General features: G+C 42.7%; 34 protein-coding genes, 1 tRNA gene and 2 pseudogenes. 11 read left to right on the forward strand and 26 right to left on the reverse strand.

Features of this window, described 5'->3' with window-relative positions:
- Together INQ51_RS21580 and INQ51_RS21585 are read right to left on the reverse strand one after the other, a co-directional pair.
- Positions 1-1816, reverse strand: a pseudogene (locus tag INQ51_RS21580) (SprB repeat-containing protein); the annotation flags it as partial.
- 562 nt (positions 1817-2378) lie between these two features.
- Positions 2379-3005, reverse strand: a complete 627-nt coding sequence (locus INQ51_RS21585) for a response regulator transcription factor (protein ID WP_233380066.1) — start codon at positions 3003-3005, stop codon at positions 2379-2381.
- Between the two features lie 837 nt (positions 3006-3842).
- On the opposite strand from INQ51_RS21585, the gene INQ51_RS21590 reads away from it, so the two are divergent.
- Positions 3843-7757 (forward strand): PKD domain-containing protein, encoded by a 3915-nt coding sequence (locus tag INQ51_RS21590; RefSeq protein WP_233380067.1) that lies wholly within the window; start codon positions 3843-3845, stop codon positions 7755-7757.
- A 50-nt stretch (positions 7758-7807) separates the two neighbouring features.
- Here INQ51_RS21590 and INQ51_RS21595 read toward each other — a convergent pair whose 3' ends face one another.
- Positions 7808-9406: a Na/Pi cotransporter family protein gene (locus tag INQ51_RS21595; protein WP_233380068.1), complete on the reverse strand. Its 1599-nt coding sequence runs from the start codon at positions 9404-9406 to the stop codon at positions 7808-7810.
- 243 nt (positions 9407-9649) lie between these two features.
- Between INQ51_RS21595 and INQ51_RS21600 the strand changes: the two genes are divergently transcribed.
- On the forward strand, positions 9650-11038 hold the full coding sequence (locus INQ51_RS21600; protein ID WP_233380069.1) for a sulfatase: 1389 nt from the start codon (positions 9650-9652) through the stop codon (positions 11036-11038).
- 74 nt (positions 11039-11112) lie between these two features.
- Here the strand turns inward: INQ51_RS21600 and INQ51_RS21605 are convergent, their stop codons facing one another.
- Both INQ51_RS21605 and INQ51_RS21610 read right to left on the reverse strand, forming a co-directional pair.
- Positions 11113-11616 carry a DUF4252 domain-containing protein gene (locus INQ51_RS21605; RefSeq protein WP_233380070.1) on the reverse strand — a complete coding sequence of 168 codons (504 nt, stop codon included), beginning with the start codon at positions 11614-11616 and terminating at the stop codon, positions 11113-11115.
- 109 nt (positions 11617-11725) lie between these two features.
- Positions 11726-12415 (reverse strand): RluA family pseudouridine synthase, encoded by a 690-nt coding sequence (locus INQ51_RS21610; RefSeq protein WP_233380071.1) that lies wholly within the window; start codon positions 12413-12415, stop codon positions 11726-11728.
- Positions 12416-12520: 105 nt separating this feature from the next.
- On the opposite strand from INQ51_RS21610, the gene INQ51_RS21615 reads away from it, so the two are divergent.
- Positions 12521-12997: a methionine-R-sulfoxide reductase gene (locus tag INQ51_RS21615; protein WP_233380072.1), complete on the forward strand. Its 477-nt coding sequence runs from the start codon at positions 12521-12523 to the stop codon at positions 12995-12997.
- A 48-nt stretch (positions 12998-13045) separates the two neighbouring features.
- On the opposite strand, the gene INQ51_RS21620 is transcribed toward INQ51_RS21615, so the two are convergent.
- Entirely contained in the window at positions 13046-13426 is a 381-nt protein-coding gene (locus INQ51_RS21620) for a RidA family protein (RefSeq protein WP_233380073.1), read from the reverse strand.
- 14 nt (positions 13427-13440) lie between these two features.
- Positions 13441-16149: a putative LPS assembly protein LptD gene (locus INQ51_RS21625; protein WP_233380074.1), complete on the reverse strand. Its 2709-nt coding sequence runs from the start codon at positions 16147-16149 to the stop codon at positions 13441-13443.
- A 204-nt stretch (positions 16150-16353) separates the two neighbouring features.
- Between INQ51_RS21625 and INQ51_RS21630 the strand changes: the two genes are divergently transcribed.
- From INQ51_RS21630 to INQ51_RS21665, 8 genes are all read left to right on the forward strand, one after another.
- Entirely contained in the window at positions 16354-17535 is a 1182-nt protein-coding gene (locus INQ51_RS21630; protein WP_233380075.1) for an N-acetylmuramoyl-L-alanine amidase, read from the forward strand.
- 46 nt (positions 17536-17581) lie between these two features.
- On the forward strand, positions 17582-18835 hold the full coding sequence (locus tag INQ51_RS21635) for an MlaD family protein (RefSeq protein WP_233380076.1): 1254 nt from the start codon (positions 17582-17584) through the stop codon (positions 18833-18835).
- A gap of 287 nt (positions 18836-19122) precedes the next feature.
- Entirely contained in the window at positions 19123-20550 is a 1428-nt protein-coding gene (dnaA, locus tag INQ51_RS21640; protein WP_233380077.1) for a chromosomal replication initiator protein DnaA, read from the forward strand.
- Positions 20551-20590: 40 nt separating this feature from the next.
- On the forward strand, positions 20591-21445 hold the full coding sequence (locus INQ51_RS21645) for a hypothetical protein (RefSeq protein WP_233380078.1): 855 nt from the start codon (positions 20591-20593) through the stop codon (positions 21443-21445).
- Positions 21445-22050: an IMPACT family protein gene (locus INQ51_RS21650; protein WP_233380079.1), complete on the forward strand. Its 606-nt coding sequence runs from the start codon at positions 21445-21447 to the stop codon at positions 22048-22050. The genes INQ51_RS21645 and INQ51_RS21650 overlap by 1 nt, the downstream gene beginning before the upstream one ends.
- Before the next feature lie 312 nt (positions 22051-22362).
- Positions 22363-23271, forward strand: coding sequence for an aspartate carbamoyltransferase (gene pyrB, locus INQ51_RS21655; RefSeq protein ID WP_233380080.1), 909 nt, complete (start codon positions 22363-22365; stop codon positions 23269-23271).
- 7 nt (positions 23272-23278) lie between these two features.
- Complete coding sequence (gene pyrI, locus INQ51_RS21660) at positions 23279-23755, forward strand: aspartate carbamoyltransferase regulatory subunit (RefSeq protein ID WP_233380081.1); 477 nt, start codon at positions 23279-23281, stop codon at positions 23753-23755.
- A 123-nt stretch (positions 23756-23878) separates the two neighbouring features.
- Positions 23879-23962: transfer RNA gene (locus tag INQ51_RS21665), tRNA-Leu, on the forward strand.
- A 304-nt stretch (positions 23963-24266) separates the two neighbouring features.
- Here the strand turns inward: INQ51_RS21665 and INQ51_RS21670 are convergent.
- The 19 genes and pseudogenes from INQ51_RS21670 to INQ51_RS21760 form a co-directional block, all read right to left on the reverse strand.
- The gene (locus INQ51_RS21670) at positions 24267-25352 is read right to left on the reverse strand and encodes a PepSY-associated TM helix domain-containing protein (protein ID WP_233380082.1); all 1086 of its coding nucleotides are present in this window, start codon (positions 25350-25352) and stop codon (positions 24267-24269) included.
- 61 nt (positions 25353-25413) lie between these two features.
- Complete coding sequence (locus INQ51_RS21675; protein WP_233380083.1) at positions 25414-27798, reverse strand: TonB-dependent receptor; 2385 nt, start codon at positions 27796-27798, stop codon at positions 25414-25416.
- 393 nt (positions 27799-28191) lie between these two features.
- Positions 28192-28869: a respiratory nitrate reductase subunit gamma gene (gene narI, locus INQ51_RS21680; RefSeq protein WP_233380084.1), complete on the reverse strand. Its 678-nt coding sequence runs from the start codon at positions 28867-28869 to the stop codon at positions 28192-28194.
- A 22-nt stretch (positions 28870-28891) separates the two neighbouring features.
- Positions 28892-29551 (reverse strand): hypothetical protein, encoded by a 660-nt coding sequence (locus tag INQ51_RS21685; RefSeq protein WP_233380150.1) that lies wholly within the window; start codon positions 29549-29551, stop codon positions 28892-28894.
- Positions 29493-30989, reverse strand: coding sequence for a nitrate reductase subunit beta (narH, locus tag INQ51_RS21690; RefSeq protein ID WP_233380085.1), 1497 nt, complete (start codon positions 30987-30989; stop codon positions 29493-29495). Before narH ends, INQ51_RS21685 begins: the two co-directional genes overlap by 59 nt.
- 17 nt (positions 30990-31006) lie before the next feature.
- Positions 31007-34621 (reverse strand): annotated as a pseudogene (locus INQ51_RS21695) (nitrate reductase subunit alpha); the annotation flags it as partial.
- A 35-nt stretch (positions 34622-34656) separates the two neighbouring features.
- Positions 34657-35493: a c-type cytochrome gene (locus INQ51_RS21700; protein WP_233380087.1), complete on the reverse strand. Its 837-nt coding sequence runs from the start codon at positions 35491-35493 to the stop codon at positions 34657-34659.
- Between the two features lie 16 nt (positions 35494-35509).
- Positions 35510-36052, reverse strand: a complete 543-nt coding sequence (locus tag INQ51_RS21705; RefSeq protein ID WP_233380088.1) for a hemerythrin domain-containing protein — start codon at positions 36050-36052, stop codon at positions 35510-35512.
- Positions 36053-36097: 45 nt separating this feature from the next.
- Positions 36098-37384 (reverse strand): MFS transporter, encoded by a 1287-nt coding sequence (locus tag INQ51_RS21710; RefSeq protein ID WP_233380089.1) that lies wholly within the window; start codon positions 37382-37384, stop codon positions 36098-36100.
- A 323-nt stretch (positions 37385-37707) separates the two neighbouring features.
- Positions 37708-39354 (reverse strand): glycoside hydrolase family protein, encoded by a 1647-nt coding sequence (locus tag INQ51_RS21715; protein WP_233380090.1) that lies wholly within the window; start codon positions 39352-39354, stop codon positions 37708-37710.
- A 96-nt stretch (positions 39355-39450) separates the two neighbouring features.
- Positions 39451-42396 (reverse strand): glycoside hydrolase domain-containing protein, encoded by a 2946-nt coding sequence (locus INQ51_RS21720; RefSeq protein WP_233380091.1) that lies wholly within the window; start codon positions 42394-42396, stop codon positions 39451-39453.
- Between the two features lie 149 nt (positions 42397-42545).
- Positions 42546-44363 carry a right-handed parallel beta-helix repeat-containing protein gene (locus INQ51_RS21725; RefSeq protein WP_233380092.1) on the reverse strand — a complete coding sequence of 606 codons (1818 nt, stop codon included), beginning with the start codon at positions 44361-44363 and terminating at the stop codon, positions 42546-42548.
- Between the two features lie 16 nt (positions 44364-44379).
- Positions 44380-45792 carry an endo-alpha-N-acetylgalactosaminidase family protein gene (locus tag INQ51_RS21730; protein ID WP_233380093.1) on the reverse strand — a complete coding sequence of 471 codons (1413 nt, stop codon included), beginning with the start codon at positions 45790-45792 and terminating at the stop codon, positions 44380-44382.
- Positions 45793-45811: 19 nt separating this feature from the next.
- Positions 45812-46177 (reverse strand): hypothetical protein, encoded by a 366-nt coding sequence (locus INQ51_RS21735; protein WP_233380094.1) that lies wholly within the window; start codon positions 46175-46177, stop codon positions 45812-45814.
- Between the two features lie 101 nt (positions 46178-46278).
- A complete protein-coding gene (locus INQ51_RS21740) occupies positions 46279-49056 on the reverse strand; it encodes a beta-galactosidase (RefSeq protein WP_233380095.1) in 2778 nt (925 codons plus the stop codon).
- Between the two features lie 47 nt (positions 49057-49103).
- The gene (locus tag INQ51_RS21745) at positions 49104-51365 is read right to left on the reverse strand and encodes an alpha-galactosidase (RefSeq protein WP_233380096.1); all 2262 of its coding nucleotides are present in this window, start codon (positions 51363-51365) and stop codon (positions 49104-49106) included.
- A gap of 498 nt (positions 51366-51863) precedes the next feature.
- The gene (locus tag INQ51_RS21750; RefSeq protein WP_233380097.1) at positions 51864-52346 is read right to left on the reverse strand and encodes a DUF5018-related domain-containing protein; all 483 of its coding nucleotides are present in this window, start codon (positions 52344-52346) and stop codon (positions 51864-51866) included.
- Between the two features lie 33 nt (positions 52347-52379).
- Positions 52380-54182, reverse strand: coding sequence for a RagB/SusD family nutrient uptake outer membrane protein (locus INQ51_RS21755; protein WP_233380098.1), 1803 nt, complete (start codon positions 54180-54182; stop codon positions 52380-52382).
- A gap of 11 nt (positions 54183-54193) precedes the next feature.
- On the reverse strand, positions 54194-57490 hold the full coding sequence (locus INQ51_RS21760; protein ID WP_233380099.1) for a SusC/RagA family TonB-linked outer membrane protein: 3297 nt from the start codon (positions 57488-57490) through the stop codon (positions 54194-54196).
- Between the last annotated feature and the right edge of the window lie 181 nt (positions 57491-57671).

Below are 57671 nucleotides of genomic sequence, written 5' to 3' on the forward strand. Positions count from 1 at the left end.
GTACATCGGCCAGTACAGGATCAGTCACATCAACTTTCCAGGTGTAAGTTACATATGCGGTATCGCTGTTGCCACACTCATCCATCACGGTATACATGAAAGTCTGGCTCTTGTCGCAGTCGCCGCCTTCTACCTGGCCCGGGGTACATACCACATCCGAAGAAATGTCTCCGTCGCAGTTGTCACTTGCCGTTACTCCTGCATCGCAGCTTGGCAGAACTTCAGGGTTACAGCCCAGATCGCCGCCTGCTGGTACATCGGCCAGTACAGGATCGATGTTATCTCCTGTCACTCTGAATTCGGAACTGCAATTGGCAGGTACCGCACATTCATCATTTGTCCAGAAAAGAACAGAAATGGTATCACCGCATTTGTCAGGATAAGTTCCATCCCAATCGTTATATATCATTGAATCACTTCCTGTCAGAATCGCTTTTGCCAACCAGGCATCGAAAGCTGACTGTAATTCAAGTTCAGAAATACAAGATTCAATGAGCGTATCGCTAGGACAAGTCAAAATAACTTCTCTTCCATCTTCGATCGTGGTAAAACATTCACTTTCGAGATCCGTAACAGAATCAATAACTATAACGGTATAGTCTCCTGCCATCAGTCCACTGATAGAAGCACCGGAATCAAGAACAACAGAGAGATTATTACTATTGTACCAGTAATAATTATAAAAACCTGAACCACCTCCAGCAGCAACTGATGCAGAACCATCACTTCCTCCTAAACAAGTAACAGGTGTAGGTTCTATGGTACAAGAGGGAGCTGTTGGCGGCCATTCAATAAACTGTTCGCACGATGTTGAACATCCGTTAGCATCCGTTATCGTTACATAATAAGTACCTTCTGCCAGATTGCTAATATCTTGCGTTGATGCGGTAAATCCGTCAGGTCCTGTCCAGGAATACGTATAACCGGGAGTACCTCCTGACACCTCCAGGTTTATCGAACCATCATCGCTTCCATAAGCAGTTAAATTTTCAAATTCGGCAATCGTACAAACAGGTTGATCGTGGATAACCACAATTGCGGGTATTGCATTACTGGTACATCCCAATTCGTTTGTAACGACTACCCAAAATGTATCAGTTCCGGTAACACCCAAAACACTTAAGCAAGCATTATCGCCATTAGCAACAGGCGATGTAAGTGCTGCGTCATTGTACCACTGAAATTCTGTTGCGGTTGCACTACTTGCACACAATTGCATGTCTATCCCCACAGGATCGTAACATGCAGAATCGTTGGTAGTTGTTACCGAAGGTGTTGTAGTAAAATTTCCTCCAATAAAATCATCCGTTGATGCAGTTATAGACTGAGATGACCTGGTTTCCAGTAAAAAACTTGAGAAACATAAGTTTGAAATATTTACTGCAGCTAAATCAACATAGCCTTCGTAAAATGTTCTCTCTTCATAAACTACATCTTTATACGACCAGCTACTGGGAACATCCACAACCTGATCGTTGTTTTGAGCAACATCAGCATCGGTATCGATGAGATTAAAATGATCGTCGTCGGGATAATTACCAGCTCCTGCACCTACCCACTCTAAAACAGTCACAGTAGCGTGCTTACCGCCTCCGGTAAAATCACTCAAGATAAGAATATCACCAACAGCATGAGGTGGTGAAAAAGTGCCTTTCTTTCCATCTAAAGGATCTGGTCCCGTACCGTTAATAAAAAACCAAAAACCTATTTGTGCGTCCCCTTCATTCTCCAAGCGGTCACCAGCAAAATAGAGTTTTGTCCCAATTAAAACGGCAGCACCATTGGCAATATCATTCTTGCCTTTGGTCTGTCCCATAGTCCAAACCCATTCAGGAACTGTTAAGATGTCCTTACCGCCTTCAAACTGGCTATCCGGAACTCCACTTCCAAATGCATCTAAAGCATATGTATAAGTAGGATTACCTGTTACTAGCGGATTTTCCCAATCAGTAGCAACCCCATCAATTACGAGAGGTTGTGCTAAAACATTTATTGTACAAAGCGACATACAAAAAAATGCTAGCATAACAAAAAGATATTTTCTTTTTGTTCGTAGTAAATTTCTTTTCATACTTTAATAATAATTGTTGATTTGAAGATTCGTAAAACAACCTTGTGGTTCACTCTAAATTCTTGTTCGCAAATTATTATCAATCCCCTGTAAAGTACAGGAACTTCAAGTATGCGCGTCCGTTGTATCCGTTTGATTTTACAAAATCACACCTGGGGCAAGGCTGTGATTTCCACCCTTATTTTTCAACTAATTTTGGCATAAGCCTTTATGAAAGCAAGTTATGATGAAATAAATCAGGTGTCAATCAGTAATTTTCCGTAAAATTCTTTTTACGGCATAAGGAAAAATTATCTGATGAAATAGATTAGCTTAGATTGTTTTGAATCGCAAATTCGATCATCTCTGCTGTAGTTTTGACATTGATCTTGGAGGATATATTCTTTTTGTGTGTCTCCACCGTTCTGGGGCTAATATTCAAACTCGCCCCAATCTCCTTGTATGTAAACCCCTTACAAAACAAACGAAGAATATCCACTTCGCGATGTGTAAGTTGTTGTTTATCGCTCTGATCGGTGCTTAAATCAACCCTTTTACTTCGTAAATAATTTTTCAGGATCACCCAAACTTTGGGAGGAAAATAGTCATCACCTTTTTGTAAAACCTTTACGGCCTCCAATAAATCCTCAGGCTTTGATGAGTTAAATATAATCCCGTTAACTCCCAGCGAAATATAATCCTGAAATAAGTCAGACAACTCCGTATTTACAATTAATAGAATGGGAATCCGGGGAAACTTACGTTTGATCTTTTTAATGGAGGCCAATCCATCATTGGAACAATGAATAACATCAATTATAATTATATTGGCGTTACATTCTTTTAACTCAAGGATAAAGTCTGAAAGCAATCTCTCTTCTAAAACCACCTCATTTTCAATACCTTGTTCTAACACCGGTTTAATTCCAGAACAAAACAAAGCATAATCCTCCAATATGGCAATCTTGCACATCACACCCTTTTTTTATCATTTATACTTCGTAAGATAATTACATGCAGTAATCATCACTCATCTTCCAAGTTAATTGATTAAATGTTTGGTACAGGGATGTTGTAATCTTACGGATGTAAATTACGAATTTATCCGTAAAAATACAATACGTATATATCCGGAGTTTAATATCCGTTTTTTGCCGTACAAAAAAACACATACATGTCTTTTATTTATTTCTTTATTCAGTTAAATCTATTTACTCACTATCTAATAATCGTACTCAACCCCAATAATTATCCTTTATCGTTTTTTAATGAATAAGAAAAGTCCATTTTAAATACTAAAAAGTATTTTACATAAGTAAACAACTGTTCAAACAATAGTAAAAGACTGATTCTAAATTACATATATTTTTTCTCCAATTTCTCTAGAAACGCAGTTTTAAAATGTCAGCAAATACAGGATATTTCACAAGATATGAACAGTATGATAATTTACATTTGTTATTACTGTTCATTAAATGACTTGGTTATTAATATACTATGTCATAATTTTCCCACCGCAAACCTTGAAGTAGTAATAAAAACGAGACGCTAAATTTCGATTTATTATTTGAATTAAAAAGGCTGAAAAGCCACAGTTATTAAGTTGTGATAAACTCATAATGGGTTTAATTGAATTTATTACCTAACCGGGAGCTTTATGTCGGTTAGTAATTGATACCATTAAATCATAAACACTATTGACATGAAAAGACCAGAGCTTTTGTTAGTGTTTTTTGCATTTGTTTTTTTGTCAGCACATGCATCTGCACAAACGAAAAACCAGCATTTTAAAATGCTAGGATCATCCCCACAAACAGTTGAAGTGAACCAAGCGTTTACCGAGTCATCAGAAATTAATCCTTTTGACAGAAATGTAAACAAGATCTACGGTTTGGCAGTCAGCGCCTCCATTCAGCTTAACGGCGAAGACAGCAAAGTTGAATTTGTATTGTTGGATGAAAATTTCAACGAATACCTTATTTATGAGAGTTATGGGCGCATTACGAAAGACCTACAGGAAGAGGTAGAAGCAGTTAGTGAGGAAACCTGTATTCTAGATGGAGTTAAAATTAAGTCCATTAAAGTTATCGTCAGCAATGCCACTGTTCAGGTAAAAAGCTTTCAATATTCCGACAGATCAGAATTTGCCCAGAATGTTAATGAACTCAGAAAAGAGCAGGTAAAAGAACAACACAAGGAAAAAGTAGCGCGCATTAATTCCTACCTAAAAGAAAAAGGAGAAAAGTGGGTTGCCGGAATAACTACTGTTTCGGAACTTTCGTATGCTGAGCGCAAAAGCCTTTACGGACAAAGCAGTTTCCCTTCCGGATTTGAATTTTATGCAGGAGGTGTTATTTCAACAGAATCTACCACAACAACTGAGCTAAAGTCAGCAGCAACGGCAAGTCCTTACGTTGAAGAATGGGACTGGCGAAACAGACACGGACGAAACTGGATCAGTCCGGTTACCAACCAGGGAGCATGTGGCTCTTGCTGGGCCTTCGCGTCGACCGGTGCAGTAGAAGCAATGGTGAATGTTTATTTCAATCAGCAAATCAATCCCGACCTTTCAGAACAAGATGTTCTTTCATGTAGTGGAGCAGGAACCTGCAGCGGCGGTTACCCAAGCAAGGCTCTCGACTACATTCGGAATACGGGTGTTGTAGACGAAAACACTTTCCCCTACCAGCAGGCTGATTTGGATTGTGCCTCAAAAGGAACCAATCCAAGCCAGCAATTCAAAATTCAGGGTAGAATAGATTTTGGCTCAACCCTCTATCCTAGAACCGATGATGACCTGAAGCGAATGTTAATTGAAAAAGGCCCGATCAGCGGTGGGTTGTATGATTGGAGCCATGCCATGGTATTGGTGGGATATAAAGTTGTGGAAGAAGGAGATAGATTCTATTACCGCGACTTGAACCTAAAAAGATATTGGGTTGATATACAGGCTGGTGACCCACTGATTGGAAAGACTGTTTGGATTTTCAAAAATAGCTGGGGAATTTACCATGGAGACCAGGGATATGTTTATGTAGAAACACCTATTTCAAACATTGGCTGGACACATGCTATTCAAACACCGATTACCAGCCTGGTAAATGACTACAAAGTTGTATGTGAAGACAGAGATGGAGATGGTTATTACTGGTGGGGAATTGGAGCCAAACCAGAAGGATTGAATATCCCTGATCAGGCTGACGGAAATGATTCAGACCCGAACCTTGGTCCTTTGAATGAATATGGTTACTGCATTCCGTTAAATGCAGCACCCGTTGCTGATTTCTCATCCAACAGTACCGGAATAAATATCGGAGAATCAGTCACATTCACCGATAGATCAGCCAACGTACCTTCCACCTGGAACTGGACTTTTGAAGGAGGAAATCCGGCGAACTCCAACGCTAAAAATCCGGTGGTTTCATACGCTGTTTCGGGCTCCTACAATGTTAGCCTGACAGTAAGCAACGCCAACGGATCAGACACCAAAACCATTACTGATTATATCACCGTAACAAAACCGGTAATTCTTCCAGTAGCTGATTTTAGCGTGAATACGACGTCTGTTATAGCCGGTGGTTCCATAACTTTCCAGGATCAATCGAGCAATAACCCCATCAGCTGGGTCTGGGAGTTTGCAGGAGGAAGCCCCGCTACATCTACAGACCAAAATCCAATTGTAACTTATAATATTGCGGGAACTTACCAGGTAAAACTAACGGTTACCAATGCTGACGGTTCTGATACCAAAATTGCAGACAACCTGATCGAAGTAACAACAGTTCCTGTAATCAAAACACCGCCGGTTGCTGATTTTTCAGCGAGCCAAACAACCATTAACTCCGGAGAAACTGTTAATTTCAGTGATCTTTCAACCAATGCGCCTACCTCCAGGAGTTGGACGTTTGCCGGTGGCACGCCTTCATCATCTACGTTGCAAAATCCAAGCATTACTTATGCAAATGCAGGAAATTATTCAGTTAGCCTAACGGTTACCAACGCTGATGGAACGGACACCAAAACGTTAGAGAGCTATATCCTTGTAAAAGACCCTGTTTTAGAGCCTATTGCCGATTTTGCCTCAAACAAAAATAAGGTCATGGAAGGAGAACAGGTAAATTTCTCCGATCAATCACAAAACAATCCTGTTTCCTGGAATTGGGTATTCGAAGGGGGTACTCCTTCTTCTTCAACCGAAAGAAACCCGGTCGTAACATACAAAAATGCCAGCAGTTATAAAGTTTCACTAACCGTTAAAAACGACGGTGGTACGAATACCAAAATCATCGATAATTATATACTGGTTGAAAAACCACAACCTGAATATTGTATCCCCTCTCCTATCGCTTCAAGCGAATGGATTTCAAAAGTACAGATTGGCGGAAATTATCATTCTTCCAGTTCAGAAGGTTATGCTGATTTCACTGCTGCAACGTTTAAATTTGAAGCAGGATCGAGCTACAGTGTTCAACTATCGCCAGGATTTGATCCGCGAAGTAAGTTTGAATATTGGGCGATATGGATTGACTACAACCAGGATTATACTTTTACGGACGATGAAAAAGTATACAGTTCGTCAAAATCCAAAACGATGGTAAGCGGACAGATTTATATTCCGGCATCCATGGAACTAACAACCCGCATGCGTGTTGCAATGGGAGGAGTTGATCCGACCGCCTGCAACTTTAACGAGCTGGGCGAAGTAGAAGATTATACTATAGTTATTTCTCAACCGGTTCCGCAACCTCCGGTAGCCGATTTTGCTGCCAATATTTACACCGTTACAGAAGGAGAAAGTGTTCAGTTCTCTGATCTTTCGGCAAACGATCCTACCAGCTGGTCATGGACATTCCCGGGTGCTGCCACAACAAGTAGTCCGCTGCAAAATCCAATCATCACATACAATACAGCCGGTGTTTACAATGTTTCATTAACCGTTGGCAATGCTTTGGGAACATCCAGCCTGACAAAGACAAGTTTTATCAACGTAGTTGCAAAGGGCGAAGCTACTTACTGTACACCAGTAAATATCAATAGCTCGAGCTGCTTTATCAATGAAATTGCAGTGAGCAATTATACTGCCCAATCAGGAGCCGACAAGTATTCATTCTCCCGTGATATAATCAACCTGAATCCGGGCGGCACATACAATGTTGAACTTTATCCGTCAGATTATTCGGTTCGCAATTTCTGGAGAATCTGGGTGGATTTGAACGGCGATGGTGATTTTGATGATTCAGATGAAACTCTCCTGACCGTGAACAATCATAAAGGCAGTGTTATTTCATCCATTGCCATCCCGTCTTATGCCAACGGCACAGCCCGCTTGCGCATAAGTATGAAAAGTGGAAAAGCTCCTGCTTCCTGCGATGATAATTTTGATGGCGAAGTGGAAGATTATGAAGTATCATTTGGAAGTCTTCCGGGACAAGGAATGGCCTCTTCGGATAATTCGATGGATGTGATAAACGAGAATTTTATTTCGGTTTATCCCAACCCAACAGAGGACAATGTAAACCTGCGATTAACCGAAGTCAGCGAGAACGATTCGTATGCGGTTTACAACTCCCTTGGCGCAAAAATCATGGAAAATCAGATCTCATCGGTGTTCAACGTAATTAACCTGGGTAATCAGCCTTCGGGAATGTATATCATTACAGTGAGAGCTAAAGACCATATTTATACCAGTAAGATAATTAGAAAGTAGTAGTGCTGACAAATCAACTACTTGGAGAGCAGGGTACTATGGAACAGAAGTCATCCTGCTTTCCTTTCTAATCTTCTGGCCAGTGCATGTAACCTCCTGATCGCCTCCAAAACTTCCGATTCGAACCTGTAAACCGAGATTCGTAATTCATCGGTCCCAGCCAACCGGCCCAGTAAATAGGAGCGAACTTCCTGAAAACGGTCTTTAAAAATTTCCTTATTCAGATTTTCTGTTATTTCGCGCGCGCCTCCGTCAAACATGTTTAAGGCATCGCTAAATGCATTCACCGAAATCCCGTACAAAGCGGTAAGCTTGGTGATGGTTTCCTCACTGGTTTTAAATCCCATATCTATTCGGTGTTGTGCTGCTTCTACAAGATGTGTCGTAATTAAATCGGCCGACATTTCCAACACATTAACCGCCTCTACCATATTTTCCAGGCGCTGCGTTTCGGACTGTGGTAATTGTTTCGCCTGAATTTGCTTCAAAAACTCCAGGATTTCTATGTGTCCCCTGTCGATCATTACATCGTTTTTCCGCAAAGAAGACAACTGTGTGGAAGTGCCATTAATTGCCAGCGACAAACCTTGCTCGATTATTTCCAGTGTACGTTTACCCAACTTGTAAATTGCCTGATTGGCCAGATCAATGGCAATGGAAGTATTGTCGAGATAATACGAGTGAAGTTCCGGGAATAGAACCTCTTCGTCTTTCTTCCGGTCAGGAACCAGCCTCAATACCAGTTTCGACACAGGAGTTACCAGCCAGATAAACACAAAAGTGTTGGCACAATTGAAAATGGTATGTGCGTTGGCAATCTGACGTGCCTTGTCGGCAGGAGAAATATAAGCCACCAAATCGGCCAGTTGACCGATAAAAGCAAACCACAATAAAACACCAACCACCTTAAACAGCACGTGCGAAATAGCCACCCGCATGGCTGCCCTTGGTTTTCCCAAAGCCGAAAGCACTGCGGTAACACAGGTACCGATGTTGGCTCCGAGTATGATCGAAACACCGGCTTCAACATTGAGCAATTGCTGCGAGGCTAGTACAATAACAACACCGGTTGTGGCGGATGAACTTTGAACGGCAGCCGTAAACACTGTTCCGATCAATATTCCTAAAAGATGATTGTCCAAACCGGTCATCGTTCGCACAAAAGGCTCGTAGGTTTTTAAGGGTTCGGTTGCCTCGCTCATTACGTTCATTCCAAGAAATACCAGCCCCAGTCCCAGGATAATTGTCCCAATTTCTTTGTATGATTTCTTCGAAAAAACGACACTGAACAGATAGCCGAAAGCCACCATCACCCACGCGGCGGCGGTTATTTTAAAGGCGATGATTTGTGCGGTAATAGTGGTACCAAGATTTGCCCCCAGAATTACCCCCAGTGTACTTTGAAAAGTAAGCAGTCCGGCAGAAACAAACCCTACGGCCAGCACCGTTGTTACCGACGAAGATTGTATAATGGCGGTAATTCCTGTTCCCGCCAGTAAAGAAGTCCAGCGGTTTCGGGTCATCGACTGAAGAAAACTCTTCATGCGGTTTCCGGCAACAATCTTCAGGGAATCCGTCATCACCGTCATGCCGTGCAAAAAAATAGCAAGGCCTCCCAACAACAAAACACTCAACGTAAGCCAGTTCATATACTATTTAATAGAGAGTGAATAAATTTTCTGTTTGCCCTAAAATTAGCACTTGCCCGCACATATCGCAACTTTTACCAAAATATCATCATAAAGCCTAAAACTGGTTTTTAAGATTTTTTTGAAAGTCTTTCAGGATTATATTCTAATTTTATCCTTCGAAAGGAAAGTAACAAGCTCAGTAACTTGTATTAAACAATAAAATATCAATCCGTTACTAAACGGAAAAACAAAAATCATCGTATGAAATCACTCGTCTTTTTTGGTCTGTTTTGTATCACCATTTTTCTTTCTTCGTGTAGCCAGCAACCGGCAAAGCAAGAAGAGAATAAGCAACCCAACGTTGTTATCATTTTTCTGGATGACTCGGGATACAACGATTTTTCACCCTTTGGAGATCTTTTCATTGAAACCCCGAATGTAAAATCCTTGGCTGAAGAAGGTGTCTCTTTTAAGAATTTTTACGTTCCGCAGGCGGTTTGTTCGGCTTCGCGCGCAGCACTGCTCTCAGGATGTTACCCGGGAAGAACCAAAGTATTTGGCGCTCATGGCCCAAAAGAGCGAGGTCTCGATCCTAAATTCCCGATTATTGGCGAAGTTTTTAAAGCAGCGGGTTATAAAACTGGGTTCTTTGGAAAATGGCACATAGGCGACCAGGAAGACACACGGCCTCAGAGCCGTGGTTTTGACGAAACCTGTGGTCTTATGTATTCCAACGACATGTGGAAACATCATCCGGAAAATCCGGAATATTGGGGAAGATTCCCTTTGCAATTTTGGGAAAACGGCAAAGTGATTATTGAAGACGTGGATTCTTCGGATCAGCAATACCTGACCAGATGGTACACCGAGCACGCTGTAGATTTTATCAATCGTCACAAAGATGAACCGTTTCTGTTGTATGTTCCGCACTCTATGTCGCATGTTCCATTGTTTTGCAGCCCTGAGTTTAAAGGAAAATCAGGCGTCGGATTATACGGCGATGTGATTTCGGAGCTCGATTGGTCGGTGGGTGAAATTAACAAGGCGCTGAAAGAAAATGGCATCGATGAAAATACGATCGTTGTTTTCTCTTCCGATAACGGCCCTTGGATTGCGTATGGGAACCACGCCGGAACTACTCCTTTTCGCGAAGCAAAAGGAACTACGTTTGACGGTGGAACGCGTTCTGCAACCATCATAAAGTATCCGGCACAACTGGAAGGAAATAAAGAATCTAGCGATGCATTAATGACGATCGACTTACTGCCTACCTTGTGCCACCTGGCCAATGTTCCGCTTCCTGTAACCGAGATTGACGGAAAAAATGTTTGGGACCTGATTTCGGGAAAACCAGACGCAAAAAATCCTCATGATTATTACGCTTTTACCAACAACAACGAATTTCAGGCGATTATGAGCGGCGATGGAAAATGGAAGCTTCATTTACCACACAACTACCGGACAATGTCAGAAATAAAAGGGAAAGATGGTTTACCGGGCAAGTACCGCCAGGAACACATTGACCTTTCCTTGTTTGACATGGAAAACGATCCATATGAAATAACCAATGTTCTCGAGCAACATCCTGAAATCGCCGAACATTTGTTGCAACTGGCAGACCAGCACAAACAAAAGTTTTTCAATAATTAGAGTATCACTTCTGTAAGCGATAAAAAAGGCCCGGACTTCCATGGAATCCGGGCCTTCTGTTATAATTTAATTTATTAATGCTTAAAACTTAAAAACCGGTTCGGGTCTGTAAGGTCTACTTTATCGTTTAATAACTCCGGTCTTATTTCTCCTTTCACATAAATCAGCGCATTGTCTTCTCCCCCAACCAAAATCAGTAATTCTTTAATAACATCGTCATCCATTTTTCCAAAAATGGTCACATTCTGGTCCTCTTCTCTTACCACCATCAATTCTTCAAAATCTTCATTTTGGCTAATGCGGGAGTAAAACTCTTCGTGAAGATTGATTTTTTGATTGAGATGATCGTCCTCCACTGCAATCACTTTCACCTTGTCGATGCTTTCCAGTATCTCTCGCTCGCTCTCTTCCAATTCGCCCATGTTGGCGGCCAAATGCACAAGCCATCCCGGAACACTAATGGTAACTACCCCGTCTTTAAACCGGTATTTATTAAAAGCTTCCGAAACTCCAGGTTCGTATGAACAGGAAGTAAGCAGAAAAACAAACAAGGCCAGAAGTGGTAAAATTCTTTTCATTTTAGTAGGTTTTACTTTGAGACGGTAACTGCGGTTGTTCCGTTACATCAAATTTGAAGAATTTCACCGTTCGCTTCAAAAGATTTCGACCAACAGGGCTTTTAGGCCGCTAAACATCAACCTGTAATTGGTCTAACACCTGAAAAAAGGTTTCCGGAACTGCAGCCTCAAACTCCATTTCTTCCCGGGTAACAGGATGTGTAAAGGCCAGCTTTCCGGCATGAAGAAACAAACGTTTCACCCCTGTTATTTCAGTCACCATCTTGTTAAGCGTAAAATCTCCGTGATGCGAATCACCCAGTATATCAAAGTAATTTTTGGCCAAATGCTGGCGAAGCTGGTGCCAGCGGCCTGTCTCGGGGCGGAGTTCAACGTAACTGAGTTTTATATTCAGCTTTTCGTTGTGCGACAAAGCCGTTTGAACCGTTCGTAAGGTTTTATAATGCGTAATTGCCGGCTTTTTAAATTTCGACTTCTTTTTCACCAGCACTTTGCTGTCAAAAGTACCTTCACCCGGATCGCCCTGCACCACCGCGTAATATTTTTTCTGAACTTCTTTGCGCTCAAACATCAGCGTTAGTTCGTGCGCAACCTCTTTCGAAAGCGCCAATACAATTACGCCCGACGTTTTTGAATCGAGCCGGTGAACATTGTAAATCCACTGTCCTGTTGTATCTCCGACCAGCTTTGTCAGGTAATCGGCATCGTGCGGCATAAAGTCATTTTTATGAACCGGAAGGTCCGCCGGTTTATCAACAACGATCAGGTGTTCATCCTGGTAAATTACAGGTATTTCCATTTTTTATTGCTAAGCACTCAAAGGTATAAAACCATGTGGGATAACCTACTCTTTAACTCAAGGGGAAGTACGTAAACTTTGGCGCGTGTCAAATGTTTTACTTGTATGAAAATGCTACTGTGTATACTAATAATGATGACCGGATTAAGCACCTTTGGACAGGAAGCTGATTCAACGGTTCTGCATAAAAATAAAGACATGAAATGGAAAGAACTAACAGATTTTGAACATTATGTAATTGTTGAAAAAGGCACCGAACGCCCGTTTACAGGTAAATACTACGATTTTAAAGAAAAGGGCGTTTATGTGTGTAAACGTTGCGGTGCACCTCTTTATCGTTCATCGGATAAGTTTGATGCACACTGTGGCTGGCCCAGTTTTGATGACGAGATCGAAGGGGCAGTTCTTCGATCGGTGGATGCCGACGGACGAAGAACCGAGATTACCTGTGCCAATTGCGGCGGCCATTTAGGCCATGTATTTTTGGGCGAAGGATTTACCCCGAAAAACACCCGGCATTGCGTAAATTCAATATCAATCGATTTTATCCCAGCCGATAAAATAAAAAAGGGAGAGCAGTAACTGTTCTCCCTTTTTCTATTTCTTCATTCAGAAAATTCTTAATCTTCATCAAGCTTTCACCGCAATGGTCTCAATTTCGACCAGCACACCCAGCGGAAGCTCTTTTACTGCAAATGCAGCTCTTGCCGGAGGGTTTTGCGTGTAATATGATCCGTAAACTTCGTTCATGGGTTTGAAGTTGGCCATATCGCTTAGCAGACAGGTTGATTTTACCACGTCCCCAAACGAATAACCGGCTGCTTCCAGAATTGCGCCAATGTTTTTCATCACCTGTTGTGTTTGCTCCTGAATCCCGCCTTCTACCACTTTCATTGTTGCAGGGTCAAGCGGTACCTGACCGGAAATATAAAGCGTTCCGTTAACTTCTACTGCCTGGCTGTATGGGCCAATGGCCTGTGGAGCTTTATCCGTTGCAATAATACGTTTCATAGTTGTATTGAATTTTAGAAGTTATAGTCATAATGACTTTTTTGTTTCTGCAGTTTCAGATCCGAGAGCATCGAAGATTTTGCATTGATGGTAAAGCTGTAGCTCTTCCTGAAACCAAAAGGAACAAAGTTAAACGACATCCCCCAGCAGTGCAAATCGCGCGTAAGGTTGAAAGTGGTAAATGAAAATTCACCCGCCTGAATATCAAAGTTGGTATTCATGCTCAGCTTCCATTTTTCAGTAATGCTAACGTTTCCTCTAAATCCAAGCGTTTGAGATACCCGCCCATTTGGAGTCGAAGCAGATTTTCCTGTATAATTCATACTGTAATCGAATCCAAAATCCCAGGGCATACTAAAGTCAACATAGTTATCAAACGTAACCGGCAGCAAATCGTCTTCCACCGGAGGAATATTTTCATCATTTCCTACAACTTCCATATCTCCCAACTCATCGCCACCTCCCTGGTTGCTTTTCCCTGATTTATTTTTCGACTTAAACGTCATTCCAAACGAAAGGTTGGCACGTGTCAAACGGCCTAATTTTCCCAAGCCACTTCTTTCGTTCCAGGTATATTTATGAATCTTCCGGTATTTTTCATCCACCATATACGGGTCAAGTGTAGCACCGGCATTAATACTAACCCCGGCAACCGTTGTACGCCCGCGAATTGAAATCGGAGCCAGGTTTAAAGAGTCGGCAATCAAGTCGTAAGAAGTACTAAGACTCAGGTTATCGATCAGCTTTACCTTCCGGAACTTCTGTTCTCCATCCGTTTTGGTACTATCGCGGGTGTCCAGTTTTTTCATTTCCAGGTTATTGCTCAACGAGAACGAAATCGATCCCGACTCTCCCCTTCCTGGAGAAGGTCCGTAAATCCCGCCTAAGTTTGAATCCAGGTACCGGGTATTTCCCAAACTATCCACCTGAACTTCGTGCCAGTATCCAAATTTGTCTTGTCCAAAATCGGGGCGGTAACTAAACGCAATCGACGGAGTCATTTTATGCCTGATACCCACCACCTTTGAGTTGGGGTTGCGAGGCAAAAAGCTTCCGTAAATATTGGTGGATGCACTTACACTGTAGGCATAATCATAAACACGATTCAAGCCTGTAATAGTATCTACCCGCACAGTACTGGGAACTCCTGATGGATTATTGACGTAATTGGCTCCCTCTTCATACTCGTACTCGTATTTTTTGAAGTACCATTTTTCGTTGTAAGTAACCCCCGGGCTGAAATTAATGTACTTAAACAGGTTAAAACTAGGGAACGAAATAGGAACATTGTGCTTTATTCCGTTTTTCCAGTCGGTAGCAAAAGAACTGGATAGGATTTCATCTTCCTTTGCTGTGATCGTATTTTTAAAATTTCCTGTGTAATTGATCCCGAAGTTCTCGTAAAACTTCAGTTTCCCACTCCTGTTCTTTTTTCGCAGTGGGTAAACTTTCGCCATACTGAATGTTGTCTCCGGAAACGAGAGCGACATGGTACTGTCACGCGTATTTTGCGAATGCCGAAGGTTCATCGACATATTAAAAGGCGTGTTTTCGAAACGACGCGAAAACGATATACTTGACGATTTTGTGGTGGTCAGGTAATCCTGACTGTTATACGCGTTTTGTTTGTCGTACCCACTCGAAGAAAGGTTTACACTCGCTGAAAAAGTCTGATTCGGATTGGCCTTGGCGTCCTGTGTGTGCGACCATACCAGTTTGAACTGCTTTGATTTTGAGTAGGTATCAAATCCTTCCTCTCCGTACTTGTTTATGGCATAATCAAAACTAAAATTTCCGCTAAACTTGTAACGCTGACGGTAACTGGTTTTTGCCCGGGCACCCCACGAACCTTTGGAATAAATATCAGCCTGCACCGCTAAATCAAAGTACTGGCTGGCGGCCCAATAATATCCACCATCCCGCAAAAAGAATCCCCGGTTGTTTTCTTCACCATAGGTCGGGATCAGAATACCCGATGAATAGGTGGGCGAATTAGGGAAATACCCAAAGGGTAAAAACGGGAAATAAATCGGAAAATCTTCCAATACCATGTGAGCAGGCCCGGTGATGATCTTCTTGTTCGAAATCACCTTTGCTTTGCTAAGCTGAAGATAGAAGTGCGGATGATCAGCATCGCAGGTGGTATATTTGGCTTTTTCGGTAATAAAAACATCTTTCCCGATCTTTTTGGTACGGTCGCTGTGAATATAACCTTCTCCCTGTTGCGAAACTACCCGGGTAATAAAAGCCTTTTCCGTATCAAAGTTATAACGCATGGTTTCCGATTCGTATTCCTCGGATCCCTGTTTGAAAATCGGCTTTTGCGCCATCTCTCCGGTTGAATCAATCACCCCCTCGGCGTAAATCTCCTTCGTTTCCAGATCGAGTTCAATGTAATAAGCCGTAAGTTCTATCTGCTGATAAGTGACTTTCGCATTGTTGTATAAAAACACTTTTTGTCCGTCCAGCGAAACAATCATCGAGTCTTCGGCATTGTAAACAATGGGATCCACCAAAAAAGCTTCTTTGGTTTTCGAGGAATCCGTCAATGCGAAAGTTGAATCCACTGCCATGGTATCCATTGCAACAGTGTCTGACAATGTTAACGCACTGATTGTATCTATCGCTGAATTTTGTACCGAAAAATTCGTTCCCGGCTCCTGTCCAAACAAAACCAGCCAGGGGCATACAATAAAAAGATATGTAAGAATTGATTTATTCAAAATGTTTTCTGCATTTCAACACCAATAGGCTGGACAAAAATATAAATATGGCTAAGACTATTTGCCTAGAAAATGTAAAATAATTCTAATTTTCTATTTTTAACCTTTTAAGCCGGAGTCATTATTAAATAAGACAAAATCCGGCAACGCGAGATACTACTCAACTATTTTTTGGGTTAAATAAATATAAATACCGTAGTGGTCATGAAAACCAGCTGTAAAAAACATATTTTTCTTCCATTAATACTTCTTCTGTCTATTCAACAGCTATCGTTTAAAAAAGCAATAACTCAGGATAAAGATGAGCGCCGGCTTTCGGTAGTGGTTATTGATCCCGGGCACGGTGGAAAAGACCCGGGTACAGTGGGAGGAAAAGTACAGGAAAAAGATGTGGTGCTCGACATAGCACTGAAACTGGGCAACCAGATAAAAAATGAGTTTCCGGAGGTAAATGTGGTATACACCCGCAAAAGCGATGTTTTTATTCCCTTGCACAAAAGAGCCGATATTGCCAATAAAAACAATGCCGACCTGTTTATCTCCATCCATGCCAATGCTGTTGAGCAAAGCTATGTTTACGGAACAGAAACCTTTGTTTTGGGGCAACACCGTAGCGAGGATAACCTGGAAGTCGCAAAAAAAGAAAACTCGGTGATCCTACTGGAAGATGACTATACCAATACCTACGAAGGCTTTGATCCAAACTCTTCCGAATCATACATCATGTTTGAACTGGTGCAGGACGAGTACAAAGAACAAAGCATTTCGCTGGCCAACCGGGTGCAGAATGAATTCAGGGAGCGAGCCATGCGGAAAGACCGCAGTGTAAAAGAGGCCGGTTTTTTGGTGCTGCGGCGCACAACCATGCCCAGTGTTCTGATTGAAACGGGTTTTTTAAGCAATGCCACAGAACGAAACTACCTCGGCAGCGAAAACGGCCGGCAAAATATGGCTGCCGCCATTTTCAGGGCATTCAAAGCGTACAAAGCTGAGGTTGAACAAAAGAGCAGCTTTCACCTGGCAACCAACGATGTAAAACCGCAGCCGGTTCCAAGACCAGTTGAGGCGACAAAAAAAGAAAACACCTCTCAACCGACAGTAACAGAAACAAAAGCAACCAAAGCAAATGACTTGTTTTATTCGGTTCAAATAGCTGCCTTGAAGAAGAAACTGGATACCACTCCCGAAAATTTCGAAGGCTTGACAAATGTTTTTCGGGAAGATGCAGAAAAGCTTAGCCGTTACTTCTCGGGGAAGTACAAAAGCCTGAAAGAAGCCGAACTTCAACTTGAAACAATTAAGAAAAAATACCCCTCTGCATTTGTGGTTGCCTTCCTGAACAATCAGTTAATTTCTGTGAAAATGGCCTTGGAATTGGAAAAGTGAGAACTGAAATCGCTAATTTTACAATAAATTTTAGTTATACCTGACCATGAGATTATCAAAATATTCGCGACTGGGAATCCTTATTGTTTTTGCCCTTACCATCTTTTTCTGGGGCTTAAGTTATTTAAAAGGAAACGACTTTTTCTCGCGCACCAACTACTATTACGTCTATTACGACCGCGTTGACGGTCTGGCTCCTTCCAGCAAAGTAATGATGAACGGATTTCCGATCGGGAAAGTAAGAGACATCACTTTTGCATCGGACCGAAGCGGACGCCTGCTGGTTACTTTAGCGATTGATTCCGAATTCGGAGTCCCCACCAATTCGGTTGCCCAAATCATAAGCAGCGATATCATGGGTACCCGGTCGGTAAAACTGGAGATGAGCCAAGAGCTTACTTATCATCATCCCAACGACACGATTCGCGGCTCGATCGAACACGATTTGAAAGAACAGGTAAGCATGCAGGTTCTTCCGTTAAAAAATAAGGCAGAAGAACTTTTGAGCACGCTTGATTCGGCCCTGACGGTTTTTACTGCCATCCTGAACGAAGATGCACAGGCCAACTTATCATCCAGCTTCGCCAACATCAACCAAAGCATCAAAAACATTGAAGCAACAACGGCCGATCTACAGGAAGTAGTTGCCGCCGAAAAGCAAAGTATGAAGAGCATTATTACGAACATCGATTCCATTACAACCATGTTCAGAAACAACTCTACGGCATTTGAAGCCACGGTGCACAATCTTCATTCGTTTAGCGATACTTTGTCGCAAATTTCAGTTTCGCCGGTTTTGGAAAACATTCAAAGCATTTCAGAACAACTAATCGCCACACTCGATAAGCTGAACAGCGACGATAATACTGCCGGCCTTTTATTAAACGATGATGAATTGTATTATTCGATCAATATGCTTTCGGAAAATATGGCTTTTCTAATAGCCGATGTTCAAAAAAATCCGAAAAGATATTTGCAATTCTCGGCTTTTGATTTTGGAAAAGATGTTTACGTAAATACAAAACAAGACCTTTCAGCAAAAGATATTGTGTTTAAAGTACACCTTGTTTCAAGCAAAATAAAACTCGATCCTGCCAGCGAGCGTTTCGAAGGGATTAAAAATGTGGAGGAATATTATTCAGGCGGAGTTTATTCCTACTTGGTAGGTAGCACGGGGGTCTATTCAGAAATTGAACTTCTTTTTAGTTCAGTGAAGAAAAAATTTCCGGACTCGAGCATTGTTGCATTCAAAAACGGACGTATAATTACGCTCGAAAAAGCGCTACGCAAGATACAGTAAGGGATAGCGAAAAAACAGGCTTTTACTTAACAAAAAATATATCAGACTACTACCAACCAGTTATTGGTTTAGCTATCAGAACATTAAATGTAGTACATTGATTTTCAGCCAATTAAAAATATACTCTTTTTTTAACTTTTTAAATGACTGATAAAGAAACCGATAAATAATTTAGGTTTAAAACAATAGAGATCTTATTTTTTTTTTCACTTTTTTTTTGCAACTTTTGTTCCCAGGAATACCACTAAGGAAATTTTTGTAGAACCTCAATTATCCTGCAATTGTAAATGAGCAACGAATACAAATCTGCATGGGAAAAATGCCTCGACGTTATAAAAGATAACGTCCCTAGCAGCAGTTTCAGGACCTGGTTTGAGCCAATCGAACCGGTAAAACTGGAAAATCAAGTACTGACCATTCAGGTGCCCAGTGCGTTTTTTTATGAATATCTGGAAGAGCAATTCATCGATATTCTGAGAAAAACACTGCGCATGGTGATTGGTCCGGGGGCAAAACTGGAGTACAATGTTGTTATGGGCAACAAGAACGGTAATCAACCGTACACTGTTAGTTACCCAACCAATAACAATATTAAAATTCAGAACAAGCCGCTAACGATCCCGTTAAAATCGGATGAAAAACCAACCATCCGCAACCCGTTTATTATTCCGGGCATCCAGAAGCTTCAAATTGATCCGCAGTTAAAACCGGACAATACTTTTGAAAACTTCGTGGAAGGCGACTGCAACCGGCTTGCCAGAAGTGCGGGCTTTGCCGTAGCCCAAAACCCTGGGGGAACAGCCTTTAACCCTTTAATGATCTACGGAAACTCGGGGCTCGGGAAAACTCACCTGGCGCAAGCAATTGGTATTGAAGTAAAAGAACGCTTCCCCGATAAGGTAGTTCTCTATGTAAATGCGAACAAGTTTCAAACTCAGTACACCGAAGCAACACGGAACAACAACCGGAACGATTTCCTGCATTTCTACCAGATGGTGGATGTGCTGATTCTGGACGACGTGCATGAATTTGCCGGAAAAGAAAAGACTCAGGAGACGTTCTTCCACATCTTTAACCACCTGCACCAGATGGGCAAGCAGCTGATATTGACATCAGACAAGCCGCCGATCGAACTGAAGGGCATGGAGCAAAGATTGTTGTCGCGTTTCAAATGGGGACTAACTGCCGACTTGCAGACTCCTGACTTTGAAACCCGCATGGAAATCCTCCGTCGCAAGGTTTACAAGGATGGGATAACACTTTCAGAAGAAGTTCTGGAATACATTGCTTCACATGTTACCAATAACGTACGCGAACTGGAAGGTGCATTGGTTTCGTTGCTGGCACAATCCATGCTGAATAAACGCGAAATTACACTCGAGCTGGCAGCCAAGCTTATTACCAAGCTGGTGAAAAACTCGAAACGCGAACTGTCGATCGAGTATATTTCGAAAGTTGTTTGCGACTATTTCAACATGCCGGTTGATGCACTTCAGGCCAAAACCCGGAAACGGGAAGTGGTACAGGCCCGGCAAATTGCCATGTACTTCTCGAAAAGTCTGACCAAATATTCGCTGGCGAGTATTGGAGCTCAAATCGGAAGTAAAGACCACGCCACAGTGTTACATGCCTGCAAAACGGTAAATAACCTGAAGGACACCGACAAGAACTTCCGGGTTTTTGTAGAAGAAATAGAAAAGAAATTGAAAATGTAAAATACACGGCAGGCTTTAAAGTCTGCCTTTTTTTTGCCCCATGATCTACCTCGCAGCAAGCATTCTCTCCTCTTCAATGATCTTTGTGGTATTTCGTGTGGCCAAAAACTACCAATCGAGACTGGCAGTTCTGATTACCATCAATTACCTGGCTGCCACTCTGCTCGGAATCTTTCTTCTAGTCCCGCACGAACCTGTTGCTCCGGAAAGAATTATTCGCTGGATGCCTTATGCTGTTCTGCTCGGAATATTGTTTATTGTCATGTTTTTCTTTATTGGGAAAAGCGCACAAAAAGCCGGGATTACCGTAACAACGCTGGCAGCCAAACTGTCACTTGTATTTCCCGTTGTTTTCTCTCTGTTCTATTTCAACGAAAAATTGTCTGTACTAAAAATCCTGGGAATTATATCCGCTGTTGTGGCCGTTGCACTTACTGTTTACAAAAAGGATCTTAAAAGAACCAATCTGCAGTTTGTGTTTCTTCCCCTCACCATATTTGTTGGAACCGGCCTGGTTGACTCTCTTGTAAAATTTGTTCAGGCCACAAAAATCGACGATAACGAGGTAAGCTTATACACTACACTCGTATTTTTTGCTTCATTTCTTTGCGGAATATGTTTTCTCTTGGTATCCGGTCAGTTTAAGACAAAACACCACTTCCCCACTCTTTTGCTGGGAACAATACTCGGAATGGTCAACTTTGGATCGCTCTATTTTCTATTGCAGGCATTAAACAAAACAGGAATGGACAGTTCGCTGGTATTTGCCCTGAATAACATGCTAATTGTTACGCTTACCACTGTTTTCGGAACCATGATTTTTAAAGAACAGCTGAATAAAATTAACTTTGCAGGAATTTTGCTGGCTTTGCTCAGCTTGTATTTTTTATTGTGATGAACGACGTTTACAAAACCATCGAGAAAACAAGTACCGGATATTTCAAAGACAAAGGAAGTAAGTTTTATTCGTATGCCTACCCCATTCAGGCCGAAGAAGAAGTCAAGGAAATCATTCAACAGCTAAAGAAAGAACACCACAGCGCGCGCCATCATTGCTACGCCTGGCGATTGGGAACCGAAGAAATAAGCACCCGCGCCAACGACGACGGCGAACCATCATCAACCGCCGGAAAACCTATACTAGGGCAACTTCAAAGTTACGAGGTAACGAATATACTGGTAGTGGTCATTCGCTATTTTGGCGGAACGCTTTTGGGAGTAAGCGGCCTGATCAATGCCTATAGAAACGCCACCGTTGAAGCGCTGAACAATGCCGAAATAGTCTCCAAACTCATTGAAACAAGCTATGAGCTGAGATTTGGTTACGATTTACTCAACACGGTAATATACCACATCAAGCAGGAAAACCTGGACATAGTTGTTACTGATTTTCAGGAAACCTGCCGGCTGGTTTTTAAGGTTCGGAAAGGCGATTCGGAAAAGGCTTTTTCAATATTCGAACAGATTTACGGACTGAGTATTAAGAAGATAAATGGCTAAATGCTTTGTTAATAAAATGCTGAAAAGTACAAGCCTTCAATTCTAACAAATGTTATTTAAAGCAATTATTTTTGAACCATGATGCAAAGTGCGATATTCCTGTCAACTTTTCTGATACGAGGCATCACTAGTCTCCGAAAGAAGGTTCTTTTTCCTAAAAAATGCATCAAACGATTAGAACTATCGATCGTATATTTTGATAAAAAAGTAGGCACTTTTTTTCAAACAAATGAAAACCAACATTTTCTTAACCGAAATGTTGGTTTTTTTCTATTACGGAATTCAGTAATTAAAAACCAATAAGTAATGGCAATGAAGAAGGATTTATTATCGATTACCGATTTTTCGAAAGAAGAATACCTGCGTATCCTCGAATTGGCTGCCGAATTTGAAGAAAACCCAAATCAGGAGCTGTTAAAGGGCAAAGTGGTAGCTTCGCTTTTCTTTGAACCGTCAACCCGTACCCGTTTGAGTTTTGAAACCGCCATTAGCCGTTTGGGCGGTCGCATTATCGGTTTTGCAGACCCCGACAGCTCGAGCTCAACAAAAGGAGAGACCCTGCACGACACCATCAAGATGGTAAGTAACTATGCCGACCTGATTGTGATGCGCCATCCGCTGGAAGGTGCAGCCCGTTATGCAGCCGAAGTTTCGGATGTTCCGGTGATTAATGCCGGCGATGGTGCCAACCAGCACCCCACTCAAACCCTGCTCGATATGTATTCGATCCTGAAAACGCAGGGAACACTCGATAACATTAATATTTTTATGGTGGGCGACCTGAAATACGGACGAACCGTACACTCGCTTTTGCAAGCCATGTCGGAATTTGAAAATCCGATTTTTAATTTTATTGCCCCACCCAACCTGAAAATGCCTCCCGGATATCTTCACCACTTACAGGAAAAAGGAATCCGTTATTTTGAGCACGAAGAATTCACCGATATTATTTCTGCCGCCGACATTATTTATATGACACGCGTTCAAAAAGAACGTTTTGCCGACCCGATAGAATACGAAAAGGTAAAAGACGTTTACATCCTGAACAACGAAATGCTGAAAAATACCAAGCCAAATATGAGGATCCTTCATCCGCTGCCAAGGGTGAACGAAATCAGCACCGATGTGGATGCCAACGAAAAAGCCTACTATTTCGAGCAGGCCCGGAATGGTATTTTCGCCCGTGAAGCAATTATCTCGCACGTTATGAACCTTAAATAAACATCCAATGGAAGCAAAAGATAACGCCAAAAAGAAACTAAAGCTAAAAGTTAGCGCCATTAAAGAAGGAACCGTAATCGACCACATTCCGGCAAAAAATCTGTTTAAGGTGATTAATATTTTAGGCCTCGACAAAATCGAAAACCAGATTACATTCGGGACCAACCTCGACAGCCATAAACTGGGAGCCAAAGCAATTATTAAAGTAAGCGACGTTTTTTTCGAAGACATGGAAATTAACAAGATTGCACTTATTGCTCCTCACGCCAAACTGAATATTATAAAAGATTACGAGGTAGTAGAAAAGAAAATTGTTGAAACGCCTGATAAAATTACCGGGATCGTAAAATGTTTCAACCCGAAATGTATTACCAACAATGAAAAAATTACGACCTGTTTTAAGGTTATCGGCAAGACTCCGATTGCGCTAAAATGCAAGTACTGTGAGAAGATCACAACCGAAGAACAGATCCGAATGATATAATTTTTTGCTGATCTGATATAAATCCGCTTTTTGGTATTGCAAAGAGCGGATTTTTTATATATTTGCACCACCAAAATCAAACGGGGCGCGGCTCAGGGAGATTTGGAAGTTCAAATAAGTATTGCCCAGTTGGCGGAATTGGTAGACGCGCTAGTTTCAGGGACTAGTATCCGTATGGATGTGAAGGTTCGAGTCCTTTACTGGGCACATTGATAATCAATAAATTAAGGCCACTTTTCAGTGGCTTTTTTATTTCCCTAAAAAAACAGCACATACAATGTATATTTTCCCTTAATAGTACAACAATTATTGTTCAGAACGGTACATTTCTGTTTCAGTGACTAATATCTGTATGGATGTGAAGGTTCGAGTCCGAATCGAGACTTTTTAACTGCAACTGAGCTTAGTGCTATTCAGGATAAAGAAATAAAAATTCAACGTCTCGATGTAATCCGTGATATCTTCATTTTCGCGTGTTACACGGGTCTCTTATTCCGACATCGCGAAACTACTATTTATATTCTGTCCTTTTGTTTGACTTTCGGAATCTGTAAAAACGATAGCCTGTGATCCAAAGAATAGATGGAATAAGTCCTGTAATGAATACTGCAATCCGTCCAAATAATCCAATTGTTTCGCCAATATGGACAGGGTATGCCTGAGCAGCTATTTTTTCGCTTAAGGAATTTTGATGATATTCAGCAAACATCGTAACCTGAAAATTTTGCTTGACCTTAATTTCCTTAGTTTCACGAAGCCCTGCCGAAATAAACCGGTTCTTCACATACCTGAAACGATATTCGCCGGAAGCTTCCTCTGGGAAATAGACTGACCTCAGCTTATACCCATCCTCGGATGGAAGGCTCAATGCTTCTTCCAAGCTATGGTAACTGAACACTTCTCCAGAGATTTTTTTTGTTTCCTTCGCTGGTGAATCCAGAACCTTAAGCACACCTTTCCACGTAGGCATAAATGTGAAAAACGATCCGGAAACAGAGATAATAAGCAAGGGAATAAGAAAAAGGACGCCTAACAGTTTATGAAAATCGTAATAAATAATTCCTTTTGGCAGGTTCTTCGATATAGAAAAACCTTTCCCGGGATTTCTACTGTAACGTTTCCACCACAAATAAAAACCGGAAGTCAGTAGTAAAGAAAAAAACAGTATCGCACTTCCTCCTACTATATAATTACCATAACGGGGAATCAGTAAGGTTCGGTGAAAACGTAATAAATGTTCAAAAAAACGGATGGAAATAGTCTTCTCTCCAAGCTCAACTCCTGTTGCGGGATGGAAATAGCGGTTCTCACCGTCTTTAAATACCAGTTGAATACTCTGTTGTTCACGGTAAGGTAGGTGCAAGGCAGACAAATCTCCGCCAAAACGTGTATATAACTTGGATGCCGTTTCATGAATGGCCTCTTCTTTTAAAGTATCAATATTGCTTACAGTCAAAACCTCTGGATTCAGCATCTGCAATATCTCTGGCTGCCAAACATATAAAGAGCCACTTAGTCCGGATACAGAAGCCACAAAACCACATACTAATCCTATCCAAAGATGAATTTTTTTTGCAAAAACTATTTTTCGTTTCAAGAATAAAGAAGTTTAAAATCATATGCGAATGAGCTCATCCGCATATGACGGTTTCAACAGACTAAAAATTATAATTCAATCCCAAACGGGTATTTATTCCTTCTGCTACTCCCGTGAATGTGCGTAAGGGAGCAGCCCATTGTGAACGGGCTGACAGGTAATACTCGTTTAGCAGGTTATTAATTCCCAGGGACAACGATAAGTTCGACCGTACTTTGTAATCCAAGGCAAAATTTAGAATGGTAAAGCTACTTACCGGAAATTCGGTATGGCGAAACGCCCAGTTTCCGTTGGTATCCTGGAACGGATTGAACCGCTCGCGTTTCCCTTGGTGGGTCATTCGCAATGTTGTAGTTATTTTATTGGTCGGATTCCAGGTAATATAGGCTGTCGTTTTTGCCGGGGCAACTACATCTCCTCCCAGGTAGCTCAAGTCGTTTTTGTCGCTCACACTATGTTTAAAACCTTCGACATAGGAATAGGAAGAGCCTGCCATCAGCTTATTTCTAGCAAGAATGACATCAATCACAACTTCTCCTCCGAAAATGTTTTGCGGTTGTTTTGATGGAATAAAAGCGTTTGCTTCATCGCTGAACACTACACCGGTTCCCAGGTTCGATTTACTGTAATAACCAACGGCCTCAAACCTAACATTTCTGAATTTTGACATGAAACCAAACTCGTAATTGTCGGTTACTGCTGCTTTCAGGTTAATGTCGTTAATATCTGTGGCAACAGCCGAGCGTAGTATCACCCCCAGATCGGCTATGGAAAAACCCTGAGAATAGCTCAGGTAAGGGGTAAATTCGTCATACTTAATGTAACGAATACCGAAGTTCCAGGCTACATTGCTGAATGTTAGTTTTCCTCCGTTTACATCTACCGACGATGTAAGATTACCATCGGCTTTAGGAGAATAAGGAAGTGTACTGTAGGCGTCAATGTTCATTTGCATGTCATCGTAGCGTAATCCGGCTTTCAGCACCCAATCATCATGCAGTTTGAAAGTGGATTGCAAGTATGGCGCCCAGCTGGTCATTTCGATATTGGGAACCCAGAGACGCCCGTCGAGCAAGCCCTGGTTTGTTTTATCGCGCAAAATGTCCACTCCATACGTAAGCGAAATTTCCGAATTAATCCCTGCCTTCAACTGCGTATTGAAGTTTGGACGAATGCCGTATTTCTCGGCATTAATAACCGACTGCCCTCCATTTTCAAAGCTTTCAGAATAAAAGAAAACATTTTGGGTTTTCTGATAATATACGTCTGTCTCAAAATGCGTTGTTTCCCCAAAAAGCTCATCTACATCGTATTTTAATCGCGTATTGATTAATCTTGTTCCTGTAGGTTCCTGACCAGGAATAGAACCTTCCACTCCATAGCCGGGTGTGAGAATGTAATCTCCTTCCTCATTGAGCACCTGCACTTGTGCCAATTCCGGAATAAAAGGTGTTTTTTGAGCGGTTTTGTAAAAATTGCCGTTCAAACTCAGCTTTTGTTTATCCGACAATTGGTAGCTGACTTTTGCAAAAGTGCTGTAAATATCCGTGTTATCCATTCCATAAGTTGGAAGCACGGGAACTCCATCAGCATCGTATTGGTTACCGGTTTGTTCAAAACTGCCACTGAGGTAATACGAAAGTCTATTACTTCGGCCTTTCAGTGATTGATAGATCCCCCACCCTTGAGCATCTTTTGTCTTTGCCAGGTTGCTGGTTCCCCACAAATTAGTGTTTCCTTCGATGGGTTTCTCTGAAGCACCGTTTTTGGTTATATAATTGATAAAACCTCCATTTCCACCATTTCCGAATATAGAGGTGGCACCTTTTATCACTTCAACCCGACTGATGTCGTTTGGATTAACTGATTTGATTCCAAGCGAACCATTCCGGAGCGGAGTAGACTGGGGAATACCATCAACCATCACTAACAGAGAACGGCCGCGCATCGTTTGCCCCCAGTTCGAGAATGTTCCGCTGCCAAGGGCAAGTCCGGGAACACTGAATTGCAAGATTTCATTAATGTTCGATGTTGATTTGGTAAAATCCCCTATCTGTTTTACATCAATGACAGTAACCGATGCAGGGATTTCTGAGATGTACTCAGAGTTGCGGCTAGCCGACACAACAATCTCATCAAGTTTACTGAACTCTTCTTTCAGCACCATATTTAATTCACTAGTCGCTCCTGACTTTATCTGAACCTGATGAGTAACCGTTTGCATGCCTAGCATTCGAAAAGATACTTTCCATATTCCTGCTTTCAGCCGGGAAAGTTCGTATGTACCGTCAGGTTGAGTTAATGTTCCCGACTGTAAGGCATCAATGTGAACTGTGGCACCGGCAACAGGTTGGTTATCTGAAGTAGTAACAGTCCCCTTAAGTTTCCCCTGCGAAAAGGACATCAGAGAGCAAAAAAGTATAAAGAAAAGTAATAGTGACTTCATTATTTATTCTTATTAAGATTAATTAAAAGTTGAGCGGCGAAATTAGCGTTCAGGAAAATAACCTGCATCCCTACTTCTTGGGATTTATTGTTCAATTTGGTTATTGGGCTGCTTTTATTAGCTGTGATCAACTTTATTAAAATGGAAAGGTTACGAAGGAAATAAGAATGCAAATCTTACAAGGAGATATTGGCTCAGGGGAGATTAAAGTTATAATAGAATAGTATAAAGTAATTTTTATCCAAGACAAGAAGGCTGTATATAAGGGTTTTATATGATAATTTTCACCCTCAAATTTAATATATCTTCTCTGCTATATAATCAACTAATTTCAAAACGCCTCTTGATTATTGTATTCTTTCCTTTTCTGAATGCGGCATTGATATATCGGAACTAAAATTCTGTATTTCGATAATTCCACACCACCTTTTGGTAAGGGCGCCACAGGTAGCTTAGCGGGTAAACAAGGAAATGAATAAAACGAGTAAACGGAACCATCCCGATTAATACAAATGCGCCCACAATGTGCAATTGAACCACCAACGGGAGCTGAGATACGGCATTAGCATCGGGATTAAACATGAATACAGATTTCAGGTAGGGAGCCAGAACAATGGAGAACCACGAAGCCCCCCAGCGGAAGAAAGTAGCTGTCCATATACCGGTGATTGCCTGAAACATTAGAATAACGTACACAAAAACATCCATATAACTGGTTACCTGCCTGATTCGCTTCGATTCTACGCGGCGAATAACCAGAAGTATCAGCCCGGTAAGGAAAAGAAGAGCAAATGTCAGGGCGCTTACTTCCAAGATATACAAGCGAAGCGGGATCTGGTTCCAAGCCAGCACAGTGCTTGGGATCAGAAAAGCAGTTAGATGCCCGAAAAACAGGAAAATAATTCCCCAGTGGAAAGGCCGGCTTCCGAAATACAGTTTTTTGCTTTCTAGAAACTGGCTTGAAAGCGATGATACCAGAAACGGCATAAACCAATACCGGTAAATGGTACCCATCAAAAATGATAGGAGTGCCAGGTAAGGCAGTATGACAAAAAAGAGTGTTGCATTCATAATCGTGTAATTTAATCGGTAGCTATATCAAACTTCCACAGCCAGACATACAGGTAAAACTTCTGTTTTTTTCGAGCGTGCTAAATTCGAACCGTTCAAATGCTGAATTCTGGAAATCAGCTTCCAGTGTTTGCTGCAAAACCTTTAGCATTCCTTTATATACGTTGTCGTCAGACTGAAAAGAACGGATCATTTTTTCCAGAGCAGGAATCAACATTGAAACCACCAGCTCTTCAGCAAATGTTGGATCGGTAATCAGCGGTAACAAATTCAGCACATTGGGTAAATGGTCTGGTAATTCACTGTTGCGCGGGTTTCCTGCTTTTTCCTGCTCCTGTTTCATATACACCAAAAAGCGGCCGCGGTTGTAATCTTCTTCATAAAGCACATAGCCAATGTCCAGATAGCAAAGTGCTTGAACATCAAAAGTACTGATGTAATATTCCTGCTGCTGTGGCAAATTTTTCTCCTGCATATGAGTGGCAAAAGCCTCCAGCAGCGCTTGCAATTCCGGAGCCCGGGGCGAAATCAGACTTTGCCAGTTTTCTCGGAAACGTTGGTCCTGTCCAGTCGGATACGAAAACACTTCCGCAAACAAGGTGTATTTTTCCAGTTTTTTCATTTTATAACCCACGCTTTGGTTTTTTAGTAAATCCGAAACCAGTTGTTCCTTTGTGTACATGCGTTTCGTTGAGCATTTCGATAGCTTCTTCGCGGTGTGCCGGAGGAATAACAAAGCGGTCGTTTAAATGAGCCAGCGAAGTAAGCCTGTAAATATCATCGGCAATTTCAGGTGACAAGTCAGAATTCTGTAGCAGTTGTTCTATCTCATCGTTTTGGAGGTCACCAACAGTAACCGAACGGCGATGCAAACGCACAGCCATCAGTTTTTTGAGGATTTCTGCAATCACTTCCACGTTACCGGCACTAAACAAACTGGCCAGATATTTCAGTGGAAGGCGCGGGTTTTCCATGTCGTCCCACAACGATTTACCGGCAGAATGGTATTTGTTGTCTTCATTCATTTCGGCCATGGCCGGTAACAGCGGCATTACATAAAAGAGGTTCGGAAGCGTACGAAACTCAGGATGAAGCGGCAAAGCTAGCCCCCATTCTTTCACATATTTCCACACCGGCGACTTTTGGGCTGCCTGAATGGTGGAATCGTGAATACCACTTTTTTTTGCTGCTGCAATCACTTCCGGATCATTCGGATCAAGATAAAGGCTCAACTGTTTATCAATCAGCTCGCTTTCGTCGCACGAAGCCACTTCTTGCAAACGGTCGGCATCGTAGAGTAACACTCCCAAATAGCGGATACGCCCCACACACGAATGCATGCAGGCCGGTGCCTGACCGGTTTCGAGCCTTGGATAGCAAAGAATACATTTTTCCGATTTGCCGGTGTGCCAGTTGTAATACACTTTTTTATACGGACAAGCAGTTACGCACATCCTCCACGCCCGGCATCGTTCCTGGTTTACCAGCACAATACCATCTTCTCCCCGTTTGTAAATGGCCCCCGAGGGACAAGCCGCCACGCATGCTGCATTGAGGCAATGGTTGCAAATCCGGGGAACATAAAACATCACCATTCGTTCAAGCTGAAACATAGTTTCCTGCTCTGCGGGCGATAAATCGCGTATATTAAAATCCTTCCGGGCATATTCGGCTGATCCTCCCAGGTCATCATCCCAATTAGGGCCTGATTTAGGGGTTATTTTTTCGCCTGTAATCATCGAAACAGGCTCGGCAGTTGGTTGGTCGTCTCCCTCAGGTGCATCAAACAGCTTTTCGTACTGGTAGTTCCAGGGCTCATAATAATCGTCCATGGTTGGCATGTGAGTATTGTGAAAAAGCTTTTTCATTCCCTTGATTTTCCCCACTCCTTTTAGATCGATAGAACTGTGCTTCTTCTCCCAGCCGCCTTTGTAAATTTCCTGGTCTTCCCACTTTCGCGGATAGCCGGTCCCGGGTTTGGTTTCCACATTGTTCCACCACATATACTCAGCTCCTTTGCGATCGGTCCAGGTGTTTTTACAGGCAATGGAGCAGGTGTGGCATCCAATGCACTTGTCGAGGTGAAAAACCATGGATATCTGAGAACGTATATTTTTCATTTTTACCGCTTTTCAAATTAAAACTGAACTTGTTCCATCTTTTTTACCAGCACAAAGGTGTCGCGATTAACGCCAACCGGTCCCCAGTAATTCATGTGAAAGGTAAATTGTCCGTATCCGCCAACCAGCAGATTCGGCTTCAGGTGAACGCGTGTTAGGCTGTTGTGTCCGCCTGCCCGCCTATTGTTGCGACTGGGTGATTTCGGTACCGAATAAGTCCGCTCAGGCGAATGGTAAACAATGCAAATTCCGGCTGGAATACGCGAACTCACACAAGCACGGGTGCAATAAACACCATTATCATTCAGCACTTCCACCCAATCATTGTCTTTAATTCCCATGCTGGCCGCATCCTTTTCGCTGAGCCAGCAAGGCTCCATTCCGCGCGAAAGAGTGAGCATTCTCAGCGTGTCGCCATACGTTGAATGGATGTGCCATTTCCCGTGAGGTGTGAGTACATTCAGCAATTTAGCCGCCCCATCGTTAACCGATTTACGCAAATCGCCGTAAACCTCGGGGCGTGGCGAAGGTTTGTAAGTAGGCAGGTGCTCGCCAAATGCAATATATCCCTGGTGATCGAGATAAAAATGTTGTCGGCCGGTTAGTGTTCGCCACGGAACAAGGTATTCAATGTTATAAGAGAAGGCTGAATAAGCCCGTCCGTTTTCAACCAATCCAGACCAGAGAGGCGAGTTGAGCAGTCGCCGCGGTTGTGATTGAAGGTCTTTGTAAGTCAGCAAGGCATCGTTATTTTGAGGACGCAGCCGGCTCAAATCAATACCTGTATTTTTTTCTGCTGTTTTGTAAGCCCGTTCGCTAAGTTTTCCGTTGGTTAACGACGACAACAGCAATACTGCGTCAATGGCCTCCACATCTTCCCTTATTGACGGGTAAACCTGTCCATCAATTGTATTTACTTTTTTCTCTCCGTTCAGTAGTTTATCGTAAAAATCTTCGCATTGAAACGACACGCCATGTGCTCCAACACCATTTCTAACCCCATCGCCCAAGCTGATGAATCGGTCATACAATTTGGTGTAATCGCGCTCAACAGGCACAATATTGTGCATGGTTTTTCCGGGCTGGGGCTCACACTCCCCGGTAAACCAGTCTTTAATTTCGGTTTGTGCAATCTCTCCTTTCGAGTCGTGGTTTATCGGTGTATTGACGAGATCCAATTGTACACCGGGCAGGTGAACTTTGGCAAGCTCACTGGTTACCCGGGCAATTTCACGGAATATTTCCCAATCGGGTTTCGACTCCCACACAGGCGGAATGGCAGCCGAAAGCGGATGAATGAAAGAATGCATATCGGTACTATTCAGGTCAGCTTTTTCGTACCACGAAGCGGCAGGCAGCACAATGTCGGAATAAAGTGCCGAAGTATCCATCCTGAAGTTCAGGTCAACTACAAGATCCATTTTTCCTTCAGGAGCATTTTCTTTCCATTCAATTTCTTTTACAAATTCTTTGGCTACCTCATCTGCAATATTGTTGTGGTGGGTCCCAAGATAATGTTTCAAAAAATATTCGTGTCCTTTAGCGCTCGACATAAGCGCGTTGCCACGCCATATATACCAAACCCGCGGAAAGTTTTCCTCATTATCCGGCTGGTTGACGGCATATTTCAACTCACCTGTTTTCAGTTGATTTACAATGAAATCCTGCATTTTGGAACCTTCTGCCATCCCTGCCTCTTGAGCTTTTTTACCTAAGTCGAGCGGATTTTTATTGTATTGCGGATAAAACGGCATCCAGCCGTTGCGTACCGATTTAGCAATTAAGTCGGCTGAGTGCTGGGTTGAAAACGCATTCTCGGGTACAGTATTGTAATCGGCCTGGTTGCCATCATAACGCCACTGGTCGGAATGAATATAGTGCCAGATGGGCGTTTGCTGAAACCGAGGTGGAATTTTCCAGTCTTTCCCCGACATAATGGTTCCCCACGAATCCTGTGGAGCCAGTTTTTCCTGCCCTACATAATGGTTCATGCCACCACCATTCACCCCAATACAGCCAGTGAGAATCAGCGCCATGGTAGCCGACCGGTAAATCAGGTTGCTGTGATACCAGTGGTTAATGCCAGCACCAATAATAACCATACATTTTCCGTTTGTGACACTGGCGGTATTGTACCATTCTCGGGCAAAACGAATCACGGTTCCGGTGCTTATCCCGGTGTAAATTTCCTGCCAAGCAGGAGTATAAACAGCTGACGCATCATCGTATCCTGTCGGAAACTCACCGGAAAGCCCACGGTCTATCCCGTATTGTGCCATCATCAGGTCGTAAACCGTAGTATAAGCCAGCTTTCCGTCTTCGGTCTCCAGGAAGCGGACAGGCACTCCCCTTTTCATGGTTTGCTTTTGCTCGAAGCGGGTAAATTCAATCTGAAGCACTTCATCATGTTTGTCAATCAGGCTAAGCAACGGACTGTATTCCTGTCCGGTTTCGCCATCATTCGACTGAAGGTTCCAGTTACCCTTTTTTTCCTGCCACCGGTGCCCCGAACTTCCACGCGGACAAATAAACTCGTTTGTTTTCTCGTCTATATTCAGAAACTTCCAGTCGCCGTTTTCGATGTTTTTATATTTTTTTATTCTGTTGGCACGAACTAACCTTCCGGGCGTGTATTTGTCTCCTTCTTTTTCGAGTTCAACTAAAAAAGGTGCATCGGTATATTTTTTTGTGTAATTAATAAAATAAGGCACCTGCTGTTCGTGATGGGCTTCTTTCAGAATGATGTGGGTAACGGCCATCCAAAAAGCACCGTCCTGCCCGGCATGAACCGGTATCCATTGGTCGGCATACTTGGCCACCATGCTAAAATCGGGCGAAAACACCACCGTTTTGGTACCGTTGTGTCGCGATTCGGCAAAGAAATGTACATCGGGAGTCCGGGTCATCCCCAGGTTAGCGCCCATTACAGCAACAAATTTGGCATTGTACCAATCGGCGCTTTCACCCACATCGGTTTGTTCTCCCCATATTTCGGGGAAGGAATTGGGCAGGTCGCAATACCAGTCGTAGAAACTCAGGTTTACCCCTCCAAACAACTGTAAAAAGCGGGAGCCGGCAGCAAAGCTCATCATCGACATGGCTGGGATTGGTGAAAAACCCACCACCCTGTCGGGGCCATGTTTTTTTGCCGTGTAAATATTGGCAGCGGCAACTATTTCGAGTGCTTCGTTCCACTCAATCCGCCTAAATCCTCCTTTACCCCTTGCTTTTTGATACCGTTTCCGAAGTTCCGGGTTTTGCTGAATATTTTCCCAGGCCAGCATTGCATCACGAGTTTTTTCTTTTTCGGCCCGGTAAATATCGATTAACGCACCGCGGATCATTGGGTATTTCACCCGAACCGGGCTATACAGATACCACGAAAACGAAATTCCTCGCTGACATCCACGCGGCTCGTAATTGGGCAGGGAATCTTCGAGCAAAGGATAGTCGAGTGCCTGCGATTCCCAAACCACAATCCCGTCTTTTACATGAATATTCCAGCTGCACCCGCCGGTACAATTCACCCCGTGGGTACTTCGTACGGTTTTATCATGTTGCCAGCGGTTACGGTAAAATTCTTCCCATTGGCGGGCTTTGGGTGATATTAAATCTTTAATCCAACTCATATGATTTGTTTTGTGGTTTCTAAATTAAACCTGGCGATTCACGACGGAATTTTCCTATAATCATAAGAAAGATAAATGTGTATCAATAAAAACAGGGCTAGAACCAGTGACATTGCAAGGAAAATGATTGTACTTGAAAAACTTCCGGTACTGACTTCGTGCTGACCAGAATAATGCACCAAAGCCATCAAGGCTTCTTTTTCCTTCCCGGTCAGGTCTTTTCCTTTTAAAGCATCTTGCATGGCCGGAAACGGCGGGTTGGAAAGAATTGCATTTATACCCGGCATTCCCAATTTCGCGTACGACTGACTGAGATTAAAGCTCAGATTGCCACCACCAATTAAAATCCCATCGTTTAGTGAATGACACGAAGCACATGGCGGCGCCCCATTTTCGAACGGTTTATACCCGTAAAAAAGTGAGTTTCCTTCATTAAGTTGGGCATCGGTATACGTAATGCGGGGTTGTCCGACCATAGTATCCTGTGCTTGCTGTTTTTCACCTGTTGCCTGTTCTATAGGTGTTTCTTCACCTCCCGATTTTGTTTCGATATAACTCAGAATACTACGAATTTGGTCGTCACTCAGATTATTGTCAGGCATGGGAATTTGGTTGTACTCCTTAAACAATGCCACAGCAAGAGAATCACCATCCTTTATCATTTTTTGTGATGAGCGGATAAAACTGATCAGCCATTCCGGGTTCACTTTTTTGTTTACCCCCTTCAGATCGGGCCCTACTAATTTGCCACTTCCAATGGTATGGCAAGCCATGCAGGTTGCTTTAAACAGTTTTTCGCCTTCGTTTTGTGCCTTGGCAAAAGGCGCGTTAGCTAACATCAGCAAAATGAACAGAAAGGATACACGTGTTTTCATTGCTTTCAGTTATAAGTTAATCCTGATGATCATAGGCGGAATGCTCTTTCAGATTTTGAATAAATTCTTCGATCTCCGGAGCAAAGAAATCAGATTGTTTTACGGCAGCATATAGCTGACCGACCTGTTCTTTTTGACTTTCATTCAGTGCTTCTTCGGCCATGGGGTACAACACATTGTCTTCTTTATAAATGTGTTCCTGAAGCAAGTAACAATAGGCTTCAGCATTTTCAATCAATTGGGACACATCGTTCCCGGCGAGCGCGTTTTCCATCCCTCTGACATAATTTCGTCCTTCGTCGTGTTCATACAACATTACCGGAATGGGATTGCAGTGCATATTATCAGCTTCGCCAAGCATCGCCTTAAACAAAATGTCTTCTTCTTTTTTGTGATGATAACCATCGGCATAGTTCTTAATGAAATAAATCACTTCTCTGAAAAAGTCCGGATTCACAGATTTATCTTTTTGTAAGCTGTTACATTCTTCCAGAACCTGATCGATTACCTTTAAAATGTTTTGGTGTTCCTGAGACAAAACGTTTGTAATGTTTTTCATTTGCATTCTTTTTTTGCATTAAAATTCGAGTGTAGTTTTAGTGCTTTATTGTGCTTTTAATGGTTGATATTTTTTCGAACGAAGCAGGATGGCGATAATAACCAAATCAACTATTGCCAGGCCAACAAACACCATAAACCCGCGTGCATAACCAATAGCTCCCAGTGATCCGGCAATAGTTCCCATTACCGGCGGTAAAACAAAGCCTCCAAAAGCCCCTAGCCCACCAACCCAGCCGGCTGCCCCGCCAACCGCATTGGGGACATAAGCCGGGACAAGCTTAAAAACGGCAGCGTTAGCAATTCCCATACCGGTAGCAAGCAGTATTGCCATACTTATGCATGACGGGCTTGTGGTGGAAAATGAAAGTGTTCCGGAAGCAACTAATATGACGGCCATTGCAGCAAAAGCAATTCGTTCGCCACCAAATTTATCAGCCAATGAGCCCCCGGGTATTCGAATAGCCGAAGCCAAAATTGAAAATATGGCAGTAAACAAGCCTGCTTTTACCGGGCTAAAATTTTGATATTCGTTCCAATAAGTAGGAAACCAGGCGGTGAGCGCAATAAAACCGCCAAAGGTTGTGAAGTACAAGGCTACCAACGCCCAGGTGTTTTTCACCCTGGCAGAGTTTCGCAGGCTGTCTATTACACTTCCTCCCGGAAATAGTTCCTGTCCGGCTGCCGATGCCTTGTCGCGCGAATCAATTTCTGCAACCCCGGCTTTTCGGTATTGAAAGTACGGGGCATTAACACCTACAACGGCATAAAGAATGGTTCCGGTTAGTAAAAACAAAAACCAGGCGAAATAAGCGGAAATAAACCCGTAGTAGCTTAGAAAAATAGGAAGGATCAGTGAAAAAATCCCCGGTGCCAGGTTTCCTAATCCACCAAAGGCGCCCAGTGCAAACCCCTGTCGGCTTCGGGGAAACCAATAGGAAGTTTGCCCGATACCCACCGAAAAAGTGGCAATTCCGCAACCACTCAGGAAACCAAAGAACAACACCATACCATACATTCCTTTCATGGCATTGGGGTAAGAGGTCGAGAGCAATAAGGTAACACCTCCCAGTCCGATAACACTCAGAATCAAAAGAATCAGGAATGGCTTTTTACCGCCTGTAGTATCAACCCATGCACCAAAAGGGATTCGCAACAGAGAGCCTGAGAGTGAAGGAATTGCAATCAGTAAACCCGTTAAGGCCGGCGTTAAGTCCATTGCTTCCTTAAATTTAGCAGCGGTTGGCCCGTAAAGTGCCACTGCCGCAAAACCAAAAAAGAACCCAAGAGTGGTTCCGGTTAGTGCCCGCTGTGCGCTTCCTTTGGCTTTCATTGGAGAAATTTTTAGTTTCTCAAAAAGGTAGAGATAATAGTTTTCAATTTTTGTAACAGATGTTACAAAACGAACATTTAAAGATAAGAGGAACCCGTAATCTTTTTATATGGATTTATCTACGTATCTAACTCTTTTTTATGTTTTCCTCTTTATTATGATTGTTTGTAAATGCGAACTAAACCGTGAACCAAAATTATTTTAGCTCCGGTTCATACGCAACTCACAAGCAGCAAATAATAAGTATGTTTCGATAGTTGTTCTTTACTTAGAAAACAACTGTATTGCTATGTTAATTGATTTTCCAAGAGTAATTGTAGCAGTTATTCGGAGAACAAACGCACTTCCTGTTGTTTTGCTATTACAGTAAAGATGGCATCTTTATCTAATATTCCGGAATACTCCAATTCGATCATTGTTTTTTCGAATGGAGCCAAGGCGCAAATACTAGCCTCAAAATCAATAACTTCTCCACTAACCTGAGCTTCTACCTGAATCTTCGTTTCTTCAGAGTTTACAAGTCCATAATTGCCTACTTCTATCCGGACAATCGTTTTTTCATTCTTATGAGAAACAACCGGTTTTCGGGCTGACAGGATTGGGGTATCATAAATCAACCAAGGCAAGCGGGTGTAACCAAACAGCAGGCTTCCATCCTTAGTTTTACCAAGTAGCTTTGCGGCAAAATTCTCATCTGTCAGTCCATTTCCCTGACCATCAAAGAACAGGACAAGGTCTTTCCCTTGTTGCTCTGTTTTTACAAGCTTACTCCCCCGTCCGAAGTTAACTTCTTCGGCAGCACCAAAACGAAGCGATTCTAAATCCATGTCTGCATGAGGATCAAAGCCCGGTTCTGCTTCAATCTTCACCCGAATCAGTGGGGTGCCCTCGGTTATTTCTTCCTTATCTAGAATGGTCAGCAGTTTTCCTTTGGTAAGTGGGATGCAAATGTTCTTAGAACTGTGGTTGTCACTCCCTAAATCGCCCCATTTGGATGAATCGATCACGGCAAAATTAGCCTGATAAGCCCGGCCATACTCATCCTGAAGCATTTTGATACGCTCGTATTTATACCAGGCTTCTACTGTCCCATCCTCGTATTTGGCAATTCCGGGCATGTATGCTTCACCAGGTTCCACTTTCCAGTCGATGCCATTCGGCGAACGGAGGTAATAAGCAATTCGGCCATACCAATCATTGACGATCATATGGTACTGAATATGCGTCCGCCAGATCACCGGGTCTTCATAACGCCCGTCAAAAGCAGGATAGACTGACTTGTTCGTTACCTGGTAATAAGGCGATAGGCCGGTTTCACTCATCCAGATTCCGCCACCGCGGCAAACAGCCAGGTAGGAGCCGTCTTTTCGTTGAGCAAAACTCACATTCGACAAGCCATCATGAATCTTCCGGTCTCTCGGATCGAATGTAAACTCCCCCTTCGTCCAAGGGCCATTCAGTCCGTCGGCAATATAGTAGGCATTGATTACATAAATGACATACCGCCCGTCTTTTAGCCTGAAAAACTCCGGGTTATGACCTTGTCCAATGGTTTCACCCTGCACCTGAAAGGGTCCCTGAGGATTTTCGGCTACTGCATGCACCACTTCGGATTTTGTCCATTGCATATGTCCTTTTTCTGAATTTTCGGGCCAGCGGCAAACGATTAGGTGGTACTTCCCATCATCGCCTTTTCGGATGTTCCCCCCCCAATACGACCACTGCGGATCTTCAATACCATTAGCAGTATAGCGGGGCCTTACCGCATCAGCCCCCCAGGTATCCGAAGTCAGTTCTCCAATTGGAGGTATGGCTTCAAAGCGATCCATAAAGCGGCCACCCCATACCAGCTGTTTCCATTCCTCAGGACGCTGGCGCTCGATATCCTGGGCGTTTAAAGGGCTAAATTGCAACACCCCACATACAGCCAATAAAAGGCAAAAAGAATAGTAGTAGTTTAGTTGTTTCATTGTTTGATTATTTGATTCGTTGATTATTTGTCTTTTTAAAACGCTCAACAACCATTCGTCAAGAGTTTTACATTCATTTTTCAGAAATCGTATTTATTAGTCCCCTTCTTCAATAATAAACAGCCATCCCTTCTTGCTTTCAACCGGAATTTCATCTGTAATAGCAAACTGAGCGGATGGTTGAAAGTCTGCTATTTCCGGGGCAATTAGTCTTACATTTGCCGATGAAAAGCCAATTCTATCCCAATCCAGGTTCAGTTGAACTTTTTCCGTCTTATCCGACCAGTTTCCCAGTGCAATTAAAGTTTTGCCATCGCGGATATAAGCGGTTGCTTTTACCTTGGGATTATTGGTTAGTACCACAGGCTCTTTTTCCCAAAAACCAACCATTTGGGATTGCTCGATGCCAAATTCATCCCAAACCTTCCATACTGGCCGGGGGTCGCAGGTTACGCCTTCGGTCACCCAGGGGTGCCGAACCGTCATGCCATACACCATGCCCAACCAGCGGTTGCCTCCTCCGTGAAGCATGTCTCCCATCAACCCAAATGGAATACCGGATACTTCAACCAGCCAATTGGCAGGTTCCATTTCGCTATACATAAAGCTCTCTCCAAACCAGAGTTTATCCATATACGGAAAATATTCGGTGTATTGCGTGGCCGGACCTTTACTGAAACCCGTATTGGAGTGCAAATCAATCAAGCACCCCGGCTTCTCGCGGTCAAGCACTTTTCGGATGCGCTTAACCGTACGGCGGTCATACGACACATCATCCAGGTACAGTCCATCGATATCGACGTGGCGTACCAGCCAGGCCAAACCTTCAATATAGTAGTTGTACCAACGTGAATCGCCTGGGGCATTAACCACAGATGCATCAGCACTTTTATCGGGAAACCACTGATACCATTGCGGGCGGTATTTAGAAACCAGGTGCTCGCGTAACCAGGGGTAACCACCTCCACGACCATCACCCAGAATCTCATCACCCAGGCTACGCAGTGCCCACAACTCAGTAGTATAGTTGGTCAGTTCGCGGATGGTGTAGTAAATTTTTACTTTTTGCCCTTTCTCATGCATCCGGTCCACAAACCATTTCATGGAGTCGACTGCGACAAAAGGATAATTGATGTGGGGATTGTAGTTATTTGCATGGTGCAAATTCACAATCTTAACACCACTTTCAAGATCTTCGTCCGATGGTACTGGCTGCCCACCATTGTGGTAATAGCGATTGGCAAACTGGCTTTTGTAATCAATATCCTGAACCGGAGTCATCAGCATACTCCACTCAAAAGTCAGTTCCTCCCCTTTCTCCAACGAACGCTTACCACTATAAACCAATGCTTTTACCTCTGAAGGTGTGCTTTCAATACGGAAACCTCCTTGATCGTGGTTGTACCAACTTGCCGGATAGTCCGGGCGATAAAGGTTTAGCAGAGGTCCGCTGTAGCTGCTGCCTCGCAATTCGCACCACAGTCCGGCATGCGTATTGCCAATCCAGAAACTATCGTGCGGCCCGTTCCACTTTGCCGAATGCTTTTTGGGGACAACACCACCGGGCAAGTCCATGCCCATCATATATTCGGCAACCTCCTTTTTAAAAGGAATTTCCAATCGGATATCTTTCGCATCAACCGGCTTTAAAGCTTCTACGCTTAATTTATAATTGATATACCCGTCCGCTTCGATGATTCCAGCGCCCGATATTTTTAGATTGTCCGAATAGCTTTCCCAAGCTCCAATCATCTTTCCCGGAGCATTTTTCACCAACTGTATATTTTGGGGTTCCGAAAACTGCTCTTTGCCTTTTGGAGTTTCAACCACAAATGAAATGGGACGATTCAGAACTTCCGTTTCTTTCACTTTAAACGAGCCCGGGAATCCGTTATCAGCAATAGTCATTGTTTTTCCGGTAAAACCATAGGTACTTTCTCCGATAAATGAGATTGGCTTGTAACCGTTGGTTGGTTCATCATCAATGCCCAATGTGGAATTTAACCAGCGCAGACGCGAGTGCCTCCAGGCCTCACTATCTCCTCGGTCAGCCAGCACTTCATTGCCAATTTTCAACGAAAGCTGTACAGTTTGTTTTTCCGTATTTTCAGCCCAAACGGTTGCTGTTCCCGTATAAGTTCCGGCTGGAATATCCTTCGAAATGTCCACACCAATCCACAGTGGCTGTACTTTCCCCTGGGGCAGGTCCACCCGCTTTACAAACGGATCGCCATAAGGGCCAATTCCCCCGGTATTGAAGCAAGTCAGTTCATCAGCTGCAATTTTATGATCGTCGCTTTGCAAGCCTGAAAACTCGATTTTTAAATTCTGAAAATCCTTTCGGGCAGCAAAAACACCTAGCTGAAAGGCATAGTATTCATTTTTAAGCGCTTCACCTTTAAAAACCGTTGAAGGACCACTTTCAACCCATTTCCTTGGAATCTCATCGAGCATGCGAATCGGGAATGAACGATCTTCCGGGAAAATCAGGAAGTCTTGGGAATACTTGTTCAAGAGAGAATCTTTCTCTGACTTGAGAGCGATTACCTCCATGGGGTAAAAGCTGTCAAATACTGTTCGCGACTGAAAGCCAATCAATTTTGTCTTCAACAGTTTGGTACCATCAAGCTTATTCTCCCAATCAGCTGCGGGCTTCGTTTCCGGCTTTAAATAACCTTTATTGTAAAACCCATAATTCTCCTGAACCAAATAGGGCAAGTAATAGAAAAAGTATTTCCCGGGCTTATTCAAAGGTCCAAAAGCCAATTTGCAGCGCTCATTGTCCACCGCAATTCGATGAATATTCTGAATGGTGTCACCACTTTCATGGATAATAATGAATTGCTTTTCAGCCGGATCTCGATCGTGCCGACGCCAATCAATATCAATCAAAGCGGCTTCTGCTGGTTCTTCAACCTGAAGCACGGCACGGTGATTACCAAGTGATTCTTCCCAGGGATGATCAGCAACACTGTAAACTGATTCCTTCTTTGAAATACAGCTGGATAAGAATAAGATCATTAAAAAAAGGAAATATTTCATCTGTTTAAGTTTAGAACCAAGACACCAGGATCAAGACACGGACAATACCTTTCAATTACTCTTATGTGTGTCCCAAAACGTTGTCATGGGTATTTTAACTGATTTTCATTTTGATTCGTTACCCCTCTAATCGCTATTTGGGGTCAAGCTTAGTTTCCAAATATTCCTTTCGGAACAGTTTTTACTTCCGATCCTTTCATGTTCATTACTTCAAGCAACTGACTTTGGAAGCCGTTAAATTCGTTGTTTTCCACCTTTACCCCCTTACAATGCTCAAGCCTAAAACGGGCAACCGGCGTTTCATTTGGCTCGGATAGTGGCATATAATCCACCTTGTTGTTATTAAACCAAAGGTTTCTCACGGACCGGGCAAACAAAACCGGGCTCCCCAGACATTCAAAAACATTATCTTCTATACGGATATTGGAGTGGATGTATTCATTCTTCGGAAAATTATGTGTCTCCGGTTGAATGGAAATCACATACCCCTTTTCACCTTGCGTGAAGCCACATTGCAAAAATCGGTTTCCGCGAATAGTCACATCACGAACCGGTCCGGACTCATACCAATAATTACAGTCGTTGGCAATAAGGATGGCATGCATCCCCGTGCGATAAAACGTATTGTTTTCGATTAACACTTTTCGCCGGGTAGTAATCAACAGTCCCCTTGTGCTCGTTCGCTCAAAATGACTGTTGCGCACAATCACTTCAGGCGTCCAACTCATATTTTCCACACAATCACCTTCTTTTAGATTTTCAGGAAGGGTTTCTTCCATTTCCAATACAATTTCTCGCTTCGAGATGACTTGAGCTATCTTCACTTTTCCAAAGTCGTAAATCATCAAATTATCAGGATTGACAAAAGCCACGGAATCACCGGCAAAGAATGCCTTAAATCCATAGGTTTGATGGTGCATAAAGCGAAGCCTGAGCTTGTTATCACCTTCAACCTTGGTGATTTTAAGATGGGTACCATGCACATTCATCGGATCATCGTGCGAACCTGACGTACGGCAACTATCCACCTCTATTAACCCTTTGCATCCCGAAAAATGAAAACAATCAGCAAAAGCAGCAATGGTTCTCCCCGATTCTTTGCGAGGTGCAACAGCAACTTTTTTGAATGTTATATCTTCGGAGAATAGGGAAATAATGCCCATCCCATGAATGTAATGCAAGGAAACATTTTCCAGCACAATATTTTTGCTAAGGTCGATAAAAGCCCCGCAGTTATCTCGGTAAGGATCACGAATGGAGAGCACATCGCCTTTCTGAAAACCAGCCTCCGAAACATCACCATTAAACACAACCGTATTTGCTGATTCCTTTGTAGCCTGGAGCCTCTCAAAAGCCTTCCAGGAAGTCCGGAAAACCTGATCCTTTTCAGGCTTGGTAACTACGGTATGCAAAGGTTTCGCCCCCCAGCCTTCACCATAAAACAGAAGCTGGGTATTGTGCACATCAAAACGGGTATCCGGATGAGCCTCCAATTTTGTCTGATTAGACGATATTTCAAGTATCTTAAATTCAGCCATGGTCGGTCGCTCGTAATCAAAACGGATATTCCTGATGGTTACATTTTGACTGTTTAAAATTGCAAACGAAACCATTTTCCCATGTAAAACCACCAGCGTATTGTTTCCATCAATCGTGATATTGGAAAAACCATCCAGGTAAATTGCCAGGTTTTTTACTTTCGAGAGCGTATCATCTTCCGTCGAGTTCGAAATGTAAAGCTCTTTTTTAACCGCACCTCCGGGCCATAAGTCCACACGACCTCCCGGAAACTTCAACACAACCTCTTTCTCACTTTTAGCTGCTTCCAGTGCTTTTACAATAGCTGGTGATGCATTTTCATACGACCATGGAGTTACTCCAAAATCACGGAGATTAATTTCTTTAGCACCAGCCCAATTACAGGTCAATATAAACAACAGGAATAGACTGTATGATTTTAATTTCATCGTTCCAAATTTCAAGTTACTTCACCAAAGGCTTTATGATATAGGGCTTACCGTTTTCTATCTTAAGCAAAAAAGCTCCATCTGTTACCTTAACCTCCTTCTCGTTCTTTTCGCCATTTACTGAAATTTCCTGAATCCGGACTCGGGACACACTTTCCCAGTCGCCCGGTATGGTGATTTCCCGTTTTTCTGATTTAGTACTATAAACAGCCAGGCAATTTTCATTATTCCACACCACAGGAAAAGCCACAAACCCCTTTTCCCTCAAAAGACGATCGCCTTGAAAAACCGTACTATCGGCCAATGACACACGCACATTATCCGAGAAATGAGCAGTACGCTCATCTCCTTCACTCTCAACTTGAATACGTACATGTTTATTCAAGAAAAAATACTGTAAACAGTTTAAATAAAACTCGTTGACAAACTTTTGCTTCCACTCCTTATCATTCGGATTCTTGTGCAGCTGCGGGAAAATATTTTCGCCATACATGCTTTTTCCAAACAAAAAGCCAAGTCCAAAGTCGGTGTACTCCAAATCGCGATTCAATCCGCTTCCCGTATAAGTACTGGCCGGATAGTTCAGGTAATCCTCTTGCGAAAAATGATTGAAATGCCACGCAAAAGGAATTTTACCAATCATGTAATCCATCACCCACTCACTGGTTGCATCAATACCTTGTTGATTCCAATAGGCAAGCACTTTCTGCTGATATTTGGCTTCGGTTACTGCCGATTCGTAATGCCCTTTGCTATCGCGTACAATCCACGCGTCAATATGAATCGTTTTCCCATCGCGCAATGGTGGAAGCAAATCCAACAGGCGGTCGATACGCATTTTTGCATAGCCACTCTCCCACTCCCTCTTGTAGTTAATCTGATAGGCTTTCCGGTTATTATAATTGCCAATCACCATCAGGTTGCCGTTGGGAGTTTTCGAAATCAGGTCGTTTTTCACATATTCCGGCCATAACGGGCTGTCGTCATAAGCATCAGTCATATTTATGTGAAGACTCACCACTGTATGGTATTTACGGGCTTCTTCCATCAGCCAAATCAGGCTTTCCCGGGCCGCCGCATCTTGCTCACGTTTCAGTGCTTCATTCACACAGAAAAAGGCCGGATACTTATCGTCGTGCCCGTTATACTGCCAACCTACGAGATAAATGATTTTAGGCACTCCCAAAGTTAGCTCATCTGTGATTTTAATGATTTCCATAGCATCTTCAAAAGTATTGGCTACCATTGGTTTTCCTTCGCTATCAGGTTTCGAAAGAAACAGTTTCATCACCAGCGTTTGCGAGTAATCGTGATTGAAATCAGCAAACGTTTTCTCTTGTTCACGACTAGTTTTCGAAGTAACTCCATAACAATTACTTCCGGCAAATATGCCGGCAACAAACAATAATCCCAGTAATAATCGGTACATATCTTATCTTTTAGTTTGGTTAAACAATAAATACAACTCCCCCATAGGGAGTAATTTCCTTGGAATAAGTAGAATTTCTTAGTGATTTTTCATTGGCTACCAACTCTCCTTTTGAATCACTTATCTCCAGAATATACCCATTCTTCACGCACAACAGAGCAAGGTCAGGTTCTGCATTAAAAGGCATTTTCTCCGCTGAAATAAATTCCACATACCAGCTATCGCCTTTCCGATGAGCAATGGTTTGCTGAATGGTCTCTCGGTTGTTTTCCCCATCGTTGGGAATGGCACCGGAATCAGTTACATCAATAATTTGAGCTTGCAACAGAATGCTTATTAACAGGACAAGATTCATTAAAATCAGACGTTTCGGTATATTTTCCATCGGCTGGTCTTTCAGGTTAAAAATAGGTTTAAGTCAATTTTAAAGACTCATTTCATCGGGAATTGGGATAAAGCCCTCAGTTTTTGGGATGAATAAGGTGACTAATTTTCGAGGTCCAACTTGAAACGATATTCAGGATGTAGCTCAATCGTTGTTATTGCTGCCTGATCAAGTCCTGTTTTATCGACATACTTCTCGAAATAAATATCGGGACTTGCCGTATCAAAAGCCTTGGCACGTAACATAAGAGGATTGTCCTGCAAACGATCTTGGTAACGATTGATCCCAATCACCCAGTCTGTGCCATCAAACAGGTAATCGCTGATCAGTTCTTCGCCGAGATAAGCATCGGCACGATCACCTCTAAATGAAATAGCTAGCCGCAACTCTTCTTCGCCAAATTGGATATCGGTAGGAAGTTTGATTTCATAATAATCCAGTCCATCATCTTTTTTCCACTTAAAAGAAGGCAGCCCGTTTTTGCCCTGCCTGCCAAGTCGATTAACCGGCAACCTGTTTTCTCCAACCGACTCCCAAGTCTGGTCCGTAGCCCAATGCAAACGACTTCCATTCTTCATCAAACTCTCAACTTCACCAATAAACTGTAAGCCGGGATTCTCTGACTCGATACGAATATCGTTTACCGCATTATTGAATGTGCCACTCAAATCAGCCATCCAATAATTCCCGTTTTGCTTTAGGTCTATCAATACCTCATTCAGATAAACAGAAACCGGTTGTGAAGAAGCACATCGAAGCGTTGCCTCTTTCACTTCTGCTAGTAAACGGGCATCCAGGCTCTTTGTGATTATACTTCCCCCGGTGTTGTTGGCTGATTCAATCCAATTCGATTTCTCCATAGGACGATAAGCAACAGCTTCAACAGGTAGACTCAAAACGTCTTTTTCAAATTCATGGACCTCAAAAATTCCATCTGTTGGTTGATTTACGGATAGCCCCGGATAAGTTAAAACCTGCTGTTGGTTGGCTTCCGCGAAAAGTGTCAGTTGCCCATCCTCAACAAAAATCCCAGATTCGGTCACTGCCAAATATTCTGTATCGGTATTTTTAAACTTCCATACTTTATCCGATTGCTCCTCAGTCAAAGTCAGCACTTTTATCACTGAACCATCTTTCTGTTCAATTTCGATAAGACAATCCGTGCCCGGATTTAAATCAGAAACAAAATATCCATTGGCTTCCTTCTTTACCTTGCCGTTGGTTGCTTTTATATTCTTTATCCCATCTGCACTGAAATAGTATTCGGCAGGAATGGCATCATCCCCGAAAAATGCCCACAGCTTATCTTGTCCGTTCTGAAGCTTTGCAATGGGCTGAGCCGTTGCGTATTTTAATTGAACCTGCCCCATTTCCAGGTTAAATGGCCACATAAAATAGGCACCATCTTTAATCGTAACTGCTGTTCTCGGAATCTTCAAAGTCTCCGTCTTCAATTTCACCTCAAACTGCACATTCTCAAAGTTTTTTCTGGAGCGCTTATAAAGGTAATTCGAGCAAAACAGATAGCCCTGATCTCCATCAGTGCGAACAGCCCATTGAAGGTTGTCCGTGTTATCGTTGGAAGCAGGGAGGTAAGCAACCTGTTTGGCCAGCTCGCCCCCAAAATCATTCATAAAATAGTTATACTTCTTGGTTTCGTTCATTACCGCACCAATTTGCCCAAACTCTCTCAAAGGAGCCTGATAATCATACGAAACCCGGCTGGTTGACGACTCCAGCGTCGTCAGTTTGCCCACCTGGTTACTTCCTCCGCTGTACATGTAATACCCCATCAGGTTCACGCCACAGCCAAGCCGAAGGTTGATATTCGCTCCGGCCATTTCTTCCGGCACTATGGGACGGCGATGATAAAAACTGGGAGTTCCCAATCCTACTTCACAAGTAAAATAAGGCGATTCCAGCTCCTGTGAATTCAGCGATTGTACTTCGCCATTGAGTTTTATTAAATCGGTCCCGATATTATCGGACAAGCGGTTGTAGCTAAAAAACTGAAAGTTACTCACCGGCAACTCATCAGTTCCCCGAGTCCAAGGCGTTTCAATATAATAACCGGCATAGGGAATGATCTCTTTTTTCGGATAATCAGATGACATCCAGTGGGTCATGGAATAGACAGGCACGTCAAAACCTTCTTCAACTGCTATCTTCTTTAATTCCATTAAATGGGGAACAACATGCCCTTCAGTTACATATTCATTTTCGAGCTGTAAGCCCATAACCGGGCCGCCATCCTTATACAGCAAGCCTTCAACTTGTCTGAACACCGCCTGGTACCATCTTCTGGTATATGCCAAATAGAGCGGGTCGTTATAGCGCTTGCGGATATAACGTTTTTGCATTAACCAATCGGGAAGACCTCCATTACGGCATTCGGCATTGCAATACGGGCCAAACCTCAGGTGTACCAACAGCCCCACTTCATCGCACAGTTGGATAAACTTCCGCAAGTTATTGTTTCCGGTCCAGTTCATCCGCCCTTCCAGCTCTTCGTGATAAATCCAAAGTGCATACGTACTAACAATGGTTATCCCCGAAGCTTTCATTTTCAAAAGGGTTTCTTTCCAGTAGCGATTGTCATAGCGACTGTAATGAAATTCGCCCATAACCGGAAGAACCGGTTCTCCGCCGATAGTCATATAAAGACTATTCACTTTTATCTCCTGATTCGCCGGTCCCGGATTTCCCATTCTAAAATCGTGTTTCAATTGCGGGTATTCAACAGTGCTCAAATCCATGCTGTAATCCTGCGCATAAAGAAGCTGACACGGGAATAACAATACAAGCATGGCTGCGAACAAAAAATACGGTTTAAAACACGTTATAATAGTTTGTTGATTGGTCTTATTTTGGCTTTTCATACTGAATAATTTTATCCTTTCAAGATTTCAATACCTGTAAGAATCATTTAGTTACCTGTTTTTTCTGATGCTTCAAAAACCACTTCCCAACTAAGTGATGCAGTTTTTTCAGGCAAGTACAAAACTTTTAACAGATTCCCTGCTTGTTCTGTCTTTACCTTTTCTCCATTTACGATTGCCGACGATAGTTTATAATTTCCAGGAACATATATCGTAATTACATACTCATCTTCAGCCACAACCCGGCTGCGTCCTTTTAGTGAGTTTTCCTCCCACAACAGTTTTTCAATTTCAGCAGCTCCCTGTGACAAATGACGGTTTGTAGAAACTAATTGGGGACGGTCAAGCTTTTCCCGAATAGCCAGCGATTCCAACCCATAAGGTTCCAATTCACCCAAAGCAAAATCACCTTTTAATACTCCGTACATTTTATCACTCCAAAACTCATACACCAGGTATTCCTTCGAAGAATCAAGCCCTAAGTCAGCAAACTTAAGCACAACCGGCTCAAGCGACTTTTGATTCCTTTCTGACCAGTTTAAGCGATGTAACACATTCCAGTTTTCAAAACCGGTATTAAACTCATTCAGCCAATAGGGACACACTTCTCCAAACTGATCTCCATCAATGGGCGAAGGATGTTTTCCTGTAGTAATATCGGTGCGTTCGTTGTTTTTTAGCCAATCCGTTTTCCCCGGATCAAAGTCGTACAATTGTCCGGGTACTGAAAATAAAACCGGCGATGAACGGCGCAAACCATAGATCCGACTATCATCCTCATAAACTTCTGGTTTATCGCTAAGCATTAACATAGCCCCGGCAATTGAGGCCAAGGCTGGACGAATGATGGTTTCCCGCTCTATTGCGTGTGTGGCTTCCAGGTCTTTTACATTGCCAATATCTTTGCCTTTTTTGTTGGGCGACACATCACAATGATCAGGATCGTTGCGCCAAACGATGCCGTTCCACGAATTATATTGCTGCAAGGTAACCGGGCCATAACCATCGCCACCAATGCGGCAGGCATCAGCCAATCCAATGGATTCGGGCAACACCCCCCAACAGGAAAGAATAACCGTATCATCCCCCAGCTCCTCACGGGCAACCCGCAAATAAGCCCGTAACAATTCATCCGGACCAACTCCCCTTTCTCTGCACCATTCCAGGTTATTGTGCAAATTATCGTAGAGGTAGTGACGAAGCTGGTCGATTTTCACATACTCTATTCCGGCGTTTTTTAAGCCTTTAAAAACAGGGCGAATCAATGCTTCAACCACTTCGGGATTTGTGGCATCCATTACATAGCTCACCCATGGAGCTGCTGCAGGTTTCCCTGAGGCATCGAGCACAAACCAATCCGGATGTTCATGAACTGTTTCTTCATCCGAAAAGAAGCAACCCATCCATACCGCCGGATCAAAACCTGCCTGGTGAGTCGAAGTCACATAACCTGTCAGTCCTGAAGGAAACAGGTCTTTCTTCCAATCGAGCCAGGTAGTAGGCCGGCCTCCAAGATACCCATTTGCTTGCGCACAGTTTGTGCGCTCACGGTCATTTTCCCCTTGGTAAACATCATCAATCTGAATAAAGCGATACCCATAATCGGCCATGTTTTTCTTTTGCCACATTTCCAATAATTCGAGATGATCCTCCTCTGTAAATTCCCTGAAATAAGCCCACCACGAACACCATCCGGTAATGGACTCTTTATAAATAGAATAAGTCCAGGGTTGAAAATGAGGCAAGTTCTTGTGTTTTTGATAGTAACGCGGACGAAAAACCAGCTCTGCACTTTTTGCCGTAAAAGTGAGTTCAAATTGAATGGTACCGTTTGGGTTTCGAGAGGATCGAATCACAGTCCCCTGTGGCAGCTCAAGCATCCAGTCGAGATTTCGGTCGTAAATAGCATTGTTTCGCAGGTTATTACTCAATCCATGCGAAGTACGCACCAAAGCCAATTTCTCCTGGGCATCACCCCGGGTTTCGGCGGCCAAAGCTTCTGAGCTTCCATACACAAAAGCATGAACAGTAGTTTCACTTTCAAAATTGAGTTGAATTCGTTGTTCAATAATCTCCCCTCCATTTTCCCTAGGGAGAGCTTGTACCGGATTATCAAATGTCCCTTCAAAAATAATGACTCCGTTATACTGTAATCTAAGCGTTTTTTTATCGTCTCCAATGTTCAGTTTTGCCGGTGTATTTTGCGGTCCCCCAGGCAATTCAGCAAAAGGAATAAAGGTATTATTCTGTGCTCTTCCCTGGATCAGGAAAAACAAACACAATCCAAGGAGTAGTAAGTTCTGTTTCACTGGTTATCAGTTTAGTTATTTTTTCAATTTTCGTTTTTCTGAAAGGAAATCTGATGTTGTGTATGTCACTAATAAAGTGTCAATTTCTCTTTAAATTCTATACAACACTTATTCTTCGACAACTACCAGGATTCTTATGTAAATTCATAAAAGAACAGGTCGATATCTTTAGCATTTTCATGCAAAATACCTGGTAAGTTCCTGGTAGTTTTGAAATAGTTATATTGTCTTAACTAATTCGATTCTTTCGCACTTCCTATTTCTTGGTTAAGAAATAGTAGTGAAAAACATCCTTATCACGTTTATTACGAAACATATACAGACTGCTCTCAACAAAATCGCACAACTGGAAGAAACGAACACGCAATAATGATACAGGATAAAAATTCTAAAAAACATGCGAATAAAGCCAACTAAGAGTCCGTTGCCGGCTTGGAAATTCCGGTTACCGGCAACGGCTCTGATCTAACTAGCTTAGCCTACATCCTTATGCTTACTTTAATTTAAAACCAATTCAGTTATTTTTATCGTCCAGGTCTGTGCTGTTTTGCCATTGGCAGCAGTAATTTTATACTTACGCGAAGTAGAAAAGTCACCTGGTTTACCAAGTACCGGTGCCCCATCAACAGGCTCAATCGTTGCAGCGGTTGAGATATTCATGTAGCAAACGATGTTACTCAGTGAAACGTTCTGGCGTTCCTCCTCAGTAAAGGTTCCACTGGCTTCAGGAACTGTAATGATAACATCTACTTCATTCCCGTTGATCTCTTTAGCGACTTCGAGTCTTTGGTTTTTTACAACCTCAGAACCGTCAATCCACTCATCATCTGGATCGAGGTAACGGTGTTCGAAGAATATATTGGCAATTTCTGCCTCGTCGAAAGCTGGCAAGTCATCTAAACCTCTTTTCAAACATGAGGTGAAGCTAAACAAAACCCCAAGCATTAAAATCAGTGTTTTATAATTCAATATTCTTTTCATTGTATTTCAATTTAGTATTTATGCTTCCACTTTTTACCACCCCGGATTTTGGGTTAAATTCTCGTTGCGGTCGATATGACTTTTAGGAATTGGGAAAAGGTATCTTCTGTCGGGGCTGAAAACCCTGACTTCAATATTCAAATAGTTTTCCCCTTCATCGGCATAAGTTCTCGCGTAGAACGATTTTCTATTTTCAGAAATCAGGATAACTCCAGGTACTTCATCTTTCATTTCGTAAACTACTCCACCTGCTTCGCGGCCATGATTGGCTTCGCCACCGTATTTTCCCCAACGTAAAAGCGTCCAGTAAAAATCGCGTTCTTTTACCAGTTCTACACGGCGTTCGCGTTTGTAGTCGGTCCAAGCATCCTGCAGCGAACTTGCAGTGGAAGCGGGTAGTCCTCCGTGCTGCACCCGCGTAACATTCAGGGCTTCAACTGCCTCACTTACTTTGTTCTGACGAAGTAATGCTTCTGCTTTATTTAAATACACCCTGCCAAGACGTATAATAACGTAATGATAATCGGTTGGAATACCCACATAAACTCTTGGAGAAACATTGTAAGTACCTTTTCTCCAATAGTACCCGGTACTTGAGATGCTCCACTGACGCGCTCCATTATAAGCGTATCTCCATAAGTTTCCTTTAACCCTTGTTGCAATATCTTCTCCAAACCAGGTTGAACCATCGCGAACCACTGTCTGATCCAGGCGCAAGTCTGCATTCCCATAAATGATGTCATTCACTTCCAGGTCAACGCCATCTTTTACCTTCCATTCCCGGTCTCCTATCAGCTCCATATTTTCAGTAAACTGTGAAGTCTGGTTCCAAGGCAAAGCCTTTCCTGTATTTTCGTCAATAATCAGGTAATTATCTACCAAAGTCTGCGTCGGAGTATGCCGGTTCCATGCTTCGAAAATTTCGAAATTAGCTTTCCAAACCGGATAGAATCCATTACTTACCAGTACATCACGTTTCAGATTGGGTACACACCATTGCAAATCCTGAATGTCGTTACATACTGTATTGGCCTTATCTCTATATAACCCCAGAATGATTTCATTCGAGAAACGTCCCTGCTCGTTAAATATGCTTCCGTAATTCGGGTCAATTGAAAAAGGTCCTTCATCTATCACCATATCGGCAGCATCAATTGCCTTTTGGTAATAAGTATCGTCGCCTGTATAGGCAGCCGCCTGTAAACAAACCTCACTCTTGATGGCAGCAGCAGTGTATTTGCTTGCCTTTCCGGGAAGTGCAGTTTCGGGCAAGCTTGCAATGGCATCGTCCAGGTCCTTCACAATTTTACTGTATGTTTCAGCAGTGTTCTGAGTAAGAGGCAATTTGTAGGATTCTTCATTTTCGGTCAGCACCTTGTCAACCCAAACTACACGTCCGAAACGACGTGCCTGCCAAAAATATACCATGGCCCGTAGAAATTTCCCATCGGCAACCAATTCTGTTTTATCGTTTTCGGATAAACCTTCTGATGCTGCTGCTTTTTCAATAATCAGGTTACACTGGCGTATCAAACTAAACTTTCCGAAGCCAAAATCGGTTTCGCGCGTATAGGTTTCATCAGGCACTACTTCGTCGCCATGGCAGTACGCTCCGTTTGAAGTCCAGCTTTCCATGGTTACAAAATCCGAGAACAAGCCGTTTAATACATCGCTGTATGTTTGATTCACAAAGGCATCGGCATTTGTGCGGCTACCCCAAACCAGTTCCTCCTGATATTTAGAACCGTAAGGGTCGGTATCCAGAAGATTGTCCTTACACGATATTGTTATCAATACCAGTAATAGCGCATAAAATATGATATATATATTTTTCATCTTAAGCTTTTTTAAAATCCAACATTTAACCCCACAGAAATAACCCTCTGAAGCGGATAACCATAATTATTGGTGTCGTCTGTTTCAGGATCCATTTTATAATCACTAAATATTTTTGAAATAGTGAACAGATTGGTTCCACTAACAAATAGATCACATCTGCTAAACGGTAGACTTTTTAACAAGTCTTGCTTCAGATCGTATCCTACCTGCAATGATTTCAGCCTGAAGTATCTTGAGTTTACCAACCAGAAATCGGAATCTACGGTGTTGTTGTTACCGTTAAATCCTTCGTTCGAAATTACACGAGGATAAGTTGCATTTGTATTTTCCGGCGTCCAATAATCGGTTTGGAACGGATATTTAATACTTTCTACATTGCTATTTCTGATTACATTACTCAGATAAACATGCCTGTTACCGGCTCCCTGAAAATGAAGTCCTGCCGACCAGGCTTTGTAATTCAGGTCTACCGTCATACCATACATTACCCGGGGAAAAGAAGGTTTACCCAATCGGATTTGGTCTTCGCTATCAATCTGTCCGTCACCATTAATATCCTTGTATTTAATATCACCGGGAACCAGGTCGTGCGAATCATTTCTTTTTGGGCTATTCATAACATCCCCTGCATTTTGGTAGTATCCCTGCGAAATAAACCCCTGTGCGCCAATACCAGTTTGATGCGTTAAGCGGGTATTCGGATTCATCAGCTGGTCTTCTGATTCATCGTGTTTTACAACCCATAATTCATCGAACCGGGTTAGATTGGCCCCTATAACGTAGTTTAGTTCGCCGGTTTTGCCTTGGTATCTTACATCAAACTCCCAGCCTGCCCTGCGGTGTTTACCGTCGGTATTTACTTTTGGCAGCGATGTTCCCAGCGGGTCGGTGTAACTGGCTCCTGAAGGCGATCCCAGGTAGTTTACAGTTTCGTAAAAGAAATAATCGAGCGAACCTGCAATACGGTTGTCCATAAAAGCAAAATCGACACCTGTATTTACCGACTTACGCTCAAACCATGTAATATCAGGACTTACCAGGTTTCCTTCCTTAAAACCAGGAACCATAACTCCGTTCACCACATACGCAAACTCGTTTAGTGCATAACCTGGCAGGTATTCAAAGCGTTCAACACCATCATCCAAACCTGTTTCACCATACGAGAAACGAAGTTTAAACAAGTCCATCTGAATTTTCTCTTTAAGATCGGCAACAAGTTTTTCTTCAGAAATGGCCCATCCCAGCGACCCTGAATAGAAGGTACCCCAGCGTTTACCATCAGGAAAATTGTCGTTACCGTCGTAACGAATACTTCCTTCTACCATATACCTGTTATCGTATGCATATTTCAAACGACCCACAAAACCGGCATTCGCATTCTCCCGCTGAACTCCATTGTTTTTTGCTGTTTCTGTTGGTCCGGCAAAGATTTGGTCAACATCCAGGATATAATTCTCTCTCGACGCTAAAACACTTTCAAAATGTGAATACGTTTCATCGTACCCAAAGAGCGTCTCAATACTGTGTTTTTTGATGTTCTTTTCATAGCTGACCAGTGGTTGGATGCGATATGTCCACCCCGAACCTGATTCTAAACCAAGACTGGAGAGGTTTTGAGGAATTGGCGTCTCGCTGCCAAGTTGGTACTGATCTGCATTTTTCTTCCAGTATTTTCCAAAATAATTATCGGTACGGAAATACCCCATGACTTTTAGCTTCAGTCCTTCTATTTTTGGCACATTCCACTCCAAATCTAACTGAGCATTAATGTTCCTGTCATCATTTCTGTTGTAGCCAGCACTTGGATCAATTTCAACCAAGGGGTGATCGACTTTTGTGGAATAATAACCCAGATCTGTATACGCCAATCCCATTGGAGAACTGTTCTGAATGTGTCCCCAGGTATACCAATACCCTGTTGAATAATGCGAATAAGGTTCACGTGTTTTTTCCAGATTACCGTATAATGACAATACCGATTTTAAACCTATTTTCTCAAAGTTGTTAGTTAGGCTCATCCTGTAAGTCATTCGTTTTAACCAGTTGGTATCGAACCTGTACAGAGATCCCTGATCGAAATAAGATAATGAAGCATAGTATTGCGATCTTTTGTCACCTCCCATTATAGACAGATCATGCTTTGATTCTTGAGCAAAATTCTTTAATGTTACATCCTGCCAGTCGGTATTTGGATAGTTAAATGGATCGGACTGGTCTTTATACTTCTGAACTGCAATGTCAGTATATGGACGATCTTGTTTATCGTTGTCGGCTGCCTCATTGGCAATTGTTGCCAATTCGTATGAGCTTAATTTTGACGGTAAAACTGTTGGTTGGCTAAAATTGTGGCTATAGCCATAAGTAATGTTAAACTGCCCAACTTCTCCCCTTTTTGTCGTAATTACAATGGCTCCGTTACCTCCTTTAGATCCGTAAATGGCAACAGCCTCGGCATCTTTCAAAACAGTAAAACTCTCAATATCTTTGGGGTTCATACGGTGCATCTCATCCATGTTTGATGTCATAACACCGTCAATCACCAAAATCGGTGCTCCACCACCGCGAACTGTAATTGTGGGTCTTTTCCCAATACCTCCACCATTGTTGGTTACGATTAAGCCCGCTGCCCTACCTGCCAATGCTTCACCAATACTGGTAACCGGCAGGTTCTGAAGATTATCGGTATTAATTTTTGTTACTGCAGCAGTTGTTGTTCTTTTGGTTGTTGTACCATAACCAATGGCAATAACCTCATCAATCCCAACCGCATTTGTTTGCAGAACAATGTTTATTGAAGTTTGATTACCAACTTCAACTTCCTGAGTCTCCATGCCCACAAAAGAAAAAAGCAACACAGCATTTTCGGAGATTGAAGTTAAGGTATAATGACCATCTACATCAGTAACAGTCCCCTGGGTTGTTCCTTTCACCACAACCGTAACGCCGGGAAGCGGTTCGCCGTTTCTGTCCGTTACTTTTCCGTTAACCGAACTTTGTTGTAGTACATTTTCATCATCGGATGTGATTGCAATGTAGCGATCTATAATTTTGTAATTGTAACCTGTTCCTTCTAAAAGCTCTTCTAGCACTTTGTCCATACCTTCATTTACAAAAGTTACCTCTACTTCCTTACTAAGAATAGGCTCGTTTGATTTTATTACAAACCGATACTCTGTCTCTTTTTCCAGTTTTTCGACAACCTCGCCAAAGGTCGATTTCATTGCCAGCGACACCTTGGTTTGGCCTAGTGAAGAGGCTGATACATGAATGCAAAAAACCAGTAGTAAAAACGCAGTTACTTTCATAATCCGCAATAATTTTTTAGTTCGCGCCCAGATTGGTACGCAATCAGTTTTTTTCATAAATTTGAAATGTTTTGATTGTTAAATTGCCTGTTGTCAGCAGGCGTTTGCTAAATCGAAAATCAGGATGGACCAAGACTCCATCCGTTCAACAGACCGAGAATATTGTCAGTATTTTCGGTCT

It is taken from the genome of Maribellus sp. CM-23, assembly GCF_021354595.1.
Classification (GTDB): domain Bacteria; phylum Bacteroidota; class Bacteroidia; order Bacteroidales; family Prolixibacteraceae; genus Draconibacterium.

Excerpts from the sequence above, each read along its gene's own strand:
- INQ51_RS21590 (WP_233380067.1), top strand. The coding sequence starts at position 3,843 with ATGCTAGGATCATCCCCACAAACAGTTGAAGTGAACCAAGCGTTTACC.
- INQ51_RS21595 (WP_233380068.1), bottom strand. The coding sequence starts at position 9,406 with ATGAACTGGCTTACGTTGAGTGTTTTGTTGTTGGGAGGCCTTGCTATT.
- INQ51_RS21600 (WP_233380069.1), top strand. The coding sequence starts at position 9,650 with ATGAAATCACTCGTCTTTTTTGGTCTGTTTTGTATCACCATTTTTCTT.
- INQ51_RS21605 (WP_233380070.1), bottom strand. The coding sequence starts at position 11,616 with ATGAAAAGAATTTTACCACTTCTGGCCTTGTTTGTTTTTCTGCTTACT.
- INQ51_RS21610 (WP_233380071.1), bottom strand. The coding sequence starts at position 12,415 with ATGGAAATACCTGTAATTTACCAGGATGAACACCTGATCGTTGTTGAT.
- INQ51_RS21615 (WP_233380072.1), top strand. The coding sequence starts at position 12,521 with ATGAAAATGCTACTGTGTATACTAATAATGATGACCGGATTAAGCACC.
- INQ51_RS21620 (WP_233380073.1), bottom strand. The coding sequence starts at position 13,426 with ATGAAACGTATTATTGCAACGGATAAAGCTCCACAGGCCATTGGCCCA.
- INQ51_RS21630 (WP_233380075.1), top strand. The coding sequence starts at position 16,354 with ATGAAAACCAGCTGTAAAAAACATATTTTTCTTCCATTAATACTTCTT.
- INQ51_RS21635 (WP_233380076.1), top strand. The coding sequence starts at position 17,582 with ATGAGATTATCAAAATATTCGCGACTGGGAATCCTTATTGTTTTTGCC.
- dnaA (WP_233380077.1), top strand. The coding sequence starts at position 19,123 with ATGAGCAACGAATACAAATCTGCATGGGAAAAATGCCTCGACGTTATA.
- INQ51_RS21645 (WP_233380078.1), top strand. The coding sequence starts at position 20,591 with ATGATCTACCTCGCAGCAAGCATTCTCTCCTCTTCAATGATCTTTGTG.
- INQ51_RS21650 (WP_233380079.1), top strand. The coding sequence starts at position 21,445 with ATGAACGACGTTTACAAAACCATCGAGAAAACAAGTACCGGATATTTC.
- pyrB (WP_233380080.1), top strand. The coding sequence starts at position 22,363 with ATGAAGAAGGATTTATTATCGATTACCGATTTTTCGAAAGAAGAATAC.
- pyrI (WP_233380081.1), top strand. The coding sequence starts at position 23,279 with ATGGAAGCAAAAGATAACGCCAAAAAGAAACTAAAGCTAAAAGTTAGC.
- INQ51_RS21675 (WP_233380083.1), bottom strand. The coding sequence starts at position 27,798 with ATGAAGTCACTATTACTTTTCTTTATACTTTTTTGCTCTCTGATGTCC.
- narI (WP_233380084.1), bottom strand. The coding sequence starts at position 28,869 with ATGAATGCAACACTCTTTTTTGTCATACTGCCTTACCTGGCACTCCTA.
- INQ51_RS21685 (WP_233380150.1), bottom strand. The coding sequence starts at position 29,551 with ATGTACACAAAGGAACAACTGGTTTCGGATTTACTAAAAAACCAAAGC.
- narH (WP_233380085.1), bottom strand. The coding sequence starts at position 30,989 with ATGAAAAATATACGTTCTCAGATATCCATGGTTTTTCACCTCGACAAG.
- INQ51_RS21700 (WP_233380087.1), bottom strand. The coding sequence starts at position 35,493 with ATGAAAACACGTGTATCCTTTCTGTTCATTTTGCTGATGTTAGCTAAC.
- INQ51_RS21705 (WP_233380088.1), bottom strand. The coding sequence starts at position 36,052 with ATGAAAAACATTACAAACGTTTTGTCTCAGGAACACCAAAACATTTTA.
- INQ51_RS21710 (WP_233380089.1), bottom strand. The coding sequence starts at position 37,384 with ATGAAAGCCAAAGGAAGCGCACAGCGGGCACTAACCGGAACCACTCTT.
- INQ51_RS21715 (WP_233380090.1), bottom strand. The coding sequence starts at position 39,354 with ATGAAACAACTAAACTACTACTATTCTTTTTGCCTTTTATTGGCTGTA.
- INQ51_RS21720 (WP_233380091.1), bottom strand. The coding sequence starts at position 42,396 with ATGAAATATTTCCTTTTTTTAATGATCTTATTCTTATCCAGCTGTATT.
- INQ51_RS21725 (WP_233380092.1), bottom strand. The coding sequence starts at position 44,363 with ATGAAATTAAAATCATACAGTCTATTCCTGTTGTTTATATTGACCTGT.
- INQ51_RS21730 (WP_233380093.1), bottom strand. The coding sequence starts at position 45,792 with ATGTACCGATTATTACTGGGATTATTGTTTGTTGCCGGCATATTTGCC.
- INQ51_RS21735 (WP_233380094.1), bottom strand. The coding sequence starts at position 46,177 with ATGGAAAATATACCGAAACGTCTGATTTTAATGAATCTTGTCCTGTTA.
- INQ51_RS21740 (WP_233380095.1), bottom strand. The coding sequence starts at position 49,056 with ATGAAAAGCCAAAATAAGACCAATCAACAAACTATTATAACGTGTTTT.
- INQ51_RS21750 (WP_233380097.1), bottom strand. The coding sequence starts at position 52,346 with ATGAAAAGAATATTGAATTATAAAACACTGATTTTAATGCTTGGGGTT.
- INQ51_RS21755 (WP_233380098.1), bottom strand. The coding sequence starts at position 54,182 with ATGAAAAATATATATATCATATTTTATGCGCTATTACTGGTATTGATA.
- INQ51_RS21760 (WP_233380099.1), bottom strand. The coding sequence starts at position 57,490 with ATGAAAGTAACTGCGTTTTTACTACTGGTTTTTTGCATTCATGTATCA.